We start from the raw sequence: 57,340 nt of genomic DNA on the forward strand, positions 1-57,340 counted from the left end.
ACCAATTGATCTAGCAAAACAAATTCGGCTTAGTGCTGAGAAGAATTTCTAGTGTGGAACATGAGAAAAACACCTTCCTTTAGTATGCTTTTCTCTATTATAAAATGGGATAGTGGAAAATTTAAGGAAAAAAATAAAGCTGTCGAGATTTTCTCGACAGCCTGAGCCCCTTTTAAAGGGGCTTTTATCCTATTCATGCTTAAGTGGATCACCATCGAAAGTTTCGTCCGCAACTTTAATTGAGTCAGTTGGGCAACCTTCAAATGCATCAAGCATATCTTCTTCAAGTACTTCTGGAACTTCTACAGTCCCCTGATTGTCATCAAGCGTGACAAATGCAATGCCTTCATCATCATAATCATAAATGTCTGGAGCAGCTGCACCGCATGCGCCGCAAGCAATACATGTGTCTTTGTCTACAATTGTATATTTTGCCATGTTAAAAAAATACCTCCCAGATTGTTCGATGGAACAAATGGTTTAACCTTTTTAGTTTCACCGATAAAAAACCAATTTCCTCAAACCTTATTGTAATGATTTTAAATTCACATTTCAACTGTAAAGTGATTGAGAATGCTTATCACATAAGGGTTTGTTCATAACTTTCCCCCATTAATTGAGTTTAAACATTTCTTCTTCAATGAAATCTGTTAAAATAAAGGGAGAAAATATTCGAATTTTGTCAGGAAGACAGGTGCTTTGGTCAATGACGATTCATTACTTGGATGTCATGTTGATGGACAGCGTACATAAATTGAACGGCGAACGCTCCATTAGTGCTGTCTACCATCTCTTTAAAGGAAAAAAATCATCTCAAACGATACAGGATGCAAGTTTGTTTCAGCTCTCTAGCTACTTCGGCTGCTATCCAGCTTTTACGAGGGATCAGCTGAACCGCTCTGTAAAAAGGCTGCTAGAGCAACACTTTATCAGAAATACAGAGGATACATTCATTGCCACAGATGAAGGAATAAGTATGCTAAGTCAGCGTTTTGCTGAAAAACCGATGCCAGTTTATTTTGATGGTGCCAAGTATCATGATAAAGCAAAAATATTATGGATGAGGCTGTCTTTACTTGTGCAGGTCCTTTCACATCATGCAGCGCGGTCACAACACTATGTGCCGATTCAAAGAGATATATCGGTTCAAAACTGGACGAAATCCTTCTTCTCGCAATATCACCAGAAGAAAAAGCTTTCTGAAGATATCCATCATGAGCTTGAAACACTTCTTGCTCATTTAACTGATCAAGAGGCACTGCTTTTTGTTTATTCATTGACTTCCAATGAAAGAATCGGACGGACGTACCAGCAAATGGCGGAATGGATGAAAGAAGATGTATGGTATGTTTACTTGCTTTTTTGGAATGTGCTCCATTATTTTATTCAATGTGCGAAAAAAGGTGAGGCACCGATCATCCAGCGAATGATAGATGATCTTCAATTCAAACGTGTGCTGACCACCTCTACCCATAAAACGCTTGAGCTTGTACAAAAAGGGTTCAGTATTGATCAAATTGCTCATATTCGTTCATTAAAAAAAGCGACAATTGAAGATCATATTGTGGAGCTCTCGATACATGAGCCGAGCTTCTCGATCGAACCATATGTCAGCAGTGAAGCTCAAAAGGCGATACATGAGGTAGCCGGTCAGCTCCAAACCAACAAGATGAAGCTGATCAAAGAAAGTCTCGAGCATTCATTTACTTATTTTCAAATACGATTGGCATTGACAAGGATGGTGAAAGCAAGTGGATAAGCTTCATCAGACGCTGATGCGATACTTTGGTTATGATGCCTTCAAAACAGGTCAGGAGGACATTATTCGAAGTGTACTTCAACAAAAAGATACGGTTGCCATGCTTCCTACTGGTGGCGGGAAGTCACTTTGTTATCAAATTCCGGGTTATTTGACAGACGGGTTAGTGCTGATCATTTCACCTCTTTTATCACTCATGGAAGATCAAGTGGAACGCATGAAAATGCGCGGTGAAAAGCGAGTGGCTGCGCTTAACAGTACACTGTCTTTTCAAGAAAGAAGACATATTATTCGGTATTTGCCATCATATAAATTTTTATTTGTCGCACCTGAGGCGCTTATGTCAGAGGTATTGTTAGAGCAGCTCAAAGCGATGCATGTGGGTCTATTCGTTGTAGATGAAGCTCACTGTATATCGGAATGGGGACATGATTTCCGCCCGGAATACTCCAAGCTTGGGGAATGGAGGGAAGCGCTCGGCAATCCTGTCGCCTTAGCACTAACGGCAACTGCGACGAAACAAACCTTAAAAGATACTGTGCAAACGTTGCGGCTAGAGCATCCAGATGTTCATATTCATTCAGTCAACCGGCCGAATATTGCACTATTAAAAGAGGCGCATGAAACGAAAGAAGCAAAAGAGAAACGAGCACTGGAGCTTGTGGAAACCCTTCAAGGGCCCGGGCTGATTTATTGTCCGACCCGGCAAATGACAGAAGATATTTCACGTTTGGTGAAACAAAAAACGCATCAACGTGTAGAGTTTTATCATGGTGGAATGGAGCCAGGAGACCGCATGCTGATCCAGCAGCAATTTATCAGTGGTCAAATTGATCTCATTTGCTGTACAAGTGCTTTTGGAATGGGAATTGATAAAGCAAATATACGCTTTGTGATTCATATGAGTCCGCCTCAGTCAATTGAAGCATTTATGCAGGAAATTGGAAGAGCTGGACGGGACGGGAAAAATAGTGTGAGCGTTCTTTTATATACAGAAGAGGATGCGGATATTCAAAGTCATTTGATTCAAGCAGAAGGTTTTGATGATCCAGAAATTGATTTTTTCTTAGCCCGATTATCACATATGCCGATCAATGATGAAAAGAAATTACGTGAACAATTGGTGGAAGCAGGGCTTCAGGAGACGCGCGCGCGAATGCTCTCGCATTATTACACGATGTACCAAACTGAACAGCCTCGTTTGCTCATGAAGAAGCTGAAAGAAAAGCTGCAGGATAGACAAACAGAAAAGCTAAAAAAAGTGTGGCAGTTTAAAGAGCATATCACTGACCATCGCTGCTTTAGGCAATCTCTGTTATCATACTTTGATGAGCAGCTTGATCTAACGGAGGACGCTTCCTTTGGGAACTGCTGCTCTTCATGCGGACTTGACCTGTCTGATTACGAAAAAAAAGATCAACCATTGGAGCTGAATGAAATGAAACACTGGAAGACCGAGCTGGATCGTCTGTTTCACCTGACAAAAGAGGCGCAGCATTGATTGAACAACATCGCCGTATTATTGAAAAATTAACCGATCGACAAGTAGTAGAACAGTTGTATTTCACACAGCTGCTCATGCTGATTGTCTCTTTTTTACTAGGGATGTTTATGTTTGATCATTGGACTGATTTTACAGCCTTATGGCAGATCCGAGATATGCGTATCCTGACTTACGGAATTGGCGGCGCTTTGCTTGTGATTATTGTCGACGCTATTGTCATGAAGGTGTTTCCGGCTCATATGTATGATGATGGCGGATTAAATGGAAAAATGTTCAAAAACCGCAGCATTCTGCATATTGTTTGGTTAACGCTGCTCATTGCCTTTTCAGAAGAAATTTTATTTCGCGGGATCGTTCAGCAGCAATTTGGACTGGAGATTGCAAGCATTGTGTTTGCACTTCTTCACTTTCGCTATTTGTCAAAAATACTCTTGTTTATCCTTGTGGTTTCTATTAGTATTTTTTTAGGACTTTTATACGAGTGGACAGGGAATTTATTCGTTCCTGTCATGACACACTTTGTCATTGACCTAGTCTTTGCATGTCAAATTCGTTTTAAATATTGGGGGAGGGATGAACATGGAAGAAATGTCGAGAATGAAGAGAAAAAAGCAGCAGCTGACAAACATCCATGATGATGATGTAGAGGAAAATCTTGAAGAAGAAAAAGTGCATCCTTCAGATGACTCTCACTTTCCTACACGAGAAGATTTTCATGAATATAAAAAGCAGCGAACCAAAAAGGTGCGTAATCCATTGTTTACGACACTGGCTATTATCTTTCCTATTATTGTCGTCACGGTTTTCTTCCTGTTGATTTATTACACATCAAAGGAAATTAACGATAACAACAATCAAGGTGTTTATATTGATAAAACATCGAGTGCTGACACAGATCCAGTCCCGTCAGCACTTGTTGACACAAAAAATGATTCAAGCGCTGACAAAGCGGATGCGTCTGATGATGAGAAGAAAAAGAAAGATGCTGATAAAGAAAAGCAGCGTTCAAAAGAAAAAGCAGAGCAAAAGAAAAAAGAACAAGCCGCTAAAGAGAAGGCTGAGCGTGAAAAGGCCGAAGCTGCAAAAAAGCGTGAGCAGCAACAGCTCGCTCTTCAAAAACAGCAGGAAGAGAAAAAGCGAAAAGAAGCAGAAGAGAAGAAGAAGCAGGAAGAAAAGCCTGTTCGTGTCGTGCAGCATACTGTTGGACCAGAGGAAAACTTGTATCGAATTTCCATGAAGTATTATCAAAACCGATCAGGGGAAGAGAAAATTCGAGCTTACAATCATTTAAAAGGAAATAGCGTGTACAGCGGACAAGTATTGAATATCCCATTAGAAAATTAATATTTGACATGAATGAATCGAAAAGCACATACATATGTAGAAAAAAGGGACAAGGGTGTATGTGATGACATTGCACGCAATCAGCCGCTATATGGATCAGCCGACACAGAAAATGATTGAAACATTGATCAAAAGGAAGCGCAAATACGAGGGGTTTGCAAAACAATGCAAAAGGTGGCAATGGACAGCCCTTTTATCACTTGCGATTCTTCTGTTTTATTTTGTGATAACAGCTAATAGCGGGGGCTCCCTGCAGCCGGAAGCGATGATTGCCACATTGCTTGGCCATGAGGTGTTTCTGTTTTGGATCATGGCTGAAGTGTTTGCTTTTTACGCATCGTATTATTATAAGAAAAAAGAAGAAAAGGCTGAGGATGAATATCATAAGCTCAGATGTGAAATTATACAGAAAAGCACAGATTTATGGCCTCAATCAAATCAATGGAAAGAGCGCGAGGCCGTTTTCCACTTCATGCAGACGCAATATGATATCAATCTCTATTATGAAAGTAAATAAATGAGCAAAAGACGTTTAAACAGTTGAAACGTCTTTTTTCATTCAAGCGTCTTATAAAAGAAAGCTGATACAAGGGAGTCATTCATAATGAAATATGCCATCGGATTTACTGCTGCCATAGCGGCTGTGACAACAGGTGTGTGTGTAACAGCGAAAATGGTGAAAACGGCAAAACAAAACAACATCAAAAAGCATTACTTTACAATAGAAGGACTTCAGTCAGATCGACCTGCAGTCATTTTCTTTATTTCTGATACCCATCGCCGTCTAATTAGTGATACTTTATTAGCGGAAGTAAAAGAGCAGCAGCCTGATGTCATTATGATCGGCGGGGACTTAGCTGAAAAGGGAGTCCCTTATGCTAGAGTTGAAGAAAATGTGAAACGTTTAGCAAGGATTGCCCCGGTGTATTTTGTGTGGGGGAATAACGACCATGAGCTGCATCAGCAAAAACTCAAAGACATCCTCCATACCTATCAGGTGACGACATTGCAAAATGAGACGGCTGTGTGGAATTTTGAAGGACAGCCCATTAAAATAGGCGGAATCGATGATATCCGGCTTGAAAAAGCAGATTATGAAGCGATACGGCCGGAGTTTGTCAAAGAAGACGTGAATATCCTTTTATCACACAACCCAGATGTGCATCATTTGATGAGTGAAGAAGAGGGAATTGATCTTGTTTTGAGCGGTCATACCCATAAGGGTCAAATTCGTATTGGGAAATTTGGTCCGTATGAAAAAGGAAGAACAGGCCAAGTCAAAGGTGCTTTCTTTCTGATTAGTAATGGTTACGGAACAACAAAGATTCCGATGCGTCTTGGAGCAGAACCAGAAACCCATCTGATCTATTTAATGCCGCTAAAAACGCGCTAAGTTGATGCCCCATCAATATTTTCCATAAAAGTCACCGTAAGCATAGCTTCATGCTTGTCTTCCGTCTTGACACAGTGTAAACTGAATACAAAATTAAGAACCTATGACTCATCATCTCATATACTACAGTATGATGTGTGTTAGAAGAGGCAGGAGGGAACGTTATGCGGCTAGAGCGTCTGAATTATAATAAAATCAAAATTTTTCTCACACTAGATGATCTGACAGACCGAGGTCTTACGAAAGAAGACCTTTGGAAAGATTCGTTCAAAGTTCATCAGCTGTTTAAAGACATGATGAACGAAGCGAATCAGGAGCTCGGTTTTGAAGCGAATGGACCGATTGCTGTTGAAGTATTTTCTCTTCAGGCGCAGGGGATGGTCGTCATTGTGACAAAGAGTCAGCAGGAAGATGCTGATGATGAGTTTGATGAAGATTACATTGAGATGCAAGTCAAGCTCGACGAGAGCAAGCATGTGCTCTATCAATTTGCCTCGTTTGAAGATGTGATTCAACTGTCCCATAGTTTAAGTCGTATTGGACTTTTAGGGGGTACAGTTTACCACTATGAAGGTCAATATTTTCTCAGCCTAGATGATTTCGAAGAACTGTCTGCAGATACAGTCATTTCTATTTTAGCGGAGTTCGGTTCTCCGACGACATTAACCATTCACCGGTTAAAAGAATACGGAAAAGTGATCATGCAGGAAGATGCAGTGAAAACGATTCAACTGTATTTTTAATCACTTTTTTCTATTATATTTAATACTGTTGTGATGAAACAACAGTATTTTTTTATATCCATTTTTATATTTATAAACGCTGATATTTTATTTTGATAAAAAACGCTTTTTACCTTTGCTTTACCAGTACGAAGGTGTATACTATTGCTTGAAAGGGAGCAGTAGATCATGAAAGATTTCTAGGGGGTTTATTTTAATGGCAGCCGATCAAAACGCCGCTCATAACGCAGAAGATAAGCTAGATGTTTTAAAGTCAACTCAAACCGTCATACATAAAGCGCTTGATAAATTGGGCTATCCGCAAGAAGTGTATGAATTGCTGAAGGAGCCAATTCGCCTATTAACGGTCAAAATTCCAGTACGTATGGATGATGGATCGGTGAAAATTTTCACTGGTTATCGTGCGCAGCATAATGATGCTGTCGGTCCAACAAAAGGCGGAATTCGATTCCACCCGAACGTTACTGAAAAAGAAGTAAAAGCGCTTTCAATTTGGATGAGTTTAAAATGTGGTATTGTGGATCTTCCTTATGGCGGAGGAAAAGGCGGTATTATCTGTGATCCAAGAGAAATGTCATTTAGGGAGCTTGAAAAACTAAGCCGCGGCTATGTTCGCGCAATTAGCCAAATCGTTGGACCAACAAAAGATGTTCCAGCACCAGATGTGTTTACAAACTCTCAAATCATGGCATGGATGATGGATGAGTATTCTAGAATTGATGAATTTAACTCGCCAGGATTTATTACAGGAAAACCAATTGTTCTTGGAGGCTCACATGGACGTGATACTGCAACTGCAAAAGGTGTAACGATCTGTATCAAAGAAGCGGCGAAGAAAAAAGGAATTGACATCAATGGGGCTCGTGTTGTCGTTCAGGGATTCGGAAATGCAGGAAGTTACTTGGCTAAATTTATGTATGATGCCGGAGCGAAAATCGTAGGAATTTCAGATGCTTACGGCGGTTTGTATGATGAAGATGGTCTCGATATTGACTACTTGCTTGACCGACGTGACAGCTTTGGAACCGTCACTAAATTATTTAATGATACAATTACAAACCAAGAGCTGCTTGAGCTAGATTGTGATATCTTAGTACCTGCAGCCATTGAAAATCAAATTACAGAAGATAATGCGGCGAACATTAAAGCCAAAATTGTCGTAGAAGCAGCAAATGGACCAACGACATTGGAAGGGACAAAAATTCTTTCAGATCGTGGTGTACTGCTTGTTCCAGACGTACTTGCAAGTGCGGGTGGAGTGACTGTTTCTTACTTTGAATGGGTTCAGAATAACCAAGGGTTCTACTGGACAGAAGAAGAAGTAGAAACTCGATTAGAAGATATGATGGTGAAATCATTTAATAATATTTATGAAATGGCGCAAAACCGCCGTATTGATATGCGATTAGCAGCATATATGGTCGGTGTACGTAAAATGGCTGAAGCTTCTCGATTCAGAGGCTGGATTTAAGCGACTTATTTGCATCGCGCCTTAAAATCTCCTATCCTTAAATAGGAGATTTTTTTATGGAATCATGCAAAGAATCAAACAGCCCAGCAATTGTTATTGCAGTGAAACGACAGGAGTGGAACAAATGAAACAAGAAAAAGCGATCATAATAGGAGGCGGCCCGTGCGGTCTATCAGCTGCCATTGCATTCAAGCAAATTGGGATTGATGCACTTGTGATTGAAAAGGGCAATGTGGTCAACAGTATTTATCATTACCCTACACACCAAACCTTCTTCAGTACAAGTGAAAAGCTTGAGATCGGTGACGTCGCTTTTATCACTGAAAACCGGAAACCCGTTCGTATTCAGGCGCTTTCCTATTACCGAGAGGTGGTCAGACGAAAAAGCCTGCGTGTGAATGCTTTTGAAAAGGTAAACGCTGTGACGAAAAAAGATGGCCGTTTTACGATAAATACATCAAAAGACGACTATACATGTGACTATGTTGTGATTGCGACTGGCTACTATGATCATCCTAACTATATGAATGTAAAAGGGGAAGACCTTCCTCATGTGTATCATTATTTTAAAGAAGGACACCCCTACTTTGATAAAGATGTGACGGTGATCGGCGGGAAGAACTCTAGTGTTGATGCTGCCCTGGAACTTGTGAAATGCGGAAGCAGGGTGACGGTTTTATATAGAGGAACTGAATATTCATCCAGCATCAAACCTTGGATTTTACCAGAGTTTGAAGCGCTTGTTCGAAATGGCACCATTCGAATGGAGTTCGGTGCAGAGGTGAAGGAAATTACACAACAGGATGTTGTCTTTACAAACCAGCAAGGCCAAACGGATCATGTGAAAAGTGATTATGTGTTTGCGATGACAGGTTATCATCCTGATCATTCATTTTTAGAAAAAATGGGTGTAACGATCGATCCAGAATCAGGCCGCCCAGCATTTGATGAACAAACAATGGAAACAAATGTAGAAGGTATTTTCATTGCAGGGGTCATTGCAGCTGGTAACAACGCCAACGAAATTTTCATTGAAAATGGAAGATTTCATGGCGGGTTAATTGCAGAAGAAATCAACAAAAGAATCAACGGGTAAAAAAAGAACTGGGTCCTTCTAAGGGATTCAGTTCTTTTTTATGTAAATTGGGATTATATAGAAGATTATTTTTGGGAAATTGGGCTCGAGTCATATAAAAAAGGGGTGATTCGTGGTACGATAATAAAGGATAATGTAGGGAAAGAGGTCTGATTATGATCGCAATCATTTCAGCAGGTTTAGCTCCCGGCATCGCACTTTTAAGTTATTTTTATTTGAAAGATCAATACGACAATGAGCCGGTTCATATGGTCATCAGATCTTTTATGCTAGGTGTCATACTTGTGTTTCCAACCATGTTTATTCAGTATGTCCTCCAAGAGGAAAATATCGCCACGAATCCTATCGTGATTTCATTTGTGACATCGGGTTTTTTAGAAGAATCATTAAAGTGGTTTATTTTAATGGTCAGTGTCTATGCGCACGTACAGTTTGATGAACATTATGACGGGATTGTCTATGGAACAAGTGTCTCGCTTGGATTTGCGACACTTGAAAATATTCTGTACTTAGTGGGTCATGGGGTAGAGTACGCGTTTACACGTGCCTTGCTGCCTGTATCAAGCCACGCTTTATTTGGTGTGGTGATGGGATTTTATATAGGTAAAGCTCGCTTCTCTGATAAAAAAGAGCAGCGAAAATGGCTGATTCTCTCTTTAATACTTCCTATCCTTTTTCATGGCTTATATGATTTCATTCTTCTTGGCATGAAAAATTGGGGATATATTATGTTGCCGTTCATGATTTTTTTATGGTGGTTTGGTCTGCGGAAAGCCAAAAAAGCCCGTGCGGTGAAGATGGTACAAATTTAAATTGGAAAACGTCCTATACGTCTTTAGGGCGTTTTTTGTCTTTTCCATCCAATTCCCTCCTGTGATGAATGTATAAAAATAGGGATCGGAAGAAACATATATTCAAACATCAAAAGTACAGGAGGATCAAATATGGACAAAGCTCGTTTCATGAAACAAATCGTCCTTATCTTCTCAATTGTTCTGCTCGCGTCTTCATTGATGACAGCTGAAAAAAGTGAAGCTTTCACGAATCAAGTGATTCAGCGGGGAGCTACAGGAGAAGATGTCGTCGAGCTCCAGGCAAGGCTCCAATACAATGGTTTTTACAATGGAAAAATAGACGGGGTGTATGGCTGGGGAACTTACTGGGCCGTGCGCAATTTTCAAAGCCAGTTTGGTGTAAAGAAAGTCGATGGACTCGTAGGGGAAAAAACAAAAAGCCTATTAGTTCAAAAGACGAAATACTATAAAGAGTTTGTGCAACAGCAGTTGCAAAAAGGGAATCAGTTTACGCACTACGGCGGGAAACCTCTTGATCAGCAAACAAAGGCTCCTGCGCAAAGAAACACGCAAAAAAAGACAGCACAAGGTACAAAAGAGAATCAAAAAAGTCAAAGTGGAGGAAACAGCTCGTCTGGAAAGCAGTCAGGAAATGGTCAAGCAAATCAAACGCCGAAACAAACAGCAGCCAACATGCCAGGTGGTTTTTCAAGCAATGACATTCAGCTTCTTTCACAAGCTGTTTATAGTGAAGCGAGAGGTGAACCTTATGAAGGACAGGTAGCGATCGCAGCCGTCATCTTAAACCGTTTAAACAACCCAACCTTTCCAAACACGATTGCTGGTGTCATTTTTGAACCGCTTGCGTTTACCGCTGTAGCAGATGGACAATTTTATATGGCGCCAAATGAAACCGCTAAAAAGGCAGTATTTGATGCCATTAATGGCTGGGACCCATCTGAAAGCGCCGTTTATTACTTTAATCCTGATACAGCGACAAGCCCATGGATTTGGGGAAGGCCACAAATTAAACGAATCGGGAAACATATTTTCTGTGAATAAAAAGAGGTGTAAATAAATGATCAGAGGAATATTGATTGCTATTTTAGGAATTGCTGTCATCTCAACAGGATACTGGGGCTATAAGGAGCATCAAGAAAAAGATGCAGTGCTGCTTCATGCAGAGAACAACTATCAAAGAGCCTTCCATGATCTAACGTATCAAGTCGATCAGCTGCACGATAAACTCGGCGCAACACTTGCGATGAACAGCCAAACATCTATATCTCCAGCACTTGCAGATGTATGGAGAATGTCATCAGAAGCGCATAACAATGTCAGCCAGCTTCCGCTCACATTGATGCCTTTTAACAAAACAGAAGAGTTTCTAGCGAATGTCGGTGACTTTAGCTACAAATCGTCACTTAAATCTTTATCAGATGAACCATTAAACAAGGATACACACAAAACCATTACCACTTTATATGATCAAGCGGCAGATATTCAAAACGAACTTAGACAAGTGCAACATCTCGTACTCAACAAAAATTTAAAATGGATGGATGTTGAAATGGCACTGGCTGATGGAGATCGAAAAAACGACAACACCATCATTGACGGATTAAAAACCGTTGAAAGAAATGCTGATGCGTTTGCAGATGTTGATCTTGGCCCTACAAATGTGTCAACTGAATCAGAAACGCAAGGCTACAATCACTTAAAAGGGCAAAAGATTTCAAAAAAAGAAGCGATCCGTATCGCCCAGCAATTTGCGCCTGACCATAACAAAGATTTCAAGGTGAGAAAAAGTGGGAGTAAAACGAACCGTGATGTCTACAGCCTGTCAATGTCAGACCCAGATAGCCGAGCAAACTTTTATTTAGACTTGACTGAAAAAGGAGGCCATCCTGTTTATCTTCTTCAGAACCGTGAAGTGAAAAAACAAAAAATCAGTTTAAATGATGCCTCAGAAAAAGCACTAAGTTTCTTAAAGAAGCATGGATTCGATACTGAATCATTTCATTTAGATGAGAGTGCGCAATTTGATAATATCGGCGTATTTACCTATGTCCCTTTACAGAATAACGTATTGCTTTATCCAGATAGCATTCGAATGAAAGTCGCTTTAGATGATGGTGAGGTTGTGGGATTCTCAGCGAAAGACTATTTAATGAATCACAGAAAACGTGACATAAAAGCACCAAAGATTTCTCGAAAAGAAGCTGAAAAGACCTTAAATAAACATGTGAAGATTGAGGATACACATGTAGCTCTTGTTCAAAATGATATGTCAGAGGAAGTTCTCTGCTATGAGTTTTTAGGAACCATTAAAAACGACACATACCGAATGTTTATTAATGCAGATACTGGAAAAGAAGAAAGAGTAGATAAGCTAAAAAATGCAGAACCTATATATAAAGACCTATAGAAAAGGAAGCGAGGAAAAGGCGAATAAGCCTTTTCCTTTTGTTTTATACATGGTTTAATATAAGAGAGGATACGATTTCACAGATGAAAAGAGTGATGAGGAATGTTACAAATAGGGGATGCAATCACAATTGAGTATGTCAATGAGAACAAAGAAGTGAAAACTGCAAAATCGAAAGTTTTGGAAAATAATAACGATGATATTTGCATTAATTATCCAGCTGATAAAGAAACGGGGCGCACGATCTATTTAAATCAAGAAACAGAAATCACCGTCTTCTTTTTCGATGAAAATCAAATTCCATACAAATGTACAAGCAAAGTCATTGGGAAAAGAAAAGAAGATATCCCGATGATTGTCGTTTCTATTCCGCCAAAAGAAGAAATGATTCGGCTTCAGCGAAGAGAATATCTTCGAGTGGATACGATGGTGAAAGCGTCCATTACGCAAAATGGTGAAGAAACCTTCGACACATTTATTGTCAATATGAGTGCTGGCGGTGTAGCAATTGCTGTTCCAGAAGGTGTCTCACTAAAAGAATATGGCGAGGTCGTCACAGAGTTTGAACTTTCACTTAAAGAACCAGTGAAAATTAAAGCGATTGCAGAAATGAATCGTGTTTATCAAGATGAACAGACGGGGAAAACAAGAGCGATCATGGAATTTACTGAAATCACAAACGACCACCAGCAACACATCATGAAGTATTGCTTCCAGCAGCAGCTTCTAACACGTGTGAAAAAAGTATAAGAATAAAGGTTGTCAAAAGCTTCCATACTAGAGAGAAAGAATCTAGCGTTGGAGGCTTTTTGTATGAAAACAATGGAAAGATGGCTATTCAAAGCAGTGCTCATTCAGCTCATTCTGCTTTTGGCGGTTCAGGTCACCCTTCACTTGACGAAAGGAGAACTATTTTTGTCAAAAGTCGTACAATACGAGGGTGTGAATAACATGAGCATTGAAGATTGGATTGAGACATTTAAGCAAAAGGATTGATAGAAAATTCCCCCGTTTGAGCGGTGATCGTGTTACAATTCATAAGGGAGATTCAATCAAGGAGAGGTATTATGAAAAAGAAATTATCTATCGCAATTGACGGTCCTGCTGCAGCAGGAAAAAGCACTGTGGCAAAAATTGTCGCAGCGAAAAAATCATATATTTATATCGATACAGGTGCGATGTACCGCGCAATTACACTTGCAGCACTCAATCAAGGCGTAGACCTTGAAGACGAACAGGCACTTGATGCGTTATTGAAAAACACAGTCATTGAACTTGTGTCAACTGACGAAGGTCAAAAAGTACATTTAGACACGATCGATGTCACAGAAGACATCAGAACAGACCGCGTAAGCAATCAAGTCTCTGTTGTTGCAAAGCATCGAGCTGTCCGGGAAGAAATGGTCCGCAGGCAGCAAGAGCTGGGGAACCGAGGTGGTGTCGTCATGGATGGAAGAGACATTGGCACGCATGTTCTTCCAGATGCAGAAGTGAAAATTTTCTTGCTTGCGTCAGTAGAGGAAAGAGCAAAACGTCGTTTTGAAGAAAATCAGAAAAAAGGCTATGATGTCAATTACGATCAGCTGATCGAAGAGATTGCAAGACGTGACAAGCTTGATTCTGAGCGGGAGGTATCACCGCTGAAGAAAGCAGATGATGCCATTGAAATTGACACGACTTCCCTTTCTATTCAAGAGGTTGCAGGTAAAATTTTAGATGCAGCAGAGCGTGTAGAAAAACAGTAAGAAATTTTAGAAAACTTTTATAAGTTAGAGGTTTATCTCTTGACAAACAAGGTCTTTTATTAGAAGTTTATACTAATACTATTTTTATTGATCATTCAAGCAATTCTGTTGATTTGAATGTTTCTATAATACATATTCGGCTGGCAATCATCATGCTAAGGACACATATTCACCCAGTCGTTTTAACTAAGCTGTGTAGGTTTGGACCAAGGAGGTTATCGAAATGACAGAGGAAATGAATCAAATCGATGTTCAGGTACCAGAGGTTGGAGATGTAGTGAAAGGGATTGTTTCTAAAGTTGAGGACAAGCATGTCAATGTAGATATCGTCAATGTGAAACAACCTGGGATCATCCCAATCAGTGAATTATCAAGTCTTCACGTTGAAAAAGCATCAGATGTCGTGAAAGATGGCGACGAGTTAGAGCTTAAAGTAACAAAGGTCGAAGACGATGCTTTGATTTTATCGAAACGTGCTGTTGATGCAGACCGCGCTTGGGAAGACCTAGAGAAAAAGTTTGAAACAAAAGAAGTATTTGAAGCAGAAGTAAAAGACGTTGTCAAAGGTGGTCTAGTGGTCGACATTGGTGTTCGCGGATTTATTCCTGCGTCTCTTGTTGAGGCACACTATGTAGAAGACTTCACTGACTACAAAGGAAAAACACTCTCGCTTGTTGTGGTAGAGCTTGACCGCGAGAAAAACCGCGTGATTCTATCGCATCGTGCAGTCGTTGAGCAAGAACAATTAGACAAGAAGCAAGACTTCCTGCAAAAGCTTGCAGTAGGCAGTGTGATTGATGGAAAAGTGCAGCGCCTGACTGACTTTGGTGCATTTGTTGACATTGGCGGCATTGATGGATTAGTTCACATTTCTCAACTATCCCATGCGCATGTCGAAAAGCCATCTGACGTTGTTGAAGAAGGACAGGAAGTGAAAGTCAAAGTTCTTGCTGTTGACCGCGATAACGAACGTATCTCACTATCTATTAAAGAAACATTACCAGGACCTTGGAGCCAAATTGGCGAAAAGGTAAAACAAGGTGATGTTCTTGAAGGAACCGTTCAACGTCTTGTGAGCTTTGGAGCATTTGTTGAAATTCTGCCAGGTGTAGAAGGACTTGTGCATATTTCCCAAATTTCACACAAACATATCGGTACTCCTCAAGAAGTCCTTGAAGAAGGGCAGACTGTGAAAGTGAAAGTGCTTGATGTCAATGAAGATGAAGAGCGCATTTCACTTAGCATTCGTGAATTAGAAGAGAATCCTGAAAAACAAATCGAAGAGGATTACCGTCAATATCAGGCGAAAGAAGAAAATACAAGCGGATTCCAGCTTGGTGACCTGATTGGTGATAAACTCAATAAACTAAAATAATTTGGTGATCAAAATTGACGCGAGCAGAAAGAAAGAAACAGCATATTGAGCATGCTTTGTCGACTGGCCAGCATGCAGCAACAGGTTTACAAGATGTTTCCTTCGTTCACGCCAGTTTACCAGATCTTGCGACATCACAAATTGATACACATACGACAATTGGCGGACTGACTTTCGGTTCGCCAATTTTTATCAATGCAATGACTGGTGGAGGCGGAGAATCGACCTATGAGATTAATCGCTCTTTATCTATCGCAGCGAAGGAAACCAATATTCCAGTAGCAGTCGGATCACAAATGGCTGCACTGAAAGATGCAGACGAACGTCGTACGTATGAAGTGGTTCGAAAGGTGAATCCAGATGGACTCGTTTTTGCCAATTTGGGCAGTGAGGCGACAATTCAGCAAGCACGGGATGCCGTTGACATGCTGGGGGCAAACATGCTTCAAATTCACTTAAACGTGATTCAAGAGATCGTCATGCCTGAAGGAGATCGTGATTTCAGAGGTGCTGTTGAGCGGATCTCAGCCATTGCTGAATCAATTGAGGTGCCTGTTGTCGTCAAAGAAGTTGGATTTGGGATGAGTAAGGAAACAGCAAAGAAATTATTTGATGTTGGAGTTGCTGCTGTTGATGTAGGTGGATTTGGGGGAACGAATTTTTCTAAAATCGAGAACCTGCGCCGTCAAAAAGCACTTCGCTATTTTGACCAGTGGGGAATTCCAACTGCAGCGAGTCTGGCTGAAGTACATACAGCCTTTCCAGATCAAACCGTCCTAGCTTCTGGAGGCATTCAAGATGCACTTGATGTGACAAAATCAATTGCTCTTGGTGCGTCTGCCGTTGGATTAGCCGGCTTTTTCTTAAAATCCCTGACGAGTGGAGGAGAAAAGGGCCTCATCTCTGATATCATTGATCTACAAGATGATGTGAAGATGTTGATGACAGTACTTGGCATGAAAACAATTGAGGAGCTAAGGCAAGCTCCGATTGTGCTTACAGGGGAAACAAGTCATTGGCTGAAAGAAAGAGGCGTGGATACTACGTACTATAGTTTAAGAAATAAGAAGACAAAGGACTAAATGAAATGTAGCCCTTTGTCTTCTTTTCAGCGTGAAAGAAAACTTTTTTTGTCTATGAAAGAAAGCTACTTTTTGCGGAGCGAATTTGACATTCGTGAGCACCAATGCGCAGGACTGACACTGAATGCGAGGGTTTGTCTGCACGCTGAGACATGTGGTAATCACATGTCTTTTTTTATTGATTTCTTTTGCGAGCGTCTTCCGGGCCTTCTAAAGTTGTTGCCCCTTTGTGATGAATGGATTGATCGCGATCAGATTCAACTCTTCTTGACGCCTTTAGGCGTTTTTCCTGTCTATCCTTACCCATCATACATCCCTCCTCAATTATTAGGGTGTCACCTCTTGTTTATTTCATGCAAATCCCGCATCTTCTCATACGTTTAAAAACTGGAGATTTTCCCATAATGTAATTGAGGTGATGAGGGTTGGAGGCATTGTACTATTATTGGTCAATATGGTTCGTTTGGATTATGGTGACATTTATCATGGAGAAAAGCACGTGGCGCAATGTGCTGGGCGTATGTGTTCTCATTCATATTATATGCAGTCATGTCATGGTTTCTATTTTAGACATTAGGATCAATGCAGGATTTTTGATGACCTTTTTATATGCTTGCATGTCATTCGTGATCTTTCGGCCTGCTCATCGAATCATGCGAATCATGCAATTAGGTTCCATGGTCAGTGCGTATGCCTTTTTTATGATTTTTGCATTATATGATCCAGTTTGGTTCACGATAATAAAGGTGGACTGGGTTGTATTTGCCTTGCTGATCTTGATGTGTTTAACATATGGGCATCAGTTAACGGAACGGATCACTTTATGGATGATGGCTATATGTCTGGGGGAAGCCCTTTATGCGCTTACGATTCATCGCCTCACATCTTCCATTGTCATAGGAGATCTCTCGTTTCTTTCCATGGCTGTTCAAGGAGCTGTCTTTCTATTAGGTGTAGGTCAGCTTGAAAAACTCTTGAACACCCGTTCATCTAGAAAACCAGTAAAAGGGGCTGCAAAATCAACATGACAAATTACACGTTTCCTGTGATTATTGGTGTCATCTTTGGGATGGCGGCTAGGCTTTATATGCTAAGAACTGATTATCGGCAATATCCCACATATATTCATGGACAAGTGATTCACATTGCGCTAGGTTTTATCGCATCAGGGCTTGGTGCTATTATTATGCCTGCGCTGATCCAGGAAGAATTCACTGCCATTACCTTTCTGACGCTTGCAGCCACGCAATTTCGTGATGTGCGTAATATGGAAAGAAATACATTGACCCAAATGGATTCGTATGAGCTTGTCTCACGAGGCAGTACATATATCGAAGGCATTGCGATCGCCTTTGAAAGTAGAAATTATATTGCCATTCTTACTGCCCTTATTACAACGACCGCCTGTATTTTCTTTTCGCTCGTCGTTGGGACAGTGGTCGGTATTCTTTGTTTTTTCATGGCAAAACTATTAATGTCAGGGAGCCAATTAAAGGATATCGTGAATATTCAAAAAGGGGAACTTCGTTTTGACGGCGCAGGACTTTACGTAAATGATATTTACATTATGAATATCGGGCTGCCTGAAAAGCAAAAATTGATTTTAGAGCATGGAATGGGGTTCATCTTGACTCCGAAGAATTTTAACTCGGCCACAACCATCGCAAACCTTGGGCAGCGGCAAGCTATCTTATTTGATTTATCCAACGTGCTTGGTGTATACCGAGATTCTGGTGAACCATCGCTTTGTCCGCTCGCAAAACGTGATCTGAATAATGGCACACTTGGCGTATTCATTTTACCGCAATGGCAGCGTGAAGATTTAGCTGTCCGTGTATTAGAAGAGGTGCCAATTTTAGAAAATGCCATTAGAATGCCGACAGATTTCATTAAAAAGAAAGTGAGGTAATAGGGCATGGCGAACACCATTGAACAATTTATATTGGCTGTGGCGACAACAAATAAAGAGCGGGTCATTGGCGGAACAGCCGTTTTTTTCTGTGAAAATAAAGAAGAACTCGACATGTATGCCATGAATTTAGAGGCCATTTTAGATGGAATTGCACACGGCATTGGAGAAGATCTTTACTTGATCGTCAAACATTTTTAAGTTATTCATTGTGGTCTGATTAAAAATTGATATAATATATAAGTTGAACCCTTCATGTTTGAAGGGTTTATTTCATAAAACTGAATGAAAATTATAAATCCCGGTTGAAACATGATGATGAACATATTGAATCGCGGCTGGATTGAAAGGAAGGGTACTATGGGTAAACCTGTCGTAGCCATTGTTGGAAGGCCCAACGTTGGAAAATCTACAATTTTTAATCGAATCGCAGGCGAAAGAATATCGATTGTAGAAGACACACCTGGTGTAACAAGAGATCGAATCTATAGCTCTGCTGAATGGTTAAATTATGACTTTAATTTAATAGATACTGGTGGAATTGATATTGGAGATGAGCCGTTTTTGGCGCAAATTCGCCATCAGGCTGAAATCGCAATGGATGAAGCGGATGTTATTATCTTTATGGTCAATGGAAGAGATGGTGTCACATCTGCGGATGAAGAAGTCGCAAAAATTTTATATCGCACGAAAAAACCTGTCGTACTTGCTGTCAATAAATTGGACAACCCTGAAATGAGAAGCGACGTGTATGACTTTTATGCACTTGGATTTGGCGAACCGTATCCGATTTCTGGAACGCACGGACTCGGTCTAGGTGATCTGCTTGATGCTGTCGCAGAGCATTTCAAAAACTTACCAGATACACAGTATGATGAAGAAGTGGTCCAGTTCTGCTTAATCGGTCGCCCAAATGTAGGGAAATCCTCTTTGGTGAATGCGATGCTCGGTGAAGAACGTGTCATTGTCAGCAACATTGCTGGTACGACAAGAGATGCTGTAGATACAATGTTTACGTACAACCAACGTGACTTTGTCATTGTCGACACAGCCGGTATGAGAAAAAAAGGGAAAGTATATGAAACAACAGAGAAATACAGTGTACTCCGTGCGTTGAAAGCCATTGATCGATCGGATGTTGTCGCTGTTGTTCTTGATGGTGAAGAAGGCATTATTGAACAGGATAAACGTATTGCCGGCTACGCACACGAAGCGGGTAAAGCCGTTGTGATCATTGTGAACAAGTGGGATGCTGTTGAAAAAGACGAGCGTACAATGAAGGAATTTGAGCAAAACATTCGCGAGCATTTTCAATTCCTTGATTATGCACCTGTCTTATTCATGTCTGCTCTTACGAAAAAGAGAATTCACACGTTAATGCCAACAATCATTACCGCTAGTGAAAATCATGCGATGCGCGTTCAAACTAACATTCTAAATGATATTATCATGGATGCCGTAGCAATGAACCCAACGCCGACCCATAACGGACAGCGTCTGAAAATTTACTATGCAACACAAGTGGCGATCAAACCGCCGTCCTTTGTTGTGTTTGTAAATGATCCAGAACTTATGCACTTTTCTTATGAGCGTTTCCTAGAAAACCGAATTCGAGATGCATTTGGTTTTGAAGGAACACCAATTAAAATATTTGCGAGAGCGAGAAAATAAAAAGGGTGAGCAGGATGAAGAAAATTTCAGTACTTGGAGCAGGGAGCTGGGGAACAGCTCTTGCGCTTGTATTAGCTGATAATCATCATGATGTACACATGTGGGGACATAGACAAGAATTAATTGATCAAATCAATGAGAAACATGAAAATCATGATTACTTGCCTAATGTTGCATTGCCAGCGTCTATTCAAGCGACAACAGATATGAAACAGGCACTAGAAGGGACAGATGCGATTATTGTCGCTGTGCCAACAAAGGCTATTCGAGAAGTATTGAAACAGGCCAATGAGTTCATTACGTCAAAGGTGCCATTTGTTCATGTCAGTAAAGGAATTGAACCAGATACGCTTCTTAGAATTTCTCAAATGATTGAACAAGAAGTCCCAGAAGCGAAAAGGGAAGCAGTGGTTGTCCTGTCAGGACCAAGTCACGCTGAAGAAGTTGGCTTGCGTCATCCGACAACTGTGACTGTCTCGTCAGAAAATATTGAAGCAGCTCAATTTGTTCAAGATTTGTTCATGAACAATAATTTTAGAGTGTACACCAACCCTGATGTGATTGGGGTGGAAATTGGCGGGGCGCTGAAAAACATCATCGCTCTTGCGGCAGGGATCACAGATGGACTCGGATATGGCGATAATGCGAAAGCAGCGCTCATCACAAGGGGGCTTGCTGAAATCGCCCGCCTCGGCACAAAAATGGGAGGAAACCCTCTTACGTTTGCCGGATTAACAGGTGTTGGAGATTTGATTGTCACATGTACAAGTGTTCATTCGCGTAACTGGCGCTGCGGTAATTTACTCGGTAAAGGATATAAGCTCGAAGAAGTGCTTGAAAAAATGGGGATGGTTGTCGAAGGCGTCCGCACAACAAAAGGCGCTTATCAGCTCTCCAAAGAATACAAGGTCAGCATGCCGATTACGGAGGCTCTTTACGGCGTCCTATTTGAAGGGAAAAAAGTTGACGATGCTGTAGAATCCTTGATGGCACGTGTGAAAACACATGAGATGGAAGACCTTGTGAACATGTTCGAAAACCAAACAAAGTAATTGGAAGACTGAACTTAGGCGTGTAGAGGATGCAAGAAGGGGAAGACTTGCATAACATAACAATGAAGTTTGAATAGAGCTTTGCCTCTACAGAATGAGGAAAAATAGTCGACCTAATGACTGAAGCAGAGTCCCCCTCTTTGCTTCAGTTTTTTTATTCACTTTTTTCTGAATGATTGGAAAAATGATTGATATTTTACTTAATTTTGGTTTAGAATGAAATATAAACGCTTACAATTCGTTTATATTAAAGGGGGACAGGCACGATGAGTTTTGCTTTAATCAAGATGTGGTTTGCGCTTGGTTCAATGGGGCTCATGTTTTTAGCCGTTGTAACCATTTATTTGAGTAGGTTTAAGCTGAAGAGCCGATTTCTGAAAATAACAGCTTCGACTGTCGCGTACAGCTTAATGCTCATATCAGGTATCATTGTGTTTTTAGTTGTAGTTAGCGGGCCGGTCAATGAATAAAGAAAAAGGAAGAATGTGATGATCAAAGCAAAAATCAGTGTCATGCTGTTAACACTTATTTTACTTACGGGGTGCCTCTATCCAGAGAATCGCAAAGCTGAAAACCGCGTGCCATATAAAGAGCAGCTGCAAAGTGTGCAGACAGCGATTGAAGACTTTCAAAAAGCGACAAATGGCCTTTTACCGATTGAAACAAAAGAAGGCGACACACCGATTTATCAGAAGTATGTCATTGACTTTAAGCGTCTGTCACCAAGATATTTACACGATGTACCGTCGACATCTTTTGAAGGCGGGGGCGAATATATCTATGTCCTCACAGACGTCGAACAAAACCCAACGGTGAAACTGCTTGATGTCAAAATGACACAAACGATCAGTGAATTACGTCTAAGGATCAAAATATATCAAGATGAACATACATATCCGCCATATGGCAAAGTAGTATCCAAAGATTTATATACGTTAAATGAAAAAAAACTAGGGTTAAAAGCACCGCCTACAGTGACGAGCCCTGTCACGGGTGAATCACTTCCATTACTGATTTCCTCAAATGGCGAAATCTATGTTGACTATCGCAGTGATTTTGCCCAGATTTTGAAAAATACGAAACAAAAGCTGAAACCAGGTGAAAATATTCAAGATGTCTATTGGCAGGAAACCCCGTTTGTACCAGCGTTTTCTGTTCCATATACGATCAACAAAAAAGGTGAGCCGGCTTTTTTAGAAAAAAAGACGTCATAAACAAGAATGAACCTTTCTCCTCTGCATATAAATGAGGAGAAAGGTTTTTTTATGGCTAAACATACTCTCAAAACAAAAAAGGTGTCATATTCAAATAGGACAACGTCATACACATATATTGTCCTGACACCTTTCAAGCACCGTTTGATTGAAGTATAGAGTATTTTATTTGAAAACGAGGATAGCAAGTCCGGGAGGGGATCACTTGGAAAAAGTCGATATTTTCAAGGATATCGCTGAACGAACAGGAGGCGATATATATTTAGGAGTCGTTGGAGCTGTTCGTACAGGGAAATCTACGTTTATTAAAAAGTTTATGGAGCTCGTGGTGCTCCCGAATATCAATAATGAGGCAGACCGTGCAAGAGCACAGGATGAATTGCCGCAAAGCGCAGCAGGAAAAACCATTATGACCACAGAGCCAAAATTTGTGCCAAATCAAGCGGCATCCATTCACGTGAGTGACGGCCTGGATGTCAACATTAGGCTTGTCGATTGTGTAGGCTACACCGTGCCTGGTGCACGTGGGTATGAAGATGAAAATGGTCCGAGAATGATTAATACGCCGTGGTATGAAGAGCCAATCCCGTTTCATGAAGCAGCGGAAATTGGTACACGCAAGGTCATTCAAGAGCATTCAACCATTGGTGTTGTGATTACAACAGATGGATCAATTGGGGAAATCCCAAGACATGACTATATTGAATCAGAAGAACGTGTCATTGACGAACTCAAAGAAGTTGGAAAGCCGTTTATTATGGTGATCAACTCTGTGAGACCTTATCACCCTGAAACAGAAGCACTGCGGCAGGAACTTAGTCAAAAATATGATATTCCTGTACTCGCGATGAGTGTCGAAAGTATGAGAGAACAAGACGTCCTCAGTGTACTTCGTGAAGCATTATATGAATTCCCAGTGCTTGAGGTGAATGTGAACCTGCCAAGCTGGGTCATGGTACTAAAAGAAGATCATTGGCTAAGAGAGAGTTATCAGGATTCAGTGAAAGAAACCGTCAAGGATATTAAGAGATTAAGAGATGTTGACCGAGTGGTAGGTCAGTTCAGTGAATTCGATTTTATCGAAAGAGCGGGCTTAGCAGGCATTGAAATGGGTCAAGGGATCGCAGAAATTGATCTGTATGCGCCGGATGATCTATATGATCATATCCTAAAAGAAGTGGTTGGTGTGGAAATTAGGGGCAAAGATCACCTTCTTGAGCTCATGCAAGATTTTGCACATGCGAAAACGGAGTATGATCAAGTGTCTGACGCTTTAAAAATGGTGAAGCAGACTGGTTATGGAATTGCGGCACCAGCTTTGTCGGATATGAGTTTAGATGAGCCGGAAATCATTAGGCAAGGATCAAGATTCGGCGTCAGATTAAAAGCAGTCGCGCCATCTATTCATATGATTAAGGTAGATGTAGAAAGTGAGTTTGCACCGATTATCGGAACAGAAAAACAAAGTGAAGAGCTCGTCCGATACTTAATGCAAGACTTTGAAGATGATCCGCTTTCTATCTGGAATTCCGATATATTTGGACGCTCACTCAGCTCGCTTGTCAGAGAAGGCATTCAAGCAAAACTCTCGCTAATGCCGGAAAATGCAAGGTATAAACTAAAGGAAACGCTTGAACGAATTATTAACGAAGGATCAGGCGGTCTGATCGCGATTATTCTATAGGATGTGAGACCTCTCATTGATGGGGGTCTTTTTTTGCGTGCGGGTGAAGTCATAAAAAGACAATTGTATAAAGATTAGTCAGATTCAGGCTGAAATTAGGAATATTCGTTCGCAAAAGTGCCCTTAATCCTTGACGAATAAGGATTCTTCCCTTTAAAATGCTTGATATGGTATTTCATATGTGTTAATCTACTTACAGAAAATCTTCACTTTGTTGGACAAACATTCCTTCAAAGAGAAGTTTTCTAATGAAAAGCCATGTATGACGCTTTCTATACGCTCTTTTTTTCAAAAAAAGTGTATAGAAAGAAGATGAATTGTGAAGAAATGATAACAATCTATTGAATGCATATTTTTGGGAGGAGGTGAAAGGCATGAACAAGACAGAACTTATTAACGCGGTTGCTGAAGCAAGCGAGTTATCTAAAAAAGACGCGACAAAAGCAGTTGATTCTGTTTTTGATACAATTTTAGATGCACTTAAAAATGGTGACAAAATCCAACTTATTGGTTTTGGTAACTTTGAAGTACGTGAGCGTTCAGCTCGTAAAGGACGTAACCCACAAACTGGTGCAGAGATCGAAATCCCTGCAAGCAAAGTACCTGCTTTCAAACCAGGTAAAGCACTTAAAGACGCGGTGGCAGGTAAATAATCGTTATGTGTAATGATCCTATTGAAGGAGTTATACATATACAGTTTCACACTGGTCTAGAAAAGCCCCTTTGATAAGGGGCTTTTCCTTTTGAATCAAATGGTTTGTTTAGAACGCTCTCCTTTGCTTTTAGGATCTGAAGTGTGCTAGAATCTGAATGAAATGTAATCGCCTTTGGAGGATATAATACATGAGTGAAATAAATAAAGAATTAATCGAACACGCGGTACGCGATATATTAAAAGCAATCGGAGAAGATCCAGATCGTGAGGGACTTCTTGATACCCCAAAACGAGTAGCAAAAATGTATGAAGAAGTGTTCTCGGGATTAAATGAAGATCCAAAAGAACATTTTAAAACCATTTTTGGTGAAGATCATGAAGAACTTGTTCTTGTGAAAGATATTGCTTTTCATTCAATGTGTGAACACCATCTTGTGCCATTCTATGGCAAAGCCCATGTCGCTTATATTCCGCGCGGCGGAAAAGTAACGGGACTCAGCAAGCTGGCGAGAGCAGTAGAAGCCGTGGCAAAGCGCCCGCAGCTTCAGGAGCGCATTACATCAACGATTGCAGATAGTATGGTGGAAACTTTAAATCCACATGGTGTGATGATTGTCGTTGAAGCCGAGCATATGTGTATGACGATGCGCGGAGTGAAGAAGCCCGGCGCTAAAACCGTCACTTCAGCCGTACGCGGTACATTTGCAAATGATGCGGCAGCAAGAGCAGAAGTGCTTTCATTTATTAAAAACGACTAATCCATAGATGGAAGGTGAACAGATTGAGTGAAAATAAAGCATCTGATTTTGTGGTGATTAAAGCCATTGATAATGGTGTCAATGTGATCGGCTTAACTAGAGGTTCCGATACAAGATTTCACCATTCCGAAAAGCTCGATAAAGGTGAAGTCATTATCGCACAATTTACTGAGCACACATCAGCCATCAAAGTGCGAGGCGATGCTGTCATTCAAACAAGCTTCGGTGAAATTCAAAGCGAAGCAAAGAAATAACGCACGACTATGCACTTGATAGCATGAAAGTCAGGCCTGATATGGTATAATAAATCTCTATACAATGTAGAGAGCTACATATGAAACTGTAATTTTTGGGACAAGGGTGATATCTTTGCAAGACATCTACGGAATTTTATCTAATCTGAATATAAAATTAAACAAAAAGCTTTCTCATCCTTATTTGGCGAAGCATTTGCGTGCGCCGCTCATCGATGAAGATAAGCTCCTTCTTTTTCATGCAATGTTTGATGAAGCTCAAATCGATGCTGAGAAAAAAGAAAATTATATTTTAACGGCGATGCTTGTGCAAATTGCCCTTGATACCCATGACGAAGTCACAACTGCTGCAGCCATCAAACAAGACGAGTTCAAAAATCGTCAGTTGACCATCCTAGCAGGAGACTATTTCAGCGGTCTCTATTACTCTCTTCTCTCTGACATGAAAGATATTTACATGATCCGTACTCTCGCCACGGCGATCAAAGAGATTAATGAACATAAAATTAGACTATATGATCGATCCATTCAAGATGCAGCCCACTTTTATAAAAGTGTTGCTACAGTAGAATCTGCGCTATTCCAAAGAATTTCTGAGCACTTTCAATTGACGCATTGGAATGAAATTGCAAGTCGCTTCCTTGTTTATAAACGTTTTATGAAACAAGCAGAAGACGACAAACATTTAAAACTTTTTTTGAACGATAGCTATACGGACGCCTATACATGTTTTGACAACTTTGAGAGTGAAGGCTATGAAAAGGCCAAACGATCAATCAAGGAGCATCTAGTTTCATCTCCGATCGTTCAAAAAGAGCTATTAAATCGCTTGGATCATATGAAAAATGAACCTGCGTACCATCAGAAAGTGGAAGAAGGGTAAGTCATGCAGCAATCAAAAGAACAGCGAGTACACGGTGTATTTGAAAAAATTTATAAAAACTATGACCAAATGAACTCTGTCATTAGCTTTAAACAGCATAAAAAATGGCGCGATAAAACAATGAAGCTCATGAATGTTCAAAAAGGAGCCAAAGCACTAGATGTATGCTGCGGAACTGCCGATTGGACGATTGCGCTTGCAGACGCTGTTGGAGAAACAGGCGAGGTCAAAGGCCTTGACTTCAGTAAAAATATGCTGAGTGTTGGCGAAACGAAGGTGAAAACAGGTGGCTACAATCAAATTGAGCTGCTCCACGGCAATGCAATGGAGCTACCTTTTGAGGACAACTCATTTGATTATGTCACAATCGGTTTTGGCCTTCGAAATGTCCCTGATTACTTAACAGTGCTAAAGGAAATGACACGAGTGGTAAAACCCGGTGGAATGGTTGTCTGCCTTGAAACATCACAGCCTGAGATGATTGGGTTTAAACAAGGGTATTATGTCTATTTCAAATACATCATGCCGCTCTTTGGCAAGCTGTTTGCCAAAAGCTATCAGGAGTATTCATGGCTTCAAGAATCAGCCAAAACGTTCCCTGGCATGAAAGAACTGGCGTCTCTTTTTGAAGAGGCCGGTCTGTCTGATGTCTCGTATCATCCATTTACAGGCGGTGTAGCAGCAACACATATCGGAAAGAAGCTTTGAATAAACGATATTTGGGTGAAAATAATGAAACTAAAAGCAATGATTTCTTTTCTAAATCATGATATCGATATAATTGAAAAAGAGCTTGAACAAACCGTTCGCTCTGATTATGCATTATTAAGTGAAGCCGGTCTTCATTTGCTGCAAGCGGGCGGAAAACGAATCCGCCCCGTTTTTGTTCTCCTTTCAGGCATGTTTGGTGACTATGATATTAATAAAATTAAATATGTAGCCGTAGCGCTTGAATTAATTCATATGGCATCACTTGTCCATGACGATGTCATTGATGATGCAGAACTAAGAAGAGGAAAACCGACGATTAAAGCAAAATGGGACAACAGAATTGCGATGTACACGGGGGATTACTTATTTGCAAGGTCACTCGAGTACATGACGAAAATCAATCACCCAATGGCACATGAAATTTTGTCAAAAATGGTCGTCGAGCTCTGTCTTGGGGAAATAGAACAAGTCAAAGATAAATACAACATGGACCAAAACCTTCGTACATATTTAAGAAGAATTAAACGAAAAACAGCCTTGCTTATTGCAGGCAGCTGCCAATTAGGTGCGATTGCAGCTGGAACAGATGAAAAAACACATAAAGCCCTTTACTGGTTTGGGTACTATGTTGGTATGTCGTACCAGATCATTGATGATGTCCTTGATTTTACATCAACTGAAGAAGAATTAGGCAAGCCAGTTGGCGGGGACCTTTTACAAGGAAATGTCACTCTTCCTGTTTTATATGCGCTTCAGAACCCGACGTTAGAAGGTCAGTTGAAGCTGATCAATAGTGAAACGACGGAAAAGCAGCTGAAACCTGTGATTGAACATCTCAAACAAACAGATGCGATCGACCGTTCTATTCGAGTGAGTGAAATGTATTTGAAAAAAGCATTTGAACAGCTCGATCAACTTCCGCGTGGGCGGGCTAAATCTTCATTAGCGTCGATTGCAAAATATATAGGTAAACGAAAATTCTGATCAACGTTTCGTTGATTGGTTTTTTTGTGAAATTTTTTGTCAAAAATTGATTATTATAAAAAAAAATGATACGATCACTTTGTAACAATGTAAGCCTATACATACATAACGACGGGGTGGAAAACGTATATGGACAAAACATTTCTTATGGTCAAGCCTGATGGTGTGGAAAGACAATTAATCGGTGAAATTGTGTCAAGATTCGAAAAAAAGGGGCTTCAGCTTGTTGGAGCAAAGCTCATGAGCATTCCAAAAGAAGTAGCAGAAACACATTACGGAGAGCATAAAGAAAAACCATTTTTCGGTGAATTGGTTGACTTTATTACGTCAGGACCTGTATTTGCGATGGTATGGCAAGGTGAACAAGTCGTAGACGTAACAAGGCAGATAATTGGAAAGACAAATCCGAAGGAAGCGCTTCCAGGAACAATAAGAGGCGACTATGGATTAACTGTTGGCAAAAACATTATCCATGGCTCAGACTCACCAGAAAGTGCCGAAAGAGAAATCAACCTTTTCTTTAAACAAGAAGAACTGACAAACTGGGATCAAACGATCTCAAGCTGGATTTATTAATGTTCAAGCCAAAGTGTTCATCAAATGATCACTTTGGCTTTTTTATATTGAGATTTCTATACGAATTTTCGCATGAGATGATACAAATTTATGATAAAAACAGCTATACTAGGACAAAGATAGATGAGACAGGAGAGGACATTGATGGATCAGTATCAAGTATTTGTTGGAAAATGGAAAAAACTAACTGGGGTAGATCTGAATTTATATAAAGAAGCACAAATGAAACGAAGATTAACATCTCTTTATGATAAAAAAGGATATAAAGATTTTGAGGCATTTGCGTCTGCTCTTGAAAAGGACAAAGCACTATTAGATGAAACGATGGATCGAATGACGATCAATGTGTCAGAATTTTACCGAAACTATCAGCGCTGGGAAGTACTTGATCAAAAAATCCTGCCGCTGCTTTCAAAAAACAGCGGCACCCTAAAAATATGGAGTGCAGCTTGCTCAACTGGAGAAGAGCCGTATACACTCTCAATGTTGCTATCAAGCCATCCGCTTGTGAAGGACTTCCAAATTATTGCAACAGATATAGATGATAAAGTCCTGCAATCTGCGCAAAAAGGAAGATATCATGAACGATCTTTGCAAGAGGTGCCAGATCAAATCAAGCAAAAATATTTCACCAAAGAAGATTCCTCATTTTACACGGTGAAGGATGAGATTCGAAAGCACATTCAATTTAAGAAACACAACCTTTTAGCAGATCCATATGAAAAACAGCTGGATCTCATCGTGTGCAGAAATGTCCTCATCTACTTTACAGAAGAGGCGAAAGAAGAAATTTACTTAAAAATGAGCAGCAGTTTAAAGCAAAACGGCGTATTATTTGTTGGTTCTACAGAACAAATTTTTCACCCAGAAAAGTTTGGATTAACCTCTGCTGATACTTTCTTTTATCAAAAGAAGGGGTAGTAGCTGACTTTTTAGTAGGAAGTGTGTTATTATAGTTTTACTTAAAAGCGTTAATGCGATGAAGGGAGAATAAGTCATGAGGTACTTAACAGCAGGTGAATCACATGGTCCACAACTGACCACAATTATTGAAGGAGTTCCAGCGGGACTTTACATAGAGCAGGATGACATCAATTATGAACTGGCTAGAAGACAAAAAGGTCATGGCCGCGGAAGAAGAATGCAGATTGAAAAAGACCAAGCGAAAGTGTTAAGTGGAGTCCGCCACGGGAAAACATTAGGTTCTCCTATTGCACTTGTTGTTGAAAATAATGATTGGAAGCACTGGACAAAGGTCATGGGTGCAGAGCCAATTACTGAAGAAGAAGAGAGTGAAATGAAGCGTCAAATCTCTCGTCCAAGACCAGGGCATGCGGATTTAAATGGTGCGATTAAATATGGTCACCGTGATATGAGAAACGTATTAGAACGCTCATCAGCACGCGAGACAACGGTTCGTGTAGCAGCAGGTGCAGTAGCGAAACAAATTTTGGCTCACCTTGGAATCAAAGTGGCTGGTCACGTCCTTGAAATTGGTGGAGTAAAAGCTTCCCATACCGCTTATGCATCTATTGAAGATTTGCAAAAAGTAACAGAAGAATCACCTGTTCGCTGCTATGACAGTGAAGCTGGTCAAAAAATGATGGATGCCATTGACGAAGCGAAGAAAAACGGCGATTCAATTGGTGGTATTGTCGAAGTCATCGTTGAAGGGATGCCAGTTGGAGTCGGCAGCTATGTGCACTATGACCGCAAACTGGATAGCAAGCTTGCGGGTGCAGTACTGAGTATCAACGCTTTTAAAGGAGTTGAATTCGGTATTGGCTTTGAGGCGGCTTCTAAAAATGGCAGTGAAGTTCATGATGAAATCATCTGGGATGAAGAAAAAGGCTATACGAGAAAAACAAATCGCTTAGGTGGCCTTGAAGGCGGAATGTCAACTGGCATGCCAATCGTCGTAAGAGGGGTTATGAAACCAATCCCAACCTTATACAAACCATTGCAAAGCGTGGATATTGAGACAAAAGAACCTTTCTCTGCAAGTATTGAGCGTTCTGACAGCTGTGCTGTACCAGCCGCAAGTGTTGTGGCAGAAGCAGTCGTTGCATGGGAAATCGCCAATGCAGTGGTTGAGCAGTTTGGTCTTGATCAAATTGACCGCATTAAAGAAAATGTGGACAAAATGCGCCAGCTTCAGAGGGAGTTTTAATGAAAACACTGGAAGTGAAGACGTCTTCAGCCACTTATCCTGTATATATCGGTGATGGGATTAGACAAAATATCGTAGACTTGATTACTTCCACTGGGCGATCCTACACGAAGCTCTTTATCGTGACAGATTCAGCCGTCGATGCCCTTTATGGAGATGAAATGGTTCAATTACTTAAACAGAAATGGTCTGTACAAAAAGTAGTGGTGCCAAACGGAGAACAATCAAAATCTTTTGCGCAGTTTGAGCAGATTCATACGAAAGCCATCCAATTTCAACTCGACCGCTCCTCATGCATCATTGCATTAGGAGGCGGGGTGATTGGAGACTTGGCTGGCTTTGCTGCTGCCACTTATATGAGAGGCATTGATTTTATTCAAGTACCGACCACGCTGCTTGCACATGATAGTGCAGTCGGCGGAAAAACCGGAATCAATCATCCGCTCGGCAAAAATTTAATTGGTGCGTTTCATCAACCGGCTGCTGTCATCTATGATACAAGTATGCTAGAGACACTCTCACCAATAGAGCTGAGATCAGGCTTTGCAGAAGTGATAAAACATGCACTGATTTCAAGTGAAGTCTTTTTATCAGAACTGATGTCCATTCGTTCGTTGACAGAATTATCAAAGGATGAACTGGCACATATGCTTTATCAAGGGATTCAAGTGAAAGCATCCATTGTTCAAGAAGATGAAAAAGAACAAGGTGTGCGGGCATACTTGAATTTAGGTCATACACTAGGGCATGCCATTGAAGCGGAGTATGGATACGGTGCGATCACGCATGGAGATGCCATTGCAATTGGCATGCAGTTTGCTTTATATGTCAGTGAAAAAGAGCAAGGACTCAGCCTAGATCGTGAGAAACTTAAAGTGTGGATGAAAGAACTAGGGTTCCCAGTACAAGTCACACAAACGATTTCAACCAAAACATTTGTCGATCGCATGATTGGTGATAAGAAGGCAAGAGGCGGGAGTGTTCAGTTTGTTTTGCTAAAACAAGTTGGAGACGTCACCCTGCAATCTTTCACAAAAGATGAGCTGTATCACTGGCTCGAAGAATGGAAACGGGAGGAGGGCTGTCTATGATGTTTCGCGGGATACGCGGGGCTACAACTGTGACAGAAGATACAGAAACAGAAGTGTTAACCAAAACGAAGCAGCTACTAGAAGCGATCATTTCAAAAAATCAAGTAGATCCAGAGCGTGTCGTGCAGATCTTGATTTCAGCTACACAAGATATTCACTCTGTTTTTCCAGCAAAAGCACTCAGGCAGTTTGAAGGATGGACCTATGTGCCTGTTACTTGTATGCAAGAGCTTGACATTGATGGAGGTCTAAAGAAGTGTATTCGCGTTTTAATGACCGTTCAGACAGATGTCAAGCAGGAAGACATCCAGCACGTATACTTGGAAGAGGCTGTCACGCTTCGGCCTGATTTACAGTTGACAAAAAACAAGGAATTATAATACGATATGAACAGCCGAAGTTTACACACAGGTGTGAACGGCATTGCAAGCTTAGAGAAGATGAGAATGAGACTAGGGTAGTTGAGATGAGTAGAGTTGAGCAGAGATACGATACTTCTATTTAATCATACTGCCTAAAAGAGCGAAGCCTCTTTTAGGCTTATTTCGTATACTCAAACAAATCCTCAAGATGTCCCCTCATTCTCCTTAAATCCATTTAAGGAGTGTGCTTATGAAATCCCAATCAAATCTTACCCAATTTTTAAGAGATAGTCAGTTTTACAAAACCATCCCGATTGTTGAAACCATTACAGTTGATACGCTCTCACCCATTCAAATTGTTGAGAAACTGAAACAGGATATTGTGTATTTGCTAGAAAGCAAAGACGAATCTTCTAGCTGGTCGAGATATTCCTTTATCGGATTACATCCTTTTTTAACATTACATGACGAGCAAGACCATTATATTGCTCGTGACGCTGCGGGAAAGTCAGTGATGCAAAAAGCGGAGCTGAAAGAGTTGCTTGACTGGATGAAAGAGCAATATCAAATCAAGACACCTGAAATTGATATCCCATTTACTGGCGGAGCTGTAGGGTACTTAAGTTACGACCTCATTCCAAACATTGAGCCGTCTGTCAAGCCGCATCCGAATGCATCAACAACAGATAATTGCACATTATTTGTTTGCCAAACAATGATTGCATTTGATCACGAAACAAACCAAGTTCATTTTATTCAGTACACGCAGCTGAACGGTCATGAAACAGAGGAAGAAAAAATTCTGGTTTATCGAGAAAATCAAAAGCAGCTTGAACTGATGGTACAGCAGCTTCATACAAAAATTGATATGAAAGAACTGATTATCTCAGGGAATATGAATGAACCCCCTTCGTTTGAACAGGTGACGTCTACCTATGAAAAAGCAAAATTTTTAAAGGATGTCGAAAAAATCAAGGAGTATATTCGAGCGGGTGATATCTTCCAGGGTGTACTTTCTCAGCGTTTTGACATTCCAGTGACAGTGAGCTCATTTGAATTATATCGTGTGCTTCGGATCGTCAATCCATCACCGTATATGTATTTTATGAAATTAAAAGATCGAGACTTAGTCGGAAGCTCGCCAGAACGATTAATCCATGCGAAAAACGGACACTTAGAAATCCATCCAATTGCTGGTACAAGAAAACGAGGAATGACAAAAGAAGAAGATGATGCACTAGCAAGAGAGTTGCTCGATGATGAAAAAGAAAAAGCAGAACATTACATGCTGGTGGATCTGGCTCGAAATGATGTGGGACGTGTGGCAGAATACGGCAGTGTGTCTGTCCCAACTTTTACAAAAGTCGTAAATTTTTCGCACGTCATGCACATTATTTCTATTGTGACAGGGAAGTTGAAGCAGGATACACATCCAGTAGACGCACTTATGTCCGCTTTCCCAGCAGGCACATTGACAGGCGCCCCCAAAATTAGGGCGATGCAATTATTAAACGAAATGGAGCCTGAGCCAAGAGAGACGTATGGCGGCTGTATTGCCTATATTGGTTTCGACGGCAATATCGATTCCTGTATTACCATTCGCACAATGAGCGTCAAACATCAGACTGCTTCTATACAAGCAGGCGCCGGCATTGTCGCTGATTCCGTTCCAGAAAACGAATGGGAAGAGACATGTAATAAGGCAGGAGCACTTCTAAAAGCCATTCAGCTTGCTGAACATATTTTCTCAGAAAAGGAGAGTGTGCCAAATGAATCAACGACTATCAGCTCTTGTTAATGGAGGAAAACTATCAGAAAAAGAAGCGAATGACCTGATGCATGATATGATGAGCGGCTCGTTAACAGATGCTGAAGTCGCTGCTAGTCTATCTATTTTAGCGCATCGAGGAGAAACCGCCGAAGAAATGACAGGCTTTGTGAAAGCCATGAGGCAGCATGCAGCACCAGTAGAAAGGTCACTTGATGTCGTTGATACGTGCGGGACAGGAGGCGACGGTTTATCAACATTTAATATATCAACAGCCGCTGCCATCGTTGCTTCGGCTGCTGGGGCGAAAATCGCCAAGCACGGAAATCGTTCCGTCTCCTCTAAAAGCGGGAGTGCTGACGTGCTAGAATGTCTTGGTATTCAAATTCAATCCACACCTGAAGAAACAAGACGTCAAATACAGCAGAAAAACATGGGCTTTTTATTTGCACCGCTCTATCATTCTTCTATGAAACAAGTAGCCGCCGTACGCAAGCAGCTCGGATTTCGGACGGTATTTAACTTATTAGGACCGCTTTGCCACCCGATGCAGGCCAAAAAGCAAATCATCGGTGTGTATGCAAAGGAAAAGGCAAAGCTCATGGCGAAAGCTCTTGCTCCTTTAGAGCCAGAACATGTCCTGTTTGTTTGCGGAGATGATGGGCTGGATGAATTAACCATTACAGCAAATTCATACATCATTGAACTCAAAAAAGGTGTCATGACAGAATATACGTTAAACCCAGAAGACTTCGGACTTGAAAAAGGGCATTTATCAGACATTCAGGTTCAATCACCAGAAGAAAGTGCCAAATTGATTCAGAATATATTGAATTATCAAGCGGGTGGAGCACCGCTTCATATTACAGCGCTTAATGCTGGGGCCGCATTATATGTGGCAGGAAAAGCAGAGAGTCTGATGGCAGGCACAATGAAAGCATTAGAAACGATCAAAAACGGATCAGCTAAAGAACAATTAGCCCGTCTAAAACAAAAAACGAAAGAGGAAGAGATCTATGCTTAATCAAATTATCGCCCGTAAAAAAGAACATGTGCAAACCTTGCAATTACCTGAGGAAGGACATTATGAAAGACAATCATTTAAAGAAGCCCTTATGAATCCTCACCGGTCGATCGGACTGATTGCTGAGGTGAAAAAAGCGTCTCCTTCCAAAGGAATCATTCAGCCTCATTTTGATCCTTTACAGACAGCAAAAGCATACGAAGCATCAAATGCAGATTGTTTATCTGTCTTAACGGATGAACCGTTTTTCCAAGGGAAAAACGAATATTTGTCTCTTATTAAAGAACACATCACACGTCCTATTTTAAGAAAAGATTTCATTATTGACTCTATACAAGTAGAAGAATCGAAACGGATAGGGGCAGATGCCATTTTATTAATTGGAGAGGTGCTTGAGCCGCAAAAGCTGTATGAGCTCTATACAGAAGCGAAAGAAAAAGGACTGGATGTCCTCGTTGAAGTACATGCAGCACATACACTAGAAAAGATCTTACACCTATTCACTCCTGAGATTATCGGTGTGAACAACCGGAATCTCAATACGTTTACAACAACTGTTGAACAAACAAAAGAGATTGCGCCGCTTGTTCCAAAAGACGTATTACTAGTAAGTGAAAGCGGGATAAAGACATTTGATGATCTGACCTTTGTGAAACAGCACGGAGCAAATGCCGTTCTTGTTGGTGAATCTTTAATGAGGGAACAATCACAGGAGAAAGCCGTTCAGGCATTGTTCGGAGAATGAAGGAGAGTAAGCCTTACTTAAAATATTGCGGGGCTGTCTCACAAGAGGATGTCGCATGCATCTCGCAATCTCAAGCGGATGCCATCGGTTTTATTTTTGCGCCGAGTAAAAGACGAGTTGATCCAGATCAAGTGAAACACTGGCTGTCAAAAGTAAAATGCAAAAAAGAGATAGTGGGGGTATTTGTGAATGAAAAAACACCAAAAGTGTGCGAGATCACAAACAACCTCCCCTTAGATATTGTGCAGCTTCATGGCGATGAGACGCCAGAAGATGCAAGCGACATCAAACAACAAACGAAGGCGCTCGTTTGGAAAGTGTTCCATCACGAGCACGATGTAAACGACACACTTGAACATATGACGGCATTTGCTCCAAGTGTCGACGGCTTTCTCATTGATGCGAAAGTAAAAGGAATGAGAGGCGGTTCTGGAACAGCTTTTGCATGGGAGGCGGTGCCTTCATATGTTCAGCATGCAAAACAACTGGGAAAAACTTGCGCCATTGCTGGCGGGATCACGCCAGACACCATAATAGATCTGCTTGCTTTTGGTCCAGACGCCATAGACCTTTCAAGCGGTATAGAAGAAAACGGGAAGAAAAGCAGTACAAAGATGAAAGTGCTCGAAGAAAGGATGTTGAACCATGTACGCATATCCAAATGAGATTGGCAGATATGGAGAATTTGGAGGGAAATTCGTTCCTGAAACGCTCATGCAGCCACTAGAAGAGATCGAACAAGCTTTTCGTGAATTAAAAGAAGACCCTGCTTTTCAAAAGGAATATATATCGCTTTTGAAAAACTATTCAGGCAGACCAACTGCACTCACATACGCTGATCAATTATCGGCATATCTCGGCGGTGCTAAAATCTATTTAAAAAGAGAAGATTTAAACCATACAGGCGCTCATAAAATTAACAATGCGCTTGGGCAGGCACTGCTAGCGAAAAAAATGGGGAAATCAAATATCATCGCCGAAACAGGAGCAGGTCAGCACGGTGTAGCTGCTGCAACAGTGGCCGCAAAATTCGGTTTATCCTGCACTGTATTTATGGGAAAAGAAGATGTGGAAAGACAATCACTCAATGTGTTCCGAATGAAACTGCTCGGCGCTGAAGTCATACCTGTCACAAGCGGGAACGGAACATTAAAGGATGCAACCAATGAAGCCATTCGCTATTGGGTCCAGCATTGCAGTGACCACTTTTATATGATCGGCTCAGTCGTTGGACCTCATCCGTATCCTCAAATCGTCAGTGAATTTCAGCGGATGATCGGAGATGAGGCAAAAGCGCAGATACTTGAAAAGGAAGGGCAGCTTCCTCATAAAGTCGTTGCCTGTGTTGGCGGAGGGAGCAATGCGATAGGAATGTACCGGGCGTTCTTAGATGAAGAGGTCGATATCATTGGTGTAGAAGCTGCTGGGAAAGGAATCGACACTCCGCTTCATGCAGCGACCATCACGAAAGGGACAAAAGGTGTCATACATGGATCTTTGACATACTTGATTCAAGATGAATTTGGTCAAATTATTGAGCCTTATTCGATTTCAGCTGGATTAGACTATCCGGGGATCGGGCCAGAGCATGCGTATTTGCATGCGAGCGGCCGGGTTCAATATGTGAGTGCGACAGATCAAGAAGCACTAGATGCGTTAAAGCTGCTCACAGAAAAAGAAGGAATCCTGCCAGCGATCGAATCTGCACATGCTTTAGCGAAAGCGTTTGAAATGAGCCAGAACATGAGTGAAGACGACATTGTTCTTGTCTGCTTGTCAGGCAGAGGAGATAAGGACGTGCATACATTAATGAATGTGCTTGAAAGTGAGGGTGAAACAAAATGATCACATTTCAATTAGAGCAAGGTCAGAAATTATTTATTCCATTTATTATAGCGGGTGATCCATCAGAAGAGATCACCATTGATTTAGCCCTCGCGCTTCAAGCAGCAGGGGCACATGCGATTGAACTAGGTGTTCCGTATTCCGATCCGTTAGCGGACGGCCCCGTCATTCAAAGAGCTTCTAAAAGAGCACTTCATCATGGTATGAATATCGTAAAAGCGATAGAATTAGCAGGAAAGATGAAAAAAAACGGCGTAAAAATTCCTGTAATTCTATTTACGTATTATAATCCTGTGTTACAATTAGACACAGAATACTTTTTCGCTTTACTGCGCAAAAATCATATTTCGGGGCTCTTAACACCCGACTTGCCTTTTGAAGAGAGTAGCGAGCTGCAGAAGAGCTGTCAAGCACACGACATTTCATATATATCACTCGTTGCACCAACAAGCAAGGAACGATTAGAAAAAATTGTAGAGCAGGCAGAAGGTTTTGTGTATTGTGTTTCATCTCTCGGCGTCACAGGTGTCAGACAATCTTTCGACGCATCGATTACAGATTTTATTCAACAAGTAAAACAGTTGAGTCAAATACCAGTTGCTGTAGGTTTTGGTATTTCAACAAGAGAACAAGTAGACTCAATGAATAAAATGAGTGATGGTGTCGTTGTCGGCAGTGCGCTAGTCAAAAAAATTGAAGAGCTTCAAGAACAATTAGTAGCAAGTGATACACGCCAAGAGGCTTTAAGAGAATTTGAAACATATGCAAAAACATTTAGTCCCCTCTATTCATTCAAATGAGGTGAAACATTTTGCAAATCAAAGATCAATTAAAACAGCTAAAACCGTATCAACCTGGGAAACCAATTGAAGAGGTCAAAAAAGAATATCAATTAGACAAAATTGTGAAATTGGCTTCAAATGAAAACCCTTTTGGATGTTCCACACATGCAAGAGAGGCCATACAAGCTGAACTTGAACATTTAGCGATTTATCCAGACGGATACAGCGCAAGTTTAAGAACGGAACTGGCTGAGTTTCTTCAAGTAAATGAAAAACAATTAATATTCGGGAATGGCTCAGATGAACTTGTGCAAATTATTGCTAGGGCATTCCTTGATCAACATACAAATACGGTGATCCCATCCCCGTCATTCCCGCAATACCGTCACAATGCAGTGATTGAGCATGCAGAGATTAGAGAAGTACCACTTCTAAATGGTGGAGCTCATGATCTAAAGGGAATGCTGGATGCGATGGATGACAACACAAAAGTCGTTTGGGTGTGTAACCCGAACAATCCGACAGGAAATCATTTGTCAGAGTCTGAGCTCGTATCGTTTTTAGATCAAGTGCCTGCTCACGTGCTTGTCGTTCTAGATGAAGCATATTTTGAATATGTTCGCGCGGAAGACTTTCCGAACAGTTTATCTCTATTAAAAGCCTATCAAAATGTCATTGTACTGCGCACGTTCTCTAAAGCATATGGACTTGCGGCACTTCGAGTAGGTTATGGGGTTGCCTCAGAGGAGTTGATTACCGCCATTGAACCTGCGAGAGAGCCCTTTAATACAAGTCGTATCGCTCAGGCAGCTGCACGTGCAGCCATTAAAGATCAAGACTTCATTCAATCGTGCAGACAAAAAAATGAAGCAGGTCTCAAACAATATCAAGATTTTGCAGACCGTTTTGGATTATTTATCTATCCATCTCAAACAAACTTTGTGCTGATTGATTTTAAAAGAGACGCAGATGAGCTGTTCAATGCACTTTTGAAAAAGGGCTATATCGTTCGATCTGGTCAAGCTCTCGGATTCCCAACCTCTTTACGTATTACTGTTGGAACAAAGGAGCAAAATGAAGAAATCCTAACTACACTTGCCGATTTATTACAAGGCATTCGTGCGTAGCATAACAATGAAGTCATATCCTGTTTATGGGATATGGCTTTCGTTGTAACTCATCCAATATACATATAAGCTATTGAAACAGCTTGTTTAATTTTCTCGAAAAATCAGGTGATGAACATGAATGAAGCAAACGAAACCATATTAATCGCTGGGCTTGGTTTAATTGGTGGTTCTATTGCACTGTCGATTAAAAAAGAATTTCCACATAAAAAAATTGTAGGCTATGATGTCTCTAAAGAACAAATGATTGCTGCAACAAAACTAGGAATCATCGACGCGACTGCCGAGTCCTTGATGGAAGGCTTAAAAGCATCAGCAACGATTATTTTGGCAACGCCAGTACAACAAACCGTCAAAATGTTAAGTGATATTGCAGCATCTGGTATTGAAAGAGAGCTCACGATTACGGATGTAGGGAGCACAAAGCAAAAGGTCGTTCACTTTGCTGAAAAAACGTTGCCTGATCATTACCAATTTATTGGCGGGCATCCGATGGCAGGGTCTCATAAGTCAGGTGTCATTGCAGCAAAAGACTTTTTATTTGAAAATGCATTCTACATTTTAACGCCAGCAAAGGTAACAAGTCGTCAAGCTGTTGACCGTTTGAAGGATCTACTGAAGGGAACCAATGCTCATTTCATTGAAATGACACCCGAAGAACATGATGCTGTGACAAGTGTGATTAGTCACTTTCCACACATCGTCGCTGCCAGTCTTGTGCATCAAGCGCATCATTTTGAAGAAGAATTTCCTCTTGTAAAACGGTTTGCTGCTGGAGGCTTTCGAGATATTACCCGTATTGCATCAAGTAATCCTGCAATGTGGCGCGATATCCTTTTGCACAATAAAAACAAGATTTTAGACCGATTTCATGAATGGAAAAAAGAGATTGACCGCATTGAATCCTTTGTGCAACAAGAAGATGCTGAGGGGTTATTCTCTTATTTCCAAGAGGCCAAGGAATATCGCGACGGCCTGCCTCTGAGGAAAAAAGGAGCGATCCCTGCTTTTTATGATCTTTATGTCGATGTGCCGGATCATCCAGGTGTTATTTCGGAAATTACAGGATATCTAGCAAATGAAAACATCAGTATTACAAATATCCGTATTATTGAAACGCGAGAAGACATTAACGGGATTTTACGCATTAGTTTTCAAACAGATAATGATCGAAAGCGGGCAGAACTCTGTATAAAAAATAGAGCAAATTACGATACATTTTATGCTGATTGAGGTGAGGAACATGAAAATTCATAAAAGTGCTCCTATGAATGGAGAAATTCATATTCCAGGAGATAAATCCATTTCTCATAGATCTGTGATGTTTGGCGCTATTGCTGACGGGACTACAGTAGTAAAAAACTTTCTTCCTGGCGCTGATTGTTTAAGCACGATCGATTGTTTTAGAAAGATGGGTGTCGACATCGAACAAAAAGGTACAGATGTTGTCATTCATGGTAAGGGACTAAAAGGACTTAAAGAGCCGAGTGATATTCTCGATGTCGGTAACTCTGGCACGACCATTCGTTTAATGATGGGAATCTTGGCTGGCTGTGAGTTCCACAGTACGCTGATCGGAGACGAAAGTATTGCCAAAAGACCGATGAAACGGGTAACAGGTCCGCTCAGACAATTAGGAGCCAAGATAGATGGTAGAGCAAGTGGCGAGTATACACCGCTTTCTATACGTGGGGGTAATTTAAAAGCTATCTCTTATGAGTCTCCGGTTGCCAGTGCCCAGATTAAGTCGGCTGTCCTTCTAGCTGGACTGCAGGCAGAAGGAACAACGACGTTAACTGAACCGCATAAATCAAGAGACCATACCGAAAGAATGTTATCAATGTTTGGTGTCTCGCTACATGAAGATGCACAAAGTGTTTCAATTGAAGGTGGACAAACGTTAAAAGCAACAGATGTATTTGTCCCTGGAGATATTTCTTCAGCTGCATTTTTCTTAGTGGCTGGATCTATCGTTCCAAACAGCCGGATTGTATTGAGAAATGTCGGTTTGAACAAAACGAGAACTGGTATAATAGATGTGCTAAAACAAATGGGTGCAGACCTCGACATTCAAGAAGTGGATGCTAAAGGCGGAGAACCGTACGGTGATTTAACGATCTCTACCTCTTCATTAAAAGGGATCGACATTTCAGGTGATATGATCTCTAGACTCATCGACGAAATTCCTATTATTGCGCTCCTAGCTACTCAAGCAGAAGGAACAACGATCATTAAAGATGCCGCTGAATTAAAAGTGAAAGAAACCAATCGGATTGATACAGTCGTTTCAGAACTTAAAAAACTAGGTGCTCATATTGAAGCAACAGATGATGGAATGAAGATTCATGGTAAAGCGAGCCTTAAAGGCGGTGCATTCGTCTCAAGCTACGGAGATCATCGAATTGGTATGATGTTAGGAATTGCGGCATGTATAACAGAGCAAGCAATCGAGATTGAAGATACAGATGCAGTACGTGTATCTTACCCAAATTTCTTTGAACACATTGAATACTTAACGCAAACAGTCTGAGGATTTCCTCAGGCTTTTTCTTTCCTTTTGCATATTTGAAAGAACTATAGCATAGCTTGTCTCAAGGTGAAACCTTGAAAAAGAGCATTTTGCTGATTCAAAAACAATTTTTTAGCGTATTCGGTTTACAAATCATCAGTTTAGTAAAGTATTGATTGAAAAAGAGTCTTCAAAACACAAAAATGGCTTCATGTTAAAAGAGCAACATATTTGCTGGATATGCAGCTGTCGATTATGATATGAAGTAACAACAGTTTAGGTTTTTGGAAACAGAAAGGAACGGTTTGATTTGAATAGTTCATTACAAGAAGCCATAAAATTAGTTGAGGCGGATGAGACTGAAAAGGGACTCCAAACACTTGCTCAAGCAGAGAAGCATCTTCATGATGAAGAAAAAGCGCAGGCAGCTCAATTATATTATGACTGGGGAGATATTGATAAAGCACGGAATCTCATTAGTGATTTACATGATTTATATCCAGAAGAAACAGGATTAACCTGTTTTTATGCAGAGCTGTTAATAGACTCTGATGAAGAAGAGAAGGCAATAGCAGTTCTTGAAACGATTCCTGAAGATGACGATGCGTATCCAGAGAGTTTATTGTTAATGGCAGATTTGTATCAAATGCAAGGACTATTTGAAGTTAGTGAACAAAAGCTTTTAAAAGCGAAAGAGTTACTACCTCATGAAGCCGTCATTGATTTTGCTTTAGGGGAATTGTATTTTTCTCAAGGTCTTTCAAAGAAAGCAGCCGACTATTTCTACAAAGTGGCCGATCAACAAAATGAAATTGGTGGTGTCAATGTATATCAGCGGCTCGCTGAATCATTAAGCACAGCTGGAGAATTTGAAGATGCCCTTGAATGGTATGAAAAGGCTGTAAAGGATCAAGTGGATCCAAATACACTTTTTGGCTACGGATTTACAGCGATGAGGGCTGGCAGAACGAAAACGGCTATTCAGCAGCTCTCTGAACTAAAAGATATTGATCCTTCGTATTCGTCACTTTATATGCCTTTAGCCAAAAGCTATGAGGAAGAAGGGCTATATCATGAAGCTTTAGAGATAGTAAAAGAAGGAATTAAAGTGGATGAGTATAACAAAGAGTTATATTTATATGGGGCAAAGATTGATTTGAAAAATGGCCATTCGGAAGATGCGAAAAAATTGCTTCAAGAAGCACTTGCTCTTGATCCAGGATATATTGAAGCGGTTCAAACGCTGCTTGCGATCTATTTAAATGAAGAGCTGTTTGATGAAATTCTGGATGTGATTAAAGAGGTTCAAAGCTTTGGGGAAGAAGATCCAAAATGGAATTGGTATGCTGCTTCTGCTTCTGTCGGACGAGAAGAATACGATGAAGCCGCTGAGTATTTCAAACTTGCTCTGCCTGATTTTGATGAGGAACGTGACTTTTTATATGAATATGCTTCGTTCCTTTTAGAAGAAGGCAGACAAAAAGAAGCCTTGCCGTTATTACGAAAAGTTCTTCAGAAAGATGGCACGAATGAAGAAATTGAAGAAAAGATTTTAAGAATTGAAGACGAAATTTCCTTATAGTTTGCAGGAATGAAGAATTGGTTTGTTGAATAATTCATGTATAGCAATTTAATTTACGATAGAGGAGGGAATAACATGCAGACCCCTGTTTCTGTCAATGAAAAGAAGGAATTTATCCGGTGGTTCTTAAACCATTATCAGTTAAAGCGAAGAGAGTGTGTTTGGATATTAAATTATTTAATGAGTCACGACTCTTTGATGGAAAAGGTTCATTTTGTAGAGCAAGCAGAATTTTGCCCAAGGGGAATTATTATGTCAACACACTGTGTGGATGAAGTTCCCTTTAGATTTTATAAAGAAAATATCATGACGACAGATGCAGAAAAATCATTTCATGATATTCGTTTGAATAAACAGCAAGATTTGTTTATTCAATTGAATTTCCGATCTGCATATCGTTCGCCGGAATATGCCGCTGTACTTGAAACAAATCCTCATATTCCTAAAGATCTTTATGAAAATGAAAAAGATAAAGATCTTGCTGAGAAAGTGCTAGAGCATTCTATCGCTACTTTCCAAAAAGAACGGCTGATGAAAGAAATCGATGAAGCGCTTGACCGTCATGATCAAGAAACATTTAATAAGTTAGCAAAAGAATTAAGCCTATTATCATAAACCAAGCCAATAAGCCTTGCCCTATACAGGCAGGGCTTATGTGATGAAAGAGGGGAACTAGATGAAGTTTCAGGCGGAGGACGCGGATCTCTTTTTACAATCTAAAGATTACATTGATACCGCTATCATTCCATTAGTTGGGATAAATGCAAGCCATATCAAACAAACCGTGTCTTTAGGTGAGTTTACAACGCTTGTGACAGAGGATCTTGAAAGGCAACTGAAAGGCAGAGTGTTTCTTTTTCCTCCACATACATATTTAGAAGTAAATAATCGTAAGCAAGAAGACATACTTGCACTAAAACAATCATTGCAAGAACATTTTCAGCATGTTGTGTTTATCACATCTGATAACAAATGGAAAGAACAGCTAGAAGTGAGCGAATCGGCATTTATATTGCAGTCTGTTCCGCTTGAGCATTTAAAGGTCAATTTAAAGCAAAAAGTCATTCAAGACAGTGTAGAACAAATTTTGAACTTTTTGTTACAAAAATGGAACCCGTCATAAAAACCCTTACATTTGCATTGTACATAGCTTTTTAGGCTGTTGACCTTGTGAATAGATTGATATATTATGAGGGTGTCCTAGTTTTATGAAATTTTTTCTAATTCAGTTATAAAGTAGCTGACGACCTGAGGGGGGGAGAAAAAAATGAGCGAGAAGAGACATGGAGTGTCCAGGCGTCAATTTTTGAATTACACGTTGACCGGCGTGGGGGGATTTATGGCCGCTGGAATGCTCATGCCTATGGTTCGCTTTGCGCTTGACCCTGTGCTAAAAGGAACAGAGGATCAGGATATGGTTCAAGTTGTCAGTGTAGATGAACTGACAAAAGAACCGAAGCGCTTTGACTTTAAAATTGATCAAGTAGATGCATGGTATGAGTCAAAGGAATCTAGGTCTGCATGGGTGTACAAAGAAGGGGATGAAATTGTCGCTTTATCGCCAATCTGTAAACATTTAGGATGTACAGTGAACTGGAACAGTGATCCGAAAAATCCAAACAAATTTTTCTGCCCATGCCATTATGGGCTGTACGACAAGGATGGTACAAACGTACCCGGAACTCCGCCGCTTGCTCCGCTTGACCATTATAAGCAGCAAGTGAAGGACGGATACCTCTATCTTGGAAAAGCTGTGCCGAAAGGGGAAGGGTAACGATGCTTAACAAGATTTACGATTGGGTAGATGAGCGGCTGGACATCACACCGATATGGAGAGACATTGCGGATCATGAAGTGCCTGAGCACGTCAATCCAGCACATCATTTCTCTGCTTTTGTGTATTGTTTTGGCGGTTTAACGTTTTTTGTGACGGTCATTCAAGTCCTTTCGGGCATGTTTTTAACGATGTATTATGTACCGGATATTAAAAACGCATGGGAATCTGTCTATTATTTGCAAAATGAAGTGGCATTCGGACAGATTGTAAGAGGGATGCACCACTGGGGTGCGAGTCTAGTCATTGTTATGATGTTTTTACATACGCTGAGGGTCTTTTTCCAAGGGGCGTATAAAAAGCCTAGAGAGCTAAACTGGATTGTCGGTGTGCTCATTTTCTTTGTGATGCTTGGACTTGGTTTTACAGGATATCTTTTACCGTGGGATATGAAGGCGCTATTTGCGACGAAGGTTGGTCTTCAAATTGCAGAGGCGACACCTTTCATTGGGAAAGAGATTAAAACGCTGCTTGCAGGTCATCCTGACATTGTAGGTGCACAAACGCTGACGAGATTTTTCGCTATCCATGTCTTTTTCTTGCCAGCGGCATTATTTGGGCTGATGGCTGCCCACTTTATTATGATTCGTAAGCAAGGAATTTCTGGACCGCTGTAAAATTTTGCGTTTGATGAATGTTCAATGAGGAGGGGATGACTTTGCATAGGGGAAAAGGGATGAAGTTTGTCGGAGATTCCAGAATACCGGCAGAAAGAAAACCTAACATACCTAAAGACTATTCCGAATATCCGGGAAAAACCGAAGCCTTTTGGCCGAACTTTCTTTTAAAGGAATGGCTTGTAGGTGCTGTTTTTTTAATTGGATTTCTTGTCCTAACTGTTGTTCATGCACCTCCGCTTGAGCGGATGGCTGATCCGACAGATACGGGCTATATTCCGCTGCCAGACTGGTATTTCTTATTTTTATACCAGTTGTTAAAATATGAGTTTGCTGCAGGGAGCTATACAGTGGTTGGCGCAATGATTATGCCTGGAATTGCGTTTGGTGCTCTTTTACTCGCACCATTTCTTGATTCTGGTCCTGAACGCAGGCCATATCGAAGACCAATTGCAGTTGGAATGATGATTCTTGCAGTTGGTGCAGCAACCTATTTAACATGGGAGTCTGTTGCTACTCATGACTGGGAAGCAGCAGCGAAGCAAGGTGAAATCAAGAAAGAAGCAGAGATTGATACCTCAGCTGAAGAGTATAAAATCTATCAAGAGCAGACATGTATCTCCTGTCACGGAGATAATATGCAAGGCGGGGCAGCTGGACCGTCACTTGTTGACAATGGCTTAGCACCAGAGGAAATTGCGAAAATCGCTGTAGAAGGAAAAGGCAACATGCCTAAGGGCATTTTTAAAGGCAGCGATGAAGAACTTGAAAAGCTCTCGAAATATTTATCTGAGGTCAAATCTAAATAATTCAGTTGTTTAAATGCAAGTACAAGGATATACTCAAAAGGAGAAAAAAGCTGGCGCTGTCAGCTTTTTTCTGATTTTAACAGATCGTGAGTGAAGAGAAATATGAGATGGATTCAATATCTGCTAGCCACACGCTACATGCTTGTGCTCGTGCTCATTGTCAACTTTCTTGGCACTGCGTACGGCTATTACTGGTATATTCCGCAGCTCGTAGAGACGCCGGCTGTCTTTTTACCTTTTGTACCGGACAGTCCGACGGCAAGTTTTTTCTTTTTATTTGTATTACTAGCCTTTCTAATGAAACGCCATGCTCCTTATTTTGAAGCACTGGCCCTTGTCACCTTGATCAAATATGGATTATGGGCTGTAGGGATGAATCTTTTCGTGCTCGTTTCTGTTGATGATTTTCCGTGGGAAGGATATATGCTAATTGGTTCGCACTTTGCGATGGCGGTACAGGCTGTGTTATTTGCGCCGTATTATCGTTTTCACATGCGTCATTTGGTTGTAGCAGGCATATGGATTTTACATAATGATGTGATTGATTATGTGTTTGGAATGATGCCGCGTTATTCTATGCTTTCTGCCTATTCAAATGAGATCGGCTACGTGACGTTTTGGTTAAGTATTGCCGTTCTTCTTGTTTCGTATTATCTTGTCCTCTCGAAAAAATCGGTCAAGCTTGAACTCCCTTAACAATGTTGGTCTAACCTTGTCCTTTTCTTCATACGCTGTATGGAGAAAGGCTAGGAGGGACTTGCATGAAACGAAAGTCAATCGCGATGATTCTATTATTATTTCTCGTCTTGCATCCAGCTGCTGCAAAAGGTGAGGAAACAACAGCTGCTAAAGCGCTGCAAGAATTAACGGAACTATCAGATTCAATCTTTCAATTAACGAGACAAGCTAAATATGATGAGGCATTACAAGTCGCATTATATGCTGAAAAGACATTTAAAGCTGAGAATTGGCGTGGAACTCTGACGAATACGCAGGTTCGGCAAATTACACTTGGCTATCAAGATATCATTAAAGGACTCCCGCAGGAAGACTTAAATGAGCGCGAAAAACTTCGGTATGCCTCTCAGTTTAGAATGCTTCTTGATGCGATACAATCAAATTCGGAACCTCTTTGGGGTTCGCTCGAGAAGCCGATTATGGGGTCTTTTCCGACATTAAAGAAAGAAGTAAAAGATCCAGAATCGACGACGTTCTATGAAACTTGGAATGAGCTGGTTTCATTGTATGATATGATTTATCCGAGTTTAACCATTGATATCTCGCCTGAAAAGCTGCAGACGATTAAGCAGCACATGGAAGTAATTGAACAAGGTGAATTTTTAAAAGCATCGAGTGGGACAAAGCTTGAGCGTCTCACGAAACTTGAAGAAGATTTATCAAGTGTGTTTGCGAACGTTGATCAAGATGAAGCGGATCCATCGCTTTTATGGGTCATCTTAACAACAGGAAGTATGATTTTACTCACTCTAACGTATGTTGGGTTTAGGAAATACCGTGCTGAAAAAGAAAAAAAGCAAAAGCGACAAGCCGATTATCCAAAATCATAAAAAAAGAAGCACCGTTATCGGGCTTCTTTTTTTAGTGGGGATTGAGCGGCTTTTTATGTTCATCTAATGTGAAGCCTTCACCAAGTACGTCATGCACGTCACTCACTGATACAAAGGCATGAGGATCGACGGAAGTTACGACGCTCTTGAGGTGGACAAGCTCATTTTTTGGAACGACGCAGTAAAGGACGTTGCGTTCCTGTTTCGTATAGGAGCCGACACCTTTTAAAATGGTCACTCCGCGCTCCATTTCCTCTGTGATTTTCTTTTGAATGATGTCATCCTTTTCAGAAATAATCATCGCTCCTTTGGCAGCGTAAGCGCCTTCTTGCATGAAGTCGATGACTTTTGCAGCAACAAATACGGCAACAAGTGTATACATGGCTTCTTTGTAATTTAAATAGGTGAGAGAGATGGTAATGACGCATGCGTCGAAGATAAACATCGTTCTTCCCATTGCGACTTGATAATGTTTGTTGATCAGTCTTGCAATAATGTCCACGCCGCCTGTTGTCCCGCCGAATTTAAAGATGATTCCGAGGCCTGTTCCGATAAATACACCTGCAAAGAGTGCGGCTAAGGCTAAATCGTGCTGAAGAGGCATATGTATTTGAAAGCGCTGGAAGATGGCTAGAAAGACAGAAAGACTGACGGTTCCGACAATTGTATATGTAAACATGGTTCTGCCAAGCATTTTCCAGCCGATAAAAAAGATCGGAATGTTTAACACAAGGTTTGAAATAGATGGGTCAATGTGAAATAGAAAATATAAAAGCAGTGTGATACCTGTAAATCCGCCTTCCGCCAAGTTGTTCTGCATATTAAAATGAACAAGGCCGAAAGAAAAAATCGCAGATCCTATTAAAATAAATACGATATTTTTAAGACGAATTTCTTTTAGCAAAAGATCACTCCTTTTTTTGCTTAGACAGCGATAATATTATATGGTATGGAAGAGAAACAAGCAAACTGAGTTTTAAACATTTGTCAAATATTTATGATTTCGCTAACATGTAAGAGATGGATAGGAGGATGAGCTTCATGACGAATGAAAAAACGCTGCGTCACGTGCAGCAAGAAGTCGATGATTACATAGGACAATTTAAAGAAGGCTATTTCAGCCCGCTTGCCATGATGGCCCGTCTGACAGAAGAATTAGGTGAGCTGGCAAGAGAGGTCAACCATTACTATGGAGAAAAGCCGAAAAAAACAACAGAAACAGAAAAAAGCATGGAAGAAGAAATTGGCGATGTGCTGTTTGTGTTAACATGCCTTGCCAATTCACTCAATATATCACTTGAAGAAGCCCATGATCGTGTGATGCATAAATTCAATACAAGAGACAAAGACCGCTGGACGAAAAAAGAAGGGAAGTAGAGAAGATGACGAATCAAACCATCAAAGTTGTAATCGCTGGAGCAAGAGGAAGAATGGGGATAGAGGCTGTCAAGCTGGCAGAAGAAACAAGCCATTTTGAACTAGTAGCAGCACTTGATCACACACATGAGGGGAAAAAGCTATCAGATGTGCTTCATACAACATCTGATGCGCCCATTTATACGGATATTGACGTGTGTCTTTCAGAAACAGCACCGGATGTATTAATTGATTTGACGACCCCAGAAATCGGGAAAGTACATACAAAAAAAGCCCTTGAACATGGCGTACGTCCAGTCGTAGGCACAACAGGTTTTTCAGAAGACGACCTAAAAGAACTTCAGCAATTAACAGAAGAAAAAGGGATAGGCTGTATTATTGCGCCTAACTTTGCTGTTGGTGCTGTTTTAATGATGAAATTTGCCAAAATGGCAGCGAATTATTTTCCTGATGTTGAAATCATTGAGCTTCATCATGATAAAAAATTGGACGCTCCGAGCGGTACAGGACTAAAAACGGCTGAAATGATTGCTGAAGTAAGAGAAAGCAAAAAGCAGGGGCACCCTGAAGAAAAAGAACTAATCGAAGGTGCTCGAGGAGCAGATTATGATGGCATCCGTCTTCACAGCGTAAGGCTTCCAGGCATGATTGCTCATCAAGAAGTGCTGTTTGGAATGGACGGGCAGACGCTCACGATTCGTCATGATTCTTATAACCGTGCATCCTTTATGTCAGGTGTGAAGCTTTCTGTTGAACAGGTGATGCATATTGATCAACTCGTCTATGGCTTAGAAAATATTATCGACTAATAAGGAGTGGATCCCTGATGAACATTGCTTTAATCGCTCACGATAAGAAAAAAAGTGACATGATTCAATTCGCCATTGCGTATCGAGATCTTTTGGCAGATCATACACTTTATGCAACAGGAACCACAGGTTTAAGAGTGAAAGAAGCGACTGGGCTGCCCATTCATCGTTTCCAATCAGGACCACTTGGAGGAGATCAGCAGATCGGTGCTATGATTGCTGATAATGCAATGGATCTTGTGCTCTTTTTTAGAGACCCTCTCACTGCACAGCCGCATGAACCGGATGTATCTGCACTCATCCGGCTTTGCGATGTGTATGCCATCCCATTAGCAACCAATATGGGGACCGCCGAAATTTTAGTCAGGAATTTAAATAAAGGTACGTTTGATTTTCGAGATGTAGCAAAAAACGGAGGAACGCATGAAACCACTTGATATCCTTGCATTCGGTGCCCATAGCGATGATGTAGAGATCGGTATGGGTGGAACGATTGCAAAATACGTAAAAAAAGGGGCACGTGTTGGGATTTGTGACTTGACTCAGGCTGAATTATCTTCAAATGGAACGGTTGAAAGCCGAAAAGAAGAGGCCAGAGCAGCCGCTGCCATTTTAGGCGTCACGACTCGAATCCAGCTCACGCTGCCAGATAGAGGACTTTATCTGAATGACGAAGCGATGAAAGAAATTGCAGGTGTCATCCGAACATACAAACCGAGACTTATTTTTGCCCCGCACCACCAAGATCGGCATCCTGATCATGGTCATGCGGGTTCACTTGTAGAAGAGGCCGCTTTTTCTGCAGGTATACATAAATTTGAAGATTCATACAAGCAGCCAGCGCATAAAATAAGCCAGATGTATTATTACATGATTAATGGCCACCATCGTCCAGATTTTGTGATTGATATTTCAGACGAGATGAAGCAAAAAATTGATAGCTTACATGCGTATAAAAGCCAATTTGTCAAAACAGAGAGTTCAGTGGAGACACCGCTTGTAAATGGGTATATCGATTTTGTCAAAATGAGAGAGTCGATGTATGGAAGGGAAGTCAATAAAACTTTTGCAGAAGGGTTTCTGGCAAAGAAGCCACTTTTGATGGACGATGACTTACTTGGGGGGTAATTATGAGAAAATTGAAGATCGGAATCACTTGTTATCCGAGTGTTGGCGGTTCGGGCATTATTGCCACAGAGCTTGGAAAACGTTTAGCTGAAAAAGGGCACGATGTTCATTTCATTACCTCAAGTATTCCGTTTAGACTCAATAAAGTGTATCCGAATATTTATTTTCATGAGGTGGATGTCACTCAATATGCTGTGTTTCAATATCCGCCTTATGACCTTGCACTGGCAAGTAAACTCGCAGAAGTGGCAAAACGAGAGAAGCTTGATATTATTCATGCGCATTATGCGGTCCCTCACGCTGTCTGTGCGTTCTTAGCCAAACAAATGACTGGACAGTCTGTCAAAGTCGTCACCACCCTTCACGGGACGGATATTACGGTTTTAGGCTATGACCCATCTTTAAAGGAAGTCATCCGGTTTGCGATCGAATCATCTGACCGCGTAACGGCTGTATCACATTCATTAGCTGCGCAGACATACGATCTGATTAAACCGAATAAAAAAATTGATACGATCCATAATTTCGTCGATGAGCGCGTATATTTGCGTGAAGATCACGAAGTGCTGAAGACGCATTATGGTCTTCTGCAGGATGAGAAGGTCGTCATCCATGTATCAAATTTCCGTAAAGTGAAGCGGGTGCATGACGTAATCCATGTGTTTAAACAGATTTCTGAACAGGTGAATGCAAAACTGCTACTGATTGGGGACGGACCTGAAAAATCGGTTGTTTGCGAGCTGGTGAAAAAGCTTGGATTAACGGACCGCGTGTTATTTTTAGGAAAGCAAGAGAAGGTGGAGGAGCTCTATTCGATTAGTGATTTGAAGCTGCTGCTTTCTGAGAAAGAGAGTTTTGGTCTTGTACTACTTGAAGCAATGGCATGCGGAGTACCTTGTATAGGAACAGACGTTGGAGGAATTCCAGAGGTGATTGCACATGGAGAGACAGGATTCCTTGTTCCGCTTGGTGATGTAGATGGAGCAGCAAAACATGCTATCTCTATTCTGAAAGACAATGCGCTCCATAAGCAAATATCGATGGCAGCCAAGTCTAGTGTTGAAGCCAATTTCTCTTCTGACAAAATTGTGAGAGAGTATGAAGAGCTTTACTTAGAATTGATCGAAGGTGATGTTGAAGATGAATGAACCATTCACACATGCGATCCCTATTTTACATACACTGCACGAACATGGGTATCAAGCTTATTTTGTCGGCGGTGCGGTGAGGGATGTCCTTTTAGGCAGGGAAATTGGGGATATCGATATTGCGACAGATGCCACACCTGATGTGGTGGAGTCTTTATTTGATAAAACAGTAGATGTCGGCAAAGAGCATGGCACTGTTATTGTGTTACTTGATGGGGGCAGCTATGAAGTCACTACGTTTCGGACTGAATCAGAATATGAAGACTTTCGACGGCCTAAAGAAGTGGCGTTTATTTCATCACTAAAAGAAGATCTTTTAAGAAGAGATTTAACGATCAATGCAGTGGCCATGGATATTCATGGTGACATCATTGACCATGTGGGCGGCAAGCGGGATATTAAGCGGAGACGAATTCAAACGGTTGGAGATCCTGCATGCCGCTTTCAAGAAGATGCGCTTCGGATGATGAGAGCGGTGCGGTTTTTAAGCCAGCTCGGGTTTGAGCTTTCTAAAGAGACGGAAGAAGCAATGAAAAAAGATAAGCATCTGCTTGCTAATATATCTGTTGAACGCAAAAAAATCGAAATGGAAAAACTTTTAAAAGGACGCTACTGTGAGCAAGCCATCAAGGTGCTCATCTCCACCAAATTGTATGAAGAATTGCCCGGCCTCAAAAAGGATCAGCTGAATGAAACGTTCCAAGCTTTCCCGTATTATTTATTGGATGGGTTAGATGAGGTGTGGGGAGCCTTTATCCATTTACTTGGTCTAGATGAGGCGGAGGCGGTGTCCTTTTTAAAAGAATGGAAGTTATCAACGAAACTTTTAAAAGAATCCGTTGCCATTAGCAAATATGTTGATTGTGACTGGGATGCGGAAAAAATGTTTGAAGCTGGTGAACATGTCCTGCTTTCTAGTATGAAAATCACGCAGCTCAAACATGAGCGCCGCATTTTCTTTGATGAGCTGGAGGCGGCGAAACGTTCATATGATGCGTTGCCGATTAAACAGCTTCAAGACCTTGCAGTGTCAGGAAAAGATTTGATGGCCTTTCGGCAAAAGCCAGCTGGTAAATGGATTGCAGAAGAGCTTGCTTCTGTGAAAAAAGCCGTTTTGCAAAACCAGCTTGAAAACCGAAAAGAAGTCATAGAGGAGTGGCTCATAGCGTGCGATCAGCGATTAGAAAACGATTAATTGAACTATTTACAGCATCTGAGCAAGATTTTGTCTCAAGCCAGCAAATATGTGATGAGCTTGGCTGCTCCCGAACGGCAGTATGGAAGCATATAGAGGATTTGCGAAAAGAGGGATATGAGGTCGAAGCGGTCAGAAGAAAAGGATACCGGCTGCTTCGTAAACCGGACAAAATTAGTGAAGACGAAATTCTGTTTGGTTTGGAAACAGAGCTGTTTGGCAGGCATATTTACTTTCAAGAAGAAGTCGCCTCAACTCAGCTCATTGCCCATGACCTCGTCAATAAAGGAGCCCCGCACGGCTCGCTTGTTGTCAGTGATCATCAGACAAACGGAAAAGGCCGCCTTCAAAGAACGTGGCATTCACCAAATGGGACAGGCATTTGGATGAGTTTGATTCTCCGGCCGGAAATACCGCTGCACAAAGCGCCGCAAATGACGCTTTTAGCATCTGTCGCCATCGCTGAAGCCATAGCGCAGCAAACGGGTCTCAGTCCATCAATCAAATGGCCAAACGATATTTTGCTAAACGGAAAAAAGGTCGTTGGTATTTTGACTGAATTAAAAGCAGAAGCTGACCAAGTTCACGCAGTCATTATTGGTCCAGGCATTAACGTGAATCAGACGGCAAATGATTTTCCTGAAGAATTAAAGGATGTTGCGACGAGTTTGCAAATGGAGCTGGGTGAAAAGATAGACAGAGCGGCATTGATTCAAACCATCATGTCCACCTTTGAAAAAAGGTATGATGAATATATGACTTATGGTTTTGCTCCGATCAAACAATTATGGGAATCGTATGCGATGACCATTGGAAAGCGTATCATCGCACGCACCGTCAATGGACAATATGATGGAACGGCGCTTGGGATTAATGATGAAGGCGTTCTTTTACTCGAAACGGAGGGCGGAATCCAAAACATCTACTCCGCCGACATTGAGATCAAGTCAACTTAAGTGGAACACCCGGCACATTTTTGATATACTTCGTGTGGGCAGTATCTGAAAAAGAACTGTACCTGTTAGGAAGAAAAATTTGATAAATTTCTGCCTTGATCCTAAGGGACTTGGACAGAGGGATGATTCGTCTGCACATGAGAGATAAAAGCGTGTGAGATCAGACAAGCCATCTCCTCTCCAGAATGAGGAGGAACAAATGAAGACAAAGTTAGATTTTTTCAAAATGAAAGAACAAAACGAACCTATTGTGATGCTGACAGCATACGACTATCCAGCTGCAAAGCAAGCGGAAAAAGCGGAAGTCGACATGATCTTAGTTGGTGACTCACTTGGGATGGTTGTCCTTGGACTTGATTCCACAGTTCAAGTGACGATGGATGATATGATTCATCACACAAAAGCAGTCAAAAGAGGCGCAAAAGACACATTTGTTGTGACGGATATGCCATTTATGTCTTATCATTATTCATTAGAAGAAACGATGAAAAATGCAGCACGCATTATGCAAGAAAGCGGTGCTGATGCCTTAAAGCTTGAAGGTGGAGACGGAGTATTTGAATCTATCCAAGCACTTACAAGAGGCGGTATTCCTGTTGTAAGCCATTTAGGGCTGACCCCTCAATCAGTCGGTGTCCTTGGCGGCTATAAAGTGCAAGGAAAAGACAAAGAGAGTGCACAGAAATTGATTGAAGATAGTCTGAAATGCGAGGAAGCAGGCGCCATCGCTCTTGTGTTAGAGTGTGTACCTGGTGAACTGACAAAACGGATTACTGACATGCTAAAGATTCCTGTGATCGGAATTGGGGCAGGGGCTGAAGCAGATGGACAAGTTCTCGTTTACCATGATGTGGTAGGGTACGGCGTGTCTAGAACACCTAAATTTGTGAAACAATACGCGCAAATCGATGCTGTATTAGAAGAAGCGCTCATACAATATACAAAAGAAGTAAAAGCACGCACATTCCCAGAGGATGCTCATACCTTTCATATGAAAGAAGAAGTCCTTGATGGTTTATATGGGGGGATCAAGGAATGAAGGTTGTCTCCCATATTCATGAACTAAAAGAAATGATCAAGCAGCATCAAAAGAAGCAGCATTCCATTGGATTTGTCCCTACAATGGGTTTCCTTCATGAAGGACATCTTACGCTTGCAAAAGAAGCAAGAGATCAAAATGACATTGTGGTGATGAGCATCTTTGTTAATCCATTGCAATTTGGACCGAATGAAGACTTTGAATCCTATCCAAGAGATATGGAAAGAGACCAGCGTCTTGCCGAAGAAACTGGAGTAGATATATTATTTACACCTGATGTGAAGGAAATGTACAAAGATGAGCCATCGATTACGATGACTGTTCAAAAGCGTACAGACGTCTTATGCGGGAAGAAACGCCCAGGACACTTCGACGGCGTTGTCACGGTGCTGACAAAGCTGTTTCACCTTGTCGCACCAACCAATGTATACTTTGGGCTAAAGGATGCACAGCAAGTCGCTGTTATCGATGCGATGATCAAGGATTTCTTTTTTGATCTTCACCTTGTGTCTGTTCCTACTGTTCGAGAAGAAGACGGTTTAGCGAAAAGTTCAAGGAACGTGTATTTGTCTGAAACAGAAAGGCAAGAAGCACCTGCTTTATACCGGGCATTAAAAAAAGGACAGACAGCTGTAGAAAATGGTGAACATGATGTAAATCGTATTTATCAATTAGTGGAAGAGGAGATTCTTCAAACGAGTGGAGAAATCGATTATATTGACATTTACTCCTACCCAGAACTTGAACCTCTTCAGCACTTAACGGGCCAA

Annotated in this window: 65 protein-coding genes (1 of these 65 cut by a window edge); 62 read left to right on the forward strand and 3 right to left on the reverse strand. The window is 41.1% G+C overall.

The genetic code is table 11. From position 1 onward, the window contains the following. Nucleotides 1-189 precede the first annotated feature (189 nt). Nucleotides 190-438, reverse strand: coding sequence for a ferredoxin (locus tag EBQ12_RS12770; protein ID WP_008344492.1), 249 nt, complete (start codon nt 436-438; stop codon nt 190-192). Between the two features lie 268 nt (nt 439-706). Between EBQ12_RS12770 and EBQ12_RS12775 the strand changes: the two genes are divergently transcribed. The 17 genes from EBQ12_RS12775 (at nt 707) to fni (ending at nt 16,734) form a co-directional block, all read left to right on the forward strand. Next, nucleotides 707-1,759: a YpbB family protein gene (locus EBQ12_RS12775; protein ID WP_125590257.1), complete on the forward strand. Its 1,053-nt coding sequence runs from the start codon at nt 707-709 to the stop codon at nt 1,757-1,759. Continuing rightward, complete coding sequence (locus EBQ12_RS12780) at nt 1,752-3,260, forward strand: RecQ family ATP-dependent DNA helicase (protein ID WP_125590259.1); 1,509 nt, start codon at nt 1,752-1,754, stop codon at nt 3,258-3,260. The genes EBQ12_RS12775 and EBQ12_RS12780 overlap by 8 nt, the downstream gene beginning before the upstream one ends. After that, nucleotides 3,257-3,898, forward strand: coding sequence for a CPBP family intramembrane glutamic endopeptidase (locus tag EBQ12_RS12785; protein WP_125590261.1), 642 nt, complete (start codon nt 3,257-3,259; stop codon nt 3,896-3,898). Before EBQ12_RS12780 ends, EBQ12_RS12785 begins: the two co-directional genes overlap by 4 nt. Beyond that, entirely contained in the window at nt 3,843-4,607 is a 765-nt protein-coding gene (locus EBQ12_RS12790; RefSeq protein ID WP_039963980.1) for a LysM peptidoglycan-binding domain-containing protein, read from the forward strand. Before EBQ12_RS12785 ends, EBQ12_RS12790 begins: the two co-directional genes overlap by 56 nt. Nucleotides 4,608-4,671: 64 nt before the next feature. Beyond that, a complete protein-coding gene (locus tag EBQ12_RS12795; protein WP_007500988.1) occupies nt 4,672-5,124 on the forward strand; it encodes a DUF2663 family protein in 453 nt (150 codons plus the stop codon). Nucleotides 5,125-5,211: 87 nt separating this feature from the next. Beyond that, a complete protein-coding gene (locus tag EBQ12_RS12800; protein WP_125590263.1) occupies nt 5,212-6,000 on the forward strand; it encodes a metallophosphoesterase in 789 nt (262 codons plus the stop codon). Nucleotides 6,001-6,164: 164 nt separating this feature from the next. Beyond that, nucleotides 6,165-6,743, forward strand: a complete 579-nt coding sequence (locus tag EBQ12_RS12805; RefSeq protein ID WP_007500984.1) for a genetic competence negative regulator — start codon at nt 6,165-6,167, stop codon at nt 6,741-6,743. A 196-nt stretch (nt 6,744-6,939) separates the two neighbouring features. Further along, nucleotides 6,940-8,214, forward strand: coding sequence for a Glu/Leu/Phe/Val family dehydrogenase (locus tag EBQ12_RS12810; RefSeq protein WP_007500982.1), 1,275 nt, complete (start codon nt 6,940-6,942; stop codon nt 8,212-8,214). A gap of 124 nt (nt 8,215-8,338) precedes the next feature. Then, on the forward strand, nt 8,339-9,310 hold the full coding sequence (locus EBQ12_RS12815) for a YpdA family putative bacillithiol disulfide reductase (RefSeq protein WP_125590265.1): 972 nt from the start codon (nt 8,339-8,341) through the stop codon (nt 9,308-9,310). Between the two features lie 155 nt (nt 9,311-9,465). Then, nucleotides 9,466-10,122 (forward strand): glutamic-type intramembrane protease PrsW, encoded by a 657-nt coding sequence (gene prsW, locus EBQ12_RS12820; RefSeq protein WP_008344507.1) that lies wholly within the window; start codon nt 9,466-9,468, stop codon nt 10,120-10,122. A 201-nt stretch (nt 10,123-10,323) separates the two neighbouring features. Then, the gene (sleB, locus tag EBQ12_RS12825) at nt 10,324-11,166 is read left to right on the forward strand and encodes a spore cortex-lytic enzyme (protein ID WP_375803955.1); all 843 of its coding nucleotides are present in this window, start codon (nt 10,324-10,326) and stop codon (nt 11,164-11,166) included. 16 nt (nt 11,167-11,182) lie between these two features. Continuing rightward, on the forward strand, nt 11,183-12,532 hold the full coding sequence (ypeB, locus tag EBQ12_RS12830) for a germination protein YpeB (RefSeq protein ID WP_116307088.1): 1,350 nt from the start codon (nt 11,183-11,185) through the stop codon (nt 12,530-12,532). Nucleotides 12,533-12,634: 102 nt separating this feature from the next. Next, complete coding sequence (locus EBQ12_RS12835; protein ID WP_007500975.1) at nt 12,635-13,282, forward strand: flagellar brake protein; 648 nt, start codon at nt 12,635-12,637, stop codon at nt 13,280-13,282. A 63-nt stretch (nt 13,283-13,345) separates the two neighbouring features. Beyond that, on the forward strand, nt 13,346-13,528 hold the full coding sequence (locus tag EBQ12_RS12840; RefSeq protein ID WP_008344514.1) for a YpfB family protein: 183 nt from the start codon (nt 13,346-13,348) through the stop codon (nt 13,526-13,528). Nucleotides 13,529-13,599: 71 nt separating this feature from the next. After that, nucleotides 13,600-14,277 carry a (d)CMP kinase gene (gene cmk / locus EBQ12_RS12845; RefSeq protein WP_017359766.1) on the forward strand — a complete coding sequence of 226 codons (678 nt, stop codon included), beginning with the start codon at nt 13,600-13,602 and terminating at the stop codon, nt 14,275-14,277. A gap of 223 nt (nt 14,278-14,500) precedes the next feature. Next, on the forward strand, nt 14,501-15,652 hold the full coding sequence (gene rpsA / locus EBQ12_RS12850) for a 30S ribosomal protein S1 (protein ID WP_008344519.1): 1,152 nt from the start codon (nt 14,501-14,503) through the stop codon (nt 15,650-15,652). 14 nt (nt 15,653-15,666) lie between these two features. Continuing rightward, nucleotides 15,667-16,734 carry a type 2 isopentenyl-diphosphate Delta-isomerase gene (gene fni, locus EBQ12_RS12855; RefSeq protein ID WP_125590267.1) on the forward strand — a complete coding sequence of 356 codons (1,068 nt, stop codon included), beginning with the start codon at nt 15,667-15,669 and terminating at the stop codon, nt 16,732-16,734. A 175-nt stretch (nt 16,735-16,909) separates the two neighbouring features. Here fni and EBQ12_RS12860 read toward each other — a convergent pair whose 3' ends face one another. Then, nucleotides 16,910-17,041, reverse strand: coding sequence for a YpzI family protein (locus EBQ12_RS12860; protein WP_008344525.1), 132 nt, complete (start codon nt 17,039-17,041; stop codon nt 16,910-16,912). Nucleotides 17,042-17,168: 127 nt separating this feature from the next. On the opposite strand from EBQ12_RS12860, the gene EBQ12_RS12865 reads away from it, so the two are divergent. The 36 genes from EBQ12_RS12865 (at nt 17,169) to ypjB (ending at nt 48,918) form a co-directional block, all read left to right on the forward strand. Then, a complete protein-coding gene (locus EBQ12_RS12865) occupies nt 17,169-17,762 on the forward strand; it encodes a YphA family membrane protein (protein WP_418202139.1) in 594 nt (197 codons plus the stop codon). Then, nucleotides 17,759-18,643 (forward strand): YIEGIA family protein, encoded by an 885-nt coding sequence (locus EBQ12_RS12870; protein WP_039165753.1) that lies wholly within the window; start codon nt 17,759-17,761, stop codon nt 18,641-18,643. Before EBQ12_RS12865 ends, EBQ12_RS12870 begins: the two co-directional genes overlap by 4 nt. Before the next feature lie 6 nt (nt 18,644-18,649). Continuing rightward, the gene (locus EBQ12_RS12875; RefSeq protein ID WP_008344527.1) at nt 18,650-18,844 is read left to right on the forward strand and encodes a capping complex subunit for YIEGIA; all 195 of its coding nucleotides are present in this window, start codon (nt 18,650-18,652) and stop codon (nt 18,842-18,844) included. 159 nt (nt 18,845-19,003) lie between these two features. Beyond that, nucleotides 19,004-20,314, forward strand: coding sequence for a ribosome biogenesis GTPase Der (der, locus tag EBQ12_RS12880; protein WP_008344528.1), 1,311 nt, complete (start codon nt 19,004-19,006; stop codon nt 20,312-20,314). A 14-nt stretch (nt 20,315-20,328) separates the two neighbouring features. Then, entirely contained in the window at nt 20,329-21,366 is a 1,038-nt protein-coding gene (locus EBQ12_RS12885; protein ID WP_039165750.1) for an NAD(P)H-dependent glycerol-3-phosphate dehydrogenase, read from the forward strand. A 266-nt stretch (nt 21,367-21,632) separates the two neighbouring features. Beyond that, a complete protein-coding gene (locus EBQ12_RS12890) occupies nt 21,633-21,836 on the forward strand; it encodes a DUF2768 domain-containing protein (protein WP_024718503.1) in 204 nt (67 codons plus the stop codon). Nucleotides 21,837-21,854: 18 nt separating this feature from the next. Continuing rightward, the gene (locus EBQ12_RS12895; protein WP_007500961.1) at nt 21,855-22,580 is read left to right on the forward strand and encodes a hypothetical protein; all 726 of its coding nucleotides are present in this window, start codon (nt 21,855-21,857) and stop codon (nt 22,578-22,580) included. Between the two features lie 205 nt (nt 22,581-22,785). Then, on the forward strand, nt 22,786-24,264 hold the full coding sequence (spoIVA, locus tag EBQ12_RS12900; RefSeq protein ID WP_008344534.1) for a stage IV sporulation protein A: 1,479 nt from the start codon (nt 22,786-22,788) through the stop codon (nt 24,262-24,264). A gap of 374 nt (nt 24,265-24,638) precedes the next feature. Continuing rightward, nucleotides 24,639-24,917: a non-specific DNA-binding protein Hbs gene (gene hbs, locus EBQ12_RS12905; RefSeq protein ID WP_003215863.1), complete on the forward strand. Its 279-nt coding sequence runs from the start codon at nt 24,639-24,641 to the stop codon at nt 24,915-24,917. A 190-nt stretch (nt 24,918-25,107) separates the two neighbouring features. Then, complete coding sequence (gene folE / locus EBQ12_RS12910; protein WP_003215789.1) at nt 25,108-25,677, forward strand: GTP cyclohydrolase I FolE; 570 nt, start codon at nt 25,108-25,110, stop codon at nt 25,675-25,677. A 23-nt stretch (nt 25,678-25,700) separates the two neighbouring features. Continuing rightward, complete coding sequence (mtrB, locus tag EBQ12_RS12915) at nt 25,701-25,931, forward strand: trp RNA-binding attenuation protein MtrB (protein WP_008344541.1); 231 nt, start codon at nt 25,701-25,703, stop codon at nt 25,929-25,931. 115 nt (nt 25,932-26,046) lie between these two features. After that, nucleotides 26,047-26,814, forward strand: a complete 768-nt coding sequence (locus tag EBQ12_RS12920; protein ID WP_024718505.1) for a heptaprenyl diphosphate synthase component 1 — start codon at nt 26,047-26,049, stop codon at nt 26,812-26,814. Between the two features lie 3 nt (nt 26,815-26,817). Beyond that, nucleotides 26,818-27,522: a demethylmenaquinone methyltransferase gene (locus EBQ12_RS12925; RefSeq protein WP_007500957.1), complete on the forward strand. Its 705-nt coding sequence runs from the start codon at nt 26,818-26,820 to the stop codon at nt 27,520-27,522. A gap of 24 nt (nt 27,523-27,546) precedes the next feature. Further along, nucleotides 27,547-28,509, forward strand: coding sequence for a heptaprenyl diphosphate synthase component II (gene hepT, locus EBQ12_RS12930; RefSeq protein WP_007500951.1), 963 nt, complete (start codon nt 27,547-27,549; stop codon nt 28,507-28,509). A 129-nt stretch (nt 28,510-28,638) separates the two neighbouring features. Beyond that, a complete protein-coding gene (gene ndk / locus EBQ12_RS12935) occupies nt 28,639-29,085 on the forward strand; it encodes a nucleoside-diphosphate kinase (protein WP_003216015.1) in 447 nt (148 codons plus the stop codon). Nucleotides 29,086-29,229: 144 nt separating this feature from the next. Beyond that, nucleotides 29,230-30,006, forward strand: a complete 777-nt coding sequence (locus EBQ12_RS12940) for a CheR family methyltransferase (RefSeq protein WP_008344547.1) — start codon at nt 29,230-29,232, stop codon at nt 30,004-30,006. Nucleotides 30,007-30,082: 76 nt separating this feature from the next. After that, complete coding sequence (gene aroC / locus EBQ12_RS12945) at nt 30,083-31,255, forward strand: chorismate synthase (protein WP_039165734.1); 1,173 nt, start codon at nt 30,083-30,085, stop codon at nt 31,253-31,255. Then, complete coding sequence (gene aroB, locus EBQ12_RS12950; RefSeq protein ID WP_007500945.1) at nt 31,255-32,346, forward strand: 3-dehydroquinate synthase; 1,092 nt, start codon at nt 31,255-31,257, stop codon at nt 32,344-32,346. Before aroC ends, aroB begins: the two co-directional genes overlap by 1 nt. Then, on the forward strand, nt 32,343-32,726 hold the full coding sequence (aroH, locus tag EBQ12_RS12955) for a chorismate mutase (protein WP_008344549.1): 384 nt from the start codon (nt 32,343-32,345) through the stop codon (nt 32,724-32,726). The genes aroB and aroH overlap by 4 nt, the downstream gene beginning before the upstream one ends. 232 nt (nt 32,727-32,958) lie before the next feature. Continuing rightward, nucleotides 32,959-34,506, forward strand: a complete 1,548-nt coding sequence (gene trpE / locus EBQ12_RS12960; protein ID WP_081114615.1) for an anthranilate synthase component I — start codon at nt 32,959-32,961, stop codon at nt 34,504-34,506. After that, nucleotides 34,478-35,500, forward strand: coding sequence for an anthranilate phosphoribosyltransferase (gene trpD, locus EBQ12_RS12965; protein WP_047945942.1), 1,023 nt, complete (start codon nt 34,478-34,480; stop codon nt 35,498-35,500). Before trpE ends, trpD begins: the two co-directional genes overlap by 29 nt. Beyond that, complete coding sequence (gene trpC, locus EBQ12_RS12970; RefSeq protein WP_024718509.1) at nt 35,493-36,245, forward strand: indole-3-glycerol phosphate synthase TrpC; 753 nt, start codon at nt 35,493-35,495, stop codon at nt 36,243-36,245. Before trpD ends, trpC begins: the two co-directional genes overlap by 8 nt. Continuing rightward, nucleotides 36,242-36,910, forward strand: a complete 669-nt coding sequence (locus EBQ12_RS12975) for a phosphoribosylanthranilate isomerase (protein WP_125590269.1) — start codon at nt 36,242-36,244, stop codon at nt 36,908-36,910. Before trpC ends, EBQ12_RS12975 begins: the two co-directional genes overlap by 4 nt. After that, the gene (gene trpB, locus EBQ12_RS12980) at nt 36,891-38,090 is read left to right on the forward strand and encodes a tryptophan synthase subunit beta (RefSeq protein ID WP_007500937.1); all 1,200 of its coding nucleotides are present in this window, start codon (nt 36,891-36,893) and stop codon (nt 38,088-38,090) included. The genes EBQ12_RS12975 and trpB overlap by 20 nt, the downstream gene beginning before the upstream one ends. Beyond that, nucleotides 38,087-38,890 carry a tryptophan synthase subunit alpha gene (trpA, locus tag EBQ12_RS12985; protein ID WP_125590270.1) on the forward strand — a complete coding sequence of 268 codons (804 nt, stop codon included), beginning with the start codon at nt 38,087-38,089 and terminating at the stop codon, nt 38,888-38,890. Before trpB ends, trpA begins: the two co-directional genes overlap by 4 nt. Before the next feature lie 11 nt (nt 38,891-38,901). After that, nucleotides 38,902-39,999: a histidinol-phosphate transaminase gene (gene hisC, locus EBQ12_RS12990; protein WP_024718511.1), complete on the forward strand. Its 1,098-nt coding sequence runs from the start codon at nt 38,902-38,904 to the stop codon at nt 39,997-39,999. A gap of 117 nt (nt 40,000-40,116) precedes the next feature. Next, a complete protein-coding gene (locus EBQ12_RS12995) occupies nt 40,117-41,232 on the forward strand; it encodes a prephenate dehydrogenase (protein ID WP_041507024.1) in 1,116 nt (371 codons plus the stop codon). A 10-nt stretch (nt 41,233-41,242) separates the two neighbouring features. Beyond that, nucleotides 41,243-42,529 (forward strand): 3-phosphoshikimate 1-carboxyvinyltransferase, encoded by a 1,287-nt coding sequence (gene aroA / locus EBQ12_RS13000; RefSeq protein ID WP_125590272.1) that lies wholly within the window; start codon nt 41,243-41,245, stop codon nt 42,527-42,529. A 289-nt stretch (nt 42,530-42,818) separates the two neighbouring features. Further along, a complete protein-coding gene (locus EBQ12_RS13005; RefSeq protein ID WP_125590274.1) occupies nt 42,819-44,090 on the forward strand; it encodes a tetratricopeptide repeat protein in 1,272 nt (423 codons plus the stop codon). Nucleotides 44,091-44,165: 75 nt separating this feature from the next. Beyond that, on the forward strand, nt 44,166-44,705 hold the full coding sequence (locus EBQ12_RS13010) for a ReoY family proteolytic degradation factor (protein WP_008344562.1): 540 nt from the start codon (nt 44,166-44,168) through the stop codon (nt 44,703-44,705). 61 nt (nt 44,706-44,766) lie between these two features. Beyond that, nucleotides 44,767-45,213 (forward strand): YpiF family protein, encoded by a 447-nt coding sequence (locus tag EBQ12_RS13015; protein ID WP_125590276.1) that lies wholly within the window; start codon nt 44,767-44,769, stop codon nt 45,211-45,213. Between the two features lie 144 nt (nt 45,214-45,357). Further along, nucleotides 45,358-45,864, forward strand: a complete 507-nt coding sequence (locus EBQ12_RS13020) for a ubiquinol-cytochrome c reductase iron-sulfur subunit (RefSeq protein ID WP_007500911.1) — start codon at nt 45,358-45,360, stop codon at nt 45,862-45,864. Nucleotides 45,865-45,866: 2 nt separating this feature from the next. Then, nucleotides 45,867-46,541: a menaquinol-cytochrome c reductase cytochrome b subunit gene (qcrB, locus tag EBQ12_RS13025; protein ID WP_003215804.1), complete on the forward strand. Its 675-nt coding sequence runs from the start codon at nt 45,867-45,869 to the stop codon at nt 46,539-46,541. 41 nt (nt 46,542-46,582) lie between these two features. Then, a complete protein-coding gene (locus tag EBQ12_RS13030; protein ID WP_008344567.1) occupies nt 46,583-47,350 on the forward strand; it encodes a menaquinol-cytochrome c reductase cytochrome b/c subunit in 768 nt (255 codons plus the stop codon). Nucleotides 47,351-47,452: 102 nt separating this feature from the next. Beyond that, nucleotides 47,453-48,046, forward strand: a complete 594-nt coding sequence (gene lhaT, locus EBQ12_RS13035; protein ID WP_007500909.1) for a lipoprotein heptaprenylglyceryl N-acetyltransferase LhaT — start codon at nt 47,453-47,455, stop codon at nt 48,044-48,046. Nucleotides 48,047-48,111: 65 nt separating this feature from the next. Beyond that, on the forward strand, nt 48,112-48,918 hold the full coding sequence (gene ypjB / locus EBQ12_RS13040; RefSeq protein ID WP_008344572.1) for a sporulation protein YpjB: 807 nt from the start codon (nt 48,112-48,114) through the stop codon (nt 48,916-48,918). Between the two features lie 31 nt (nt 48,919-48,949). Here the strand turns inward: ypjB and EBQ12_RS13045 are convergent, their stop codons facing one another. Continuing rightward, complete coding sequence (locus EBQ12_RS13045) at nt 48,950-49,822, reverse strand: YitT family protein (RefSeq protein ID WP_003215598.1); 873 nt, start codon at nt 49,820-49,822, stop codon at nt 48,950-48,952. Between the two features lie 137 nt (nt 49,823-49,959). Here EBQ12_RS13045 and EBQ12_RS13050 point away from each other — a divergent pair, with 137 nt between their 5' ends. The 9 genes from EBQ12_RS13050 to panC form a co-directional block, all read left to right on the forward strand. Next, entirely contained in the window at nt 49,960-50,295 is a 336-nt protein-coding gene (locus EBQ12_RS13050; protein ID WP_008344575.1) for a nucleotide pyrophosphohydrolase, read from the forward strand. A 5-nt stretch (nt 50,296-50,300) separates the two neighbouring features. Beyond that, complete coding sequence (dapB, locus tag EBQ12_RS13055) at nt 50,301-51,104, forward strand: 4-hydroxy-tetrahydrodipicolinate reductase (protein ID WP_017359745.1); 804 nt, start codon at nt 50,301-50,303, stop codon at nt 51,102-51,104. 17 nt (nt 51,105-51,121) lie between these two features. Then, nucleotides 51,122-51,541 (forward strand): methylglyoxal synthase, encoded by a 420-nt coding sequence (gene mgsA, locus EBQ12_RS13060; RefSeq protein WP_035702930.1) that lies wholly within the window; start codon nt 51,122-51,124, stop codon nt 51,539-51,541. Beyond that, nucleotides 51,528-52,232, forward strand: coding sequence for a bacillithiol biosynthesis deacetylase BshB1 (bshB1, locus tag EBQ12_RS13065; protein ID WP_125590277.1), 705 nt, complete (start codon nt 51,528-51,530; stop codon nt 52,230-52,232). Before mgsA ends, bshB1 begins: the two co-directional genes overlap by 14 nt. A 2-nt stretch (nt 52,233-52,234) precedes the next feature. Further along, nucleotides 52,235-53,380 carry an N-acetyl-alpha-D-glucosaminyl L-malate synthase BshA gene (gene bshA / locus EBQ12_RS13070; protein WP_110487368.1) on the forward strand — a complete coding sequence of 382 codons (1,146 nt, stop codon included), beginning with the start codon at nt 52,235-52,237 and terminating at the stop codon, nt 53,378-53,380. Then, on the forward strand, nt 53,373-54,575 hold the full coding sequence (locus EBQ12_RS13075; RefSeq protein WP_125590279.1) for a CCA tRNA nucleotidyltransferase: 1,203 nt from the start codon (nt 53,373-53,375) through the stop codon (nt 54,573-54,575). Before bshA ends, EBQ12_RS13075 begins: the two co-directional genes overlap by 8 nt. Further along, the gene (locus EBQ12_RS13080) at nt 54,548-55,531 is read left to right on the forward strand and encodes a biotin--[acetyl-CoA-carboxylase] ligase (protein ID WP_125590281.1); all 984 of its coding nucleotides are present in this window, start codon (nt 54,548-54,550) and stop codon (nt 55,529-55,531) included. Before EBQ12_RS13075 ends, EBQ12_RS13080 begins: the two co-directional genes overlap by 28 nt. Nucleotides 55,532-55,730: 199 nt before the next feature. Beyond that, the gene (gene panB / locus EBQ12_RS13085; protein ID WP_008344587.1) at nt 55,731-56,570 is read left to right on the forward strand and encodes a 3-methyl-2-oxobutanoate hydroxymethyltransferase; all 840 of its coding nucleotides are present in this window, start codon (nt 55,731-55,733) and stop codon (nt 56,568-56,570) included. Beyond that, a protein-coding gene (gene panC / locus EBQ12_RS13090; protein WP_125590283.1) for a pantoate--beta-alanine ligase crosses the window boundary here: on the forward strand, nt 56,567-57,340 show its 5' portion. 93 nt of this gene lie beyond the right edge of the window; the window shows 774 of its 867 coding nt (coding positions 1-774); the start codon lies at nt 56,567-56,569; its stop codon lies beyond the right edge, outside the window. Before panB ends, panC begins: the two co-directional genes overlap by 4 nt.

Origin of the sequence: Bacillus sp. 2B09 (assembly GCF_003946835.1) — a bacterium.
Lineage (GTDB): Bacteria > Bacillota > Bacilli > Bacillales > Bacillaceae > Bacillus > Bacillus altitudinis.

Coding starts and splice junctions, on each gene's coding strand:
- prsW (WP_008344507.1), top strand. CDS start 9,466: ATGATCGCAATCATTTCAGCAGGTTTAGCTCCCGGCATCGCACTTTTA.
- trpB (WP_007500937.1), top strand. CDS start 36,891: ATGTACGCATATCCAAATGAGATTGGCAGATATGGAGAATTTGGAGGG.
- ypjB (WP_008344572.1), top strand. CDS start 48,112: ATGAAACGAAAGTCAATCGCGATGATTCTATTATTATTTCTCGTCTTG.
- rpsA (WP_008344519.1), top strand. CDS start 14,501: ATGACAGAGGAAATGAATCAAATCGATGTTCAGGTACCAGAGGTTGGA.
- EBQ12_RS12895 (WP_007500961.1), top strand. CDS start 21,855: ATGATCAAAGCAAAAATCAGTGTCATGCTGTTAACACTTATTTTACTT.
- EBQ12_RS12940 (WP_008344547.1), top strand. CDS start 29,230: ATGGATCAGTATCAAGTATTTGTTGGAAAATGGAAAAAACTAACTGGG.
- hepT (WP_007500951.1), top strand. CDS start 27,547: ATGAAACTAAAAGCAATGATTTCTTTTCTAAATCATGATATCGATATA.
- qcrB (WP_003215804.1), top strand. CDS start 45,867: ATGCTTAACAAGATTTACGATTGGGTAGATGAGCGGCTGGACATCACA.
- ndk (WP_003216015.1), top strand. CDS start 28,639: ATGGACAAAACATTTCTTATGGTCAAGCCTGATGGTGTGGAAAGACAA.
- panB (WP_008344587.1), top strand. CDS start 55,731: ATGAAGACAAAGTTAGATTTTTTCAAAATGAAAGAACAAAACGAACCT.
- EBQ12_RS12795 (WP_007500988.1), top strand. CDS start 4,672: ATGACATTGCACGCAATCAGCCGCTATATGGATCAGCCGACACAGAAA.
- lhaT (WP_007500909.1), top strand. CDS start 47,453: ATGAGATGGATTCAATATCTGCTAGCCACACGCTACATGCTTGTGCTC.
- EBQ12_RS12875 (WP_008344527.1), top strand. CDS start 18,650: ATGGCGAACACCATTGAACAATTTATATTGGCTGTGGCGACAACAAAT.
- EBQ12_RS12890 (WP_024718503.1), top strand. CDS start 21,633: ATGAGTTTTGCTTTAATCAAGATGTGGTTTGCGCTTGGTTCAATGGGG.
- bshB1 (WP_125590277.1), top strand. CDS start 51,528: ATGAAACCACTTGATATCCTTGCATTCGGTGCCCATAGCGATGATGTA.
- bshA (WP_110487368.1), top strand. CDS start 52,235: ATGAGAAAATTGAAGATCGGAATCACTTGTTATCCGAGTGTTGGCGGT.
- cmk (WP_017359766.1), top strand. CDS start 13,600: ATGAAAAAGAAATTATCTATCGCAATTGACGGTCCTGCTGCAGCAGGA.
- EBQ12_RS13015 (WP_125590276.1), top strand. CDS start 44,767: ATGAAGTTTCAGGCGGAGGACGCGGATCTCTTTTTACAATCTAAAGAT.
- EBQ12_RS12860 (WP_008344525.1), bottom strand. CDS start 17,041: ATGGGTAAGGATAGACAGGAAAAACGCCTAAAGGCGTCAAGAAGAGTT.
- EBQ12_RS12995 (WP_041507024.1), top strand. CDS start 40,117: ATGAATGAAGCAAACGAAACCATATTAATCGCTGGGCTTGGTTTAATT.
- EBQ12_RS12870 (WP_039165753.1), top strand. CDS start 17,759: ATGACAAATTACACGTTTCCTGTGATTATTGGTGTCATCTTTGGGATG.
- EBQ12_RS12840 (WP_008344514.1), top strand. CDS start 13,346: ATGAAAACAATGGAAAGATGGCTATTCAAAGCAGTGCTCATTCAGCTC.
- EBQ12_RS12775 (WP_125590257.1), top strand. CDS start 707: ATGACGATTCATTACTTGGATGTCATGTTGATGGACAGCGTACATAAA.
- EBQ12_RS13075 (WP_125590279.1), top strand. CDS start 53,373: ATGAATGAACCATTCACACATGCGATCCCTATTTTACATACACTGCAC.
- EBQ12_RS12770 (WP_008344492.1), bottom strand. CDS start 438: ATGGCAAAATATACAATTGTAGACAAAGACACATGTATTGCTTGCGGC.
- hbs (WP_003215863.1), top strand. CDS start 24,639: ATGAACAAGACAGAACTTATTAACGCGGTTGCTGAAGCAAGCGAGTTA.
- mgsA (WP_035702930.1), top strand. CDS start 51,122: ATGAACATTGCTTTAATCGCTCACGATAAGAAAAAAAGTGACATGATT.
- EBQ12_RS13010 (WP_008344562.1), top strand. CDS start 44,166: ATGCAGACCCCTGTTTCTGTCAATGAAAAGAAGGAATTTATCCGGTGG.
- EBQ12_RS12810 (WP_007500982.1), top strand. CDS start 6,940: ATGGCAGCCGATCAAAACGCCGCTCATAACGCAGAAGATAAGCTAGAT.
- trpA (WP_125590270.1), top strand. CDS start 38,087: ATGATCACATTTCAATTAGAGCAAGGTCAGAAATTATTTATTCCATTT.
- dapB (WP_017359745.1), top strand. CDS start 50,301: ATGACGAATCAAACCATCAAAGTTGTAATCGCTGGAGCAAGAGGAAGA.
- trpC (WP_024718509.1), top strand. CDS start 35,493: ATGCTTAATCAAATTATCGCCCGTAAAAAAGAACATGTGCAAACCTTG.
- EBQ12_RS13020 (WP_007500911.1), top strand. CDS start 45,358: ATGAGCGAGAAGAGACATGGAGTGTCCAGGCGTCAATTTTTGAATTAC.
- EBQ12_RS12790 (WP_039963980.1), top strand. CDS start 3,843: ATGGAAGAAATGTCGAGAATGAAGAGAAAAAAGCAGCAGCTGACAAAC.
- aroH (WP_008344549.1), top strand. CDS start 32,343: ATGATGTTTCGCGGGATACGCGGGGCTACAACTGTGACAGAAGATACA.
- der (WP_008344528.1), top strand. CDS start 19,004: ATGGGTAAACCTGTCGTAGCCATTGTTGGAAGGCCCAACGTTGGAAAA.
- EBQ12_RS12925 (WP_007500957.1), top strand. CDS start 26,818: ATGCAGCAATCAAAAGAACAGCGAGTACACGGTGTATTTGAAAAAATT.
- aroC (WP_039165734.1), top strand. CDS start 30,083: ATGAGGTACTTAACAGCAGGTGAATCACATGGTCCACAACTGACCACA.
- folE (WP_003215789.1), top strand. CDS start 25,108: ATGAGTGAAATAAATAAAGAATTAATCGAACACGCGGTACGCGATATA.
- EBQ12_RS12975 (WP_125590269.1), top strand. CDS start 36,242: ATGAAGGAGAGTAAGCCTTACTTAAAATATTGCGGGGCTGTCTCACAA.
- EBQ12_RS12805 (WP_007500984.1), top strand. CDS start 6,165: ATGCGGCTAGAGCGTCTGAATTATAATAAAATCAAAATTTTTCTCACA.
- sleB (WP_375803955.1), top strand. CDS start 10,324: ATGACAGCTGAAAAAAGTGAAGCTTTCACGAATCAAGTGATTCAGCGG.
- trpE (WP_081114615.1), top strand. CDS start 32,959: ATGAAATCCCAATCAAATCTTACCCAATTTTTAAGAGATAGTCAGTTT.
- EBQ12_RS12885 (WP_039165750.1), top strand. CDS start 20,329: ATGAAGAAAATTTCAGTACTTGGAGCAGGGAGCTGGGGAACAGCTCTT.
- EBQ12_RS12835 (WP_007500975.1), top strand. CDS start 12,635: ATGTTACAAATAGGGGATGCAATCACAATTGAGTATGTCAATGAGAAC.
- EBQ12_RS13050 (WP_008344575.1), top strand. CDS start 49,960: ATGACGAATGAAAAAACGCTGCGTCACGTGCAGCAAGAAGTCGATGAT.
- trpD (WP_047945942.1), top strand. CDS start 34,478: ATGAATCAACGACTATCAGCTCTTGTTAATGGAGGAAAACTATCAGAA.
- EBQ12_RS12800 (WP_125590263.1), top strand. CDS start 5,212: ATGAAATATGCCATCGGATTTACTGCTGCCATAGCGGCTGTGACAACA.
- ypeB (WP_116307088.1), top strand. CDS start 11,183: ATGATCAGAGGAATATTGATTGCTATTTTAGGAATTGCTGTCATCTCA.
- EBQ12_RS12815 (WP_125590265.1), top strand. CDS start 8,339: ATGAAACAAGAAAAAGCGATCATAATAGGAGGCGGCCCGTGCGGTCTA.
- aroA (WP_125590272.1), top strand. CDS start 41,243: ATGAAAATTCATAAAAGTGCTCCTATGAATGGAGAAATTCATATTCCA.
- aroB (WP_007500945.1), top strand. CDS start 31,255: ATGAAAACACTGGAAGTGAAGACGTCTTCAGCCACTTATCCTGTATAT.